The sequence below is a fragment of the Paenibacillus sp. FSL M8-0228 genome (genome assembly GCF_038007385.1).
In the GTDB taxonomy this organism is placed as follows: domain Bacteria; phylum Bacillota; class Bacilli; order Paenibacillales; family Paenibacillaceae; genus Paenibacillus; species Paenibacillus polymyxa_D.
In genome coordinates, this window is record NZ_JBBOXA010000001.1 from 1048731 (window position 1) to 1106401 (window position 57671).

Sequence of the window (57671 nt, forward strand, 5' to 3'; positions counted from 1 at the left end):
CCAAAGGGTACGCCTATAATGTTCGCCACGGTCAAACCGGTCAGCACCATGGAAATAGCACCCGCGCGTTTGTCAGGACGAACCAGTCGGGCAGCGATCAGGGAACCAGCTCCCAAAAAGGTTCCGTGCGATAATGCAGTAGCCATACGGGCCGCAATCAGAAACTCGTAATTGGGAGCAATGACGGAAAAAAGATTGCCTAAAATGAATATGATCATTAGCAGACATAGCAGCTTTTTCTGTGGTACCTTATGGGTTAATACGGTAAGCACAGGTGCACCAATAGCCACACCAAGTGCGTAACTGGTAATTAACTGCCCGGCTTGCGGAATTGTAACATGAAGATCATGGGCTACATTGGGCAGTAGTCCCATAATGACGAATTCGGTCATGCCAATGGCGAAGGCACCAAGGGTCAACCATAGCAAGGAGGGAGGGAAGCGGTTTGCTGTCATATTTTCTTGAGTACTCATAAGTGTCTTGTATCCTCCTGAAAAAATAGTAATGCGAGTATATCACTACAGGCGATATCTGGCGACCCATTTTGCAAGAATTTTACATACTAAGTTGATAAGTTTTATGTAATTTACAAAAGCGACAGGTAGGAAGGAGCCAAGTGTGTTATTTTGGTAGTATGATATGAAGATCGTAAATAACGTTGTAAGGAACGATCCAAGGAGGATACAACGATGGCACCTAAAGTGGTATATAGTATTACAGATTTAATAGGAGATACACCTTGTGTAAGGCTCCAACGGCTCACAGGGCCGCAGGATGCGGAAGTGTATGTGAAGCTGGAGTATTTTAATCCAAGCGGCAGTGTTAAAGACCGGGCGGCGGGCAACCTGATTGCCGAAGCGGAAAAGGCAGGACATCTAAAGCCGGGAGGCACCATTATTGAACCGACAAGTGGCAACACGGGAATTGGCCTTGCGATGAATGCGGCAGCCCGAGGTTACCGTGCGATTTTGGTGATGCCCTCGAATATGACGAAGGAACGGGTCAACATTTTAAAAGCCTACGGGGCTGAGGTCGTACTGACACCAGCAGAAGAACGGATGCCAGGAGCAATTCGCAAGGCACTTGAACTGGGGGCTGAAATTGATGGGAGCTTTATCCCGCATCAATTTGAAAATGAGGCAAACCCCGATATTCACCGTACAACCACAGCACTTGAAATTTTGGAACAGACGGAAGGGAAACTGGATGTGTTCGTCGCTTCTTCGGGAACGGGCGGTACCATTACGGGAACGGGTGAAGTGCTGCGTCAGCATTTGCCAGATCTGCGGATTGTTGTAGTTGAGCCGAAGGGCTCGCCAGTACTATCTGGGGGAAAACCCGGTCCACATAAGCTAGTTGGAACGAGCCCGGGCTTTGTTCCCACCGTACTGAATACGGAAGTGTATGACGAAATCGTGCAGGTTTCGGATGAGGATGCGATTGCAATGACACGGGCGATTGCTGCCCAGGAAGGGATTCTGGTGGGCCCCTCTAGCGGAGCTACGATATGGACGGCGATTCAGGAAGCTCGGCGTTTGGGAGCAGGCAAACGGGTACTTTGCATTGCCCCGGATACCGGAGAGCGATATCTGAGCATGGGGATATTCGGATAAGAAGATGTGGATTGGGACCAAAGTGATTCGACTCATTTATATGTAGTATGATCCAGCCTCATTAAGTGAAGTAACAAAAGTGAATTGGCGATATGGCAATCAAGAATACACAAGTATAACAAGATGACTCCTGGAGCGCCTACTTCTTCACTAGCCTATTATAGCTCGACCTTGAAATATTATCTTTGAAAGAATAAAGGATGATGGGAGCGATATAGTAGATTCTTTTTCAATGGAGGAACATAGACATTGAATACATCCTTTTCATAATTCATAGGTTAATTTCACTCCTGACAATTAATAAGCCACAATCCATAAGGTTGTGGCTTATTAATTGTCGATTATAGCTTATATTCGTGAGAATTTTAAAAGTCTCACGGTTCATGCTCCGTTCTTCGATCTTATTTGTCTCTTCAGGATCCTCTTGAAAAACCCAAATAATCAGAGAAGGAAACACCGAGCCTACTATCCATTTCAGCAAGAGCTGCCTCAAACGGGTCAACTTATTAGTTGACTGCTTAAATGGTTGTGGAAAATAGTATAATGTACGCTGACATTTTTTGGCTTCTCTAATATTCGTGCAGCGATTATACCCAATTCAAGCTATTTATCAAAAATATGCAGCGGCTACGCAAGTGGGTTGATCGGTTGTCCACGTATCGATTGTGACCACTCGCACACCATCAGGCCACAACTCTTCCGAACGCACCTATAGAGGTTAAATGGACTGAACAGCAAACGATCGCTCGCTGCCTCACTTTTCATATTTTTGGCGGCTAGTACGTTTCCACTAAAGACTTCGCGCAAGACGTACAATTTTTCATTGCCTTTTTCCGGCTGGACTCCACCCATAGACAAGAGAACGTCACCGTTTTGTTCCGTCGTTTCGGCCAGTATCGTACGAATATGGTCATCGAGATGCAGCAAAAAGAGCTTGATATCGCTCAACAGATTTTGGGTACTTGTTGGGATGCCTGTAGTGCGTCAGTCAGTTCCTTTACAGTCATGTCCTGTTTGAATCGCAGTTCGTCCACAAGAGCCAGCACATCGTAGCCATAGGACGAGCGCTTCATGCTAAGCATCTCTTCTTCAGCCGATTTATACGAGACACCTGTATAAGAACATATCGGATTCTTGCAAGCATACGCCATGCTCTAAGCGTCAATCGTTTCGCTCTGTGTCGGTATTTTTTTATGCCATGCCGCATGGGCAGCAAAATGACTGCAATTTAGGAGGTTTGGAATACCTTTCAGGAATAAAGTATAAAAAACGGGAGAATTAGATATATTCTTTATTCATCGACAGCAAGATATGACATACGGTCACTCACAATAAACGTGATTTAGGGGTACCACTGAAATCATGTTTATTATAATCTAATTCAGAGAGGAAGAGGAAAATGAAAGTAGATCAAATGTTTGACCTTGATTTAAGAAAGAGCTATGAGGCCAGTGAGCTTAGCCCACAAGCTTCAATCATCAAAACAACCATTAAGGTATCCAAAGCAGTATGTAAAACTCTTACCTGTATCTGTACCGGTTCTTGTTCCAATTGTAAATAATTCATAAGCGATTCGTAAGTCAGGGGTAGTGAAATAGGCTACCCCTACTTACATTATGGAGATTGCATGATAAAACCTAATATATACAATTGGCATGTAGCCCGGCTGACCGATCATTTTAGTTGTGGTGCAACTGTTGGTCAGCCGCTTACTATCCTGTTTATTGATACAGGCGTCGATAAATCCCACTCAGAGATCCAAGGTAATCTAGTTGAGGCAGAATGCAAGTCATTTGTACCTTATGAGCCTTGTCTAAGCGATTACGTCGGGCATGGTACACAAATGGTTAGCTCTGTTACCGGCAAATATATATTGAAGGGGATATGCCCTTTCGCTCGGGTTGTTGTCTACAAAATTACGGACAAAAAAGGAATAAGCAAGCTTGAATGGTTGTATAGAGCGCTGGAAGAGGGTATTGCTAAAGGATATCCAATTATCAACGTCAGCTATCGTACAGAATATGAGGTCGACTTATTCGAGTTCAATAGGTTTCAGGCTTTGGTTGACTGCGCCAATGCGCAAGGCATATGGGTAGTCTGTTCCGCAGGAAACGATGGACGCGATATTACGCAGGAGTACAGAGTACCTGCGAATTTAAAGGGAGTATACCCAATTGGATCAACTAATAAGAACGGGGATATCTCCGGGTTCAGCAATACGCTCAACGATCAATTTTTTGCGCCGAGTGGTGATGAGTATGAAATCAATTACAACAATGATTGGGTAATGGTTGCCAAATCGAGCTTCGACACAGAGGATTACTTATATGAAGTGCTGGGATTTGACAAAGCATACACAGTGGGTATCGGTACGAGTATTGCCAGCGCCTTATTCAGCGGAGTTGTTGCCTCTCTTAGCGGAGAGCTTATCGCGCAGGGGATGAATGCCGGACGCACAGAAATGGAGTGTCTGCTCCGTCAAGGCGCGAGACTGATTGATGTTCAGCGGAATTATTATGAAGTAAGCCTTGCCGGTTCAATTCGTGCTTTAAGACAGATGAGAGGTTGATTGCATGTTGGAGAACTTTGAAATCTCGGAAAATTACATGTACCGGAAAACGTTGCTTGGCATGGAGTATTATACGCAGATATTTGATCATGAACAACTAGATGATGATGAATACCTTGACAGACTTGTACGGTTCGTTCAGCAGCAGGGGTTGATAGATTCCATTTATGTCTCCAGCCCCTCGACCTACGCTGCACTGCAAAGCCTGGAACAAGGCAGAACATTGAAGTCCAAAAAAAAGCGGAATCTTATCCTAAGTCTAAGCAAGTTCATTTCGCGGGCAATTTGTAGACCAACACCGTTTGGACTGTTCGCGGGAGTAGGCATTTCCCGATTTGGAAAAACGGGAGGCGCCGGGGAACATGTCGTCTGGGCAACTCCGGATTATAGCCTAATTTACCGCTTAATAGGGCTTTTCCATGGGGATACGGATGTCCGCAATGAATTGAGACTGAGTGTAAATAACACCTCTTACATTGACCATCACAGGCTCGTCATCTCTTATCAGACTCTGTTTGCAGCAGATCAGGAGGAACGAAGCACTGAAAATATATCTATTCTCAAAACCCCGGTCATAGATTTCATCATGAAGATCCTTGATAAAGAGCAGCAGACTTTTCTGCAGCTTATGCAAGCTATAAAAGACGCCTTCGGCGTGGATGACACGATCAGCACAGATTTTTTGCAGCAATTGATAGAACAAGGCTTTTTGGTAAGTGAGATGATTCCCAATCCTCGGGATAGCGCTCCTCTGGCGCATCTGATACGTACACTAAAGCTGCTTGCTACTCCCAAGGCAGCATATTACTCAGATATTTTGGAGAGAGTTGGACAAGCCATTCAGGACATTACAGTTGCTGCGGTCAAACGCGAAGGCATTGAGGCTGTCCGAAAACTAGTCCAGCTTATCCTTCCCGATTATCAGGGCGACTTGGTCAAAATAGACGTAAGACTGAATCAGGTAAATGAAATTCTATTGTCGGACAGCGATAGGCAATCGTTGGCCCAAATAGCTTCAATATTGAGCATGCTTTCTACGTACAGGAAAGAGGATACACTTTCCGACTATCGTCAGCAATTTACTGAGAAGTACGGAGTATATGAAGAAGTGCCCTTATTGCAGTTGTTCAGTAAAACCTTGGGGCTCGGCAAACCTGAAGAGTACAAGAGCCACTACCAGAACGGAGATAAGTACAGGCACAAGGATGAAGGCAGGTTCCGACAGCTTAAGGCGCTAATTGCGGAGTGGCAGACCGAAGCGCTTGTCAATCATTCGGATATCGTGCTTGACGAGGTCAAAATCCAACAGCTGTCTGAATTGAGTCTGGAGAATGTCCATGTCTCGTTCGATTTGTATTATTCCTGCATGGAGAATGAGCAAGGTGAAGTTACGTTTTATTTAAACAACAGAGCCGGATCATTGGAAGCGTGTCAGAGCTTCGGAAGATTTGCCTACATGTTTGACAAGGATAGCCGTGATGAAATCTTCAATTTTGTCAGGAACCCGAAGGATCAGAAAGCAGGGGAGAGCGCCGCTGAAATCTCATTTTACCCATTCAGTCCCAAAATAACTAATATTATGACGGCAGGCCCGACACCAGACCAATCTATGGATATGGCCACGTTTCCCGAGAATCGGAAATTAGATGTTTCCCAGCTGCTGGTAGGGGTGGAGGATTCGGGATACTTTTATCTGAAGCACAGGGAAACAGGCGAACTGGTATTTCCCAAACTCAGCAGCATGTACAATACAGAGCTGGCGCCTTATCTGATCCGGTTTCTGAATGATATTAATCTGCAGTATCAGACCGGATGGTCCCATCTGGAGGAGTATCTCTATGATTCTTCTTTTACACCGAGAGTAACCTATAAAAATATCATCATCTGCCCCAAAAAATGGACATTATATGCGGATAAACAGCTCCAGAGCGAAGAACAGTTTCTGTCCTTTCTGGAGGATTGGATCATAAAGTATAACATTCCGCGATATGTATATTTGGTGGAGCTGGACAATAAGCTGTTGCTGGATTTGGATCGCCATCATCATCGAAAGCTTTTGCACAAAGAATATACCCGGAATCCGGAAGGCAAGGCGGCCGTTATTATGGAAACGGAGAAAGAATTGTTCGCTTCCGCTAACCGATATATGGAGGAGTGCGTATTTTTTTGCAAAAGCCCGATGTTTCAGTACTTGCCGATAGACAGATTGTCTGCACAGGCTACCGATAAAAGCTTAAATAAAGTGCTGAGTTCTTCGGTGAATGCCGTTTATTATCCAGGTTCGGATTGGATATCCCTGCAGGTATATTACAATCAGGAAATGCTAACCGATTTGCTGGGCAGTGCATTTAAGACATTCATGGACAATAGCGCCGAGTACTTCATTGACCAGGTTTTTTTTGTCCAGTATGCAGATAAGGAGCCGCATATCAGGCTAAGGTGCAAAATGTCGGGAAGCGTAGAGCATCAGCGTTTCACGGCCTTGAACTATGTTTTTGATTTCCTGAATACTGTAACCTCGTCCGGATTGGTTAGTTCCTATTCGGTTGTTCCTTACCGGCCTGAAATTTTGCGGTATGGCGGCGCAGCCTTCATTGAACAAGCGGAGAGGTTATTTGCTATCGATTCTTATCTAGTTTCAGGCTATTATGCAGGCAAGAGGTCAATTAATGCAACCGATCAGATGTTATTTTGCTGTACCGGACTTTTTGAGGTTGTGAACTGCGCGTATCCGCTGGCAGAAGATCAATTGAAGGCTATGGCTGCGATTATTGATCCAAAGAAATTCAGACAGGAGTATCGGGAACACAAAGAAGCGCTATTCCAAAGAATTCAACAGACCCGTTCCATATCCTTGCCAGCAAGCGATACAGGCGACAGGTTGCGGCAATACGCTGCATATTTCACGGCTATCCGGGAAGCTGACGACAGAACCAATTATTACGATGATATTATGTTCAGCATCATGCACATGTTCTGCAACAGAGTGTTCGGCCTGGACCGGGAAAAGGAAGAGCTTGCCCTACACCTGTGCTACTACAGTTTGGAAGATTATTTACAGGTAAGCAAATACCATGTTGCTTATTGAGGAGGAGCTTATGGCGGTCAAACAAGTCCCGGGAAATTTATCTGAAATAGTCAGGCAAAGCGCAGAAATTTACAAAGATATAGATACTGTAACCCTGCTAATCAAGAAGCACGCCATGCATGATTACCCTGAAATGGAGCTGATATCATTGGCTTCAGGATATCCCGGGATCAGCCTTCTTCTGGATAAACTAGATGAAGTCTACCCGGGGGAAGGGTGGGATGCGCTTGCTTTCAAGTACAATCAGGAGATTGTGCGCTTAATCGGCAATATACCGTTCCATTCATTGTCACTGTATACCGGATTGGCAGGTGTTATTTATCTGTTCAACGAGTGTTCAAGAGGTTCAACAAGATATACGAATGTGCTCTCACAGACGCTGGATATGTTTCTTAGCAGCTATGGGGAATTCTATGAGGAGACAAGGGGGAAATTGGAAGACTCCTTGATTGAGGATAGCGACTTGGATTTGATTTCAGGATGGACGGGGATTGCAGCTGCATTAATGGAGGTTAAGGAACGCCAAGACAGATACGCTGGGAAGCTGGATGCGGTGCTCCTTAAGATCCTTCAACTGATTACGGATGCTGTAGGCAAGCTGAGACATTTCGGGGAACTTCCCGAACAGACCATTTACTATAATCTTGGCATGGCGCACGGAATTACAGGAGCCATTAATTTGCTGGCTGTTGCACATCTCCGCCGCTACCCGTTAACAGGATTGAGAGAAGTACTGGAAGTTGCCAAGACTTTTCTACTCGGAAATATCAGAGAGTGGAACGGCACCCTTGTCATACCTAATATGTTCACACCGGATGAATCCGCAGAGACTAGTCGGAATCCAGGTTATCACAGAGATGCATGGTGTTACGGCACACCGGGAGCTTCTGTGGCTATGTTCCGGCTGGGATTGGCCCTGGAGGACAAAGCGCTGCAGCAGCAGGCTCTGCAATTGTTCAATACCGTCTACTCCAGACCAGATTCGCTAAGAAAGGTAATTTCACCGACGATCTGTCACGGCTATGCAGGCTTGCTCCTGATTCAGCACCATTTCAGCCGTACGGCAGCCATACCGTTCAAGAATGATTTTTTGCATCGTATGTTATCATACCGGAATACTCAAGAGGCAGTACCCTTTACAGACCTTGAGGGAAGAGTTGATGATCCGTTATCTCTCGATAAAGTAGGGCTGCTCGATGGATGTGCAGGTGTATTGCTGACACTGCTGACCTGTGATAATGAGAACTTGAGTACATGGAAGCAGATGCTGGTATTTAGCTAAAAGGAGGAGACGGTAATGTTCATTTTATTAAAAGAAATTATTACAGTCATGGTGGGACTGATTACCGATTTTCTCTCTTTTCAACTGGATGCATATTTTTATATTTGGTTTCTGGTCCTGTTTATTTCAAGCTTGGCAGCGACCCTGGTTCAACGAAGCGAAGGGACTATTACCTACAGCACAGCCGAATGTGTCGGAATAAATGTGCTAGTTGTCGTATTATACCTAGTAATCGGTACAATTTTGGCCAGATACTTTGCAAGTTTTGAGGATCAGCAGATTGTTGCTGGAGATAAGATTATGCTGTATAAAATTTCTTTTATGCTTACATCCGCTGTAATTATAGTGGATATTATACTAGATAGGTTGAAGAGAGGGCGGAAATTCTCCTACTCTTTGGAGTTTCTTGCCGGAAGCGCCGTGTGCTTCTTACTGTTCCAATTAAGCAACCAAACGGACTGGATAGGAACCAAGCTGTCGCTCTCCTATATTGTCATGGTAGCGATAGCCGCAGGTGTCTATACAATGGCAATGAAGTTTTTGCTAGAATACGAAAATCACAAAGAGAAATAGGTGATTAAGCCATAATGGAATTGAATATGGAGAGCACGGCATATAAAAAGATTGGTGAAGAAAAACAAACGGCCCATTCCTTGCTGGAGTTAATCAAAATTGCGAGATGGCCCAAGCTTGCGCTTGCTTGGAGCATCGTATTTACACTGATTTCCGCCGCTTTTTCATTAGTATTGCCGATCATTACAGGCAAGCTTGTCGATAAGATCTCAGCTATGGAGCTGACGATCCAGACCGCAGCTGTGCTTATTTCGCTGTTTCTGGCCGGAGGGATTTTAAACGCCGTGTCTTCTCTGCTCCTCAGATATGTGGGGAGCAAGTTTTTTCAGGAACTGCGACTGAAAATTTGGGAAAAAATTATCCATTTGCCGGTTAATTATTTTGATAACAACGAGAACGGCAAAATCATCAGCAGAATGACGAACGACCTTGCTATTGTAAGTAATTTTCTGGCTATCACTCTGCCTTCTATTCTGGCTGATGTCCTGATGGTCACTGGTTGCATCATCATGTTATTTGTGTTGGATTGGAGATTAATGAGTGTACTCGTTGCTCTGATTCCTATAACGGCGCTACTAATCTATCCCATTGGAAGAAGGATGAATAGAGTAGCGATTGAGGCACAGGATGCAGCCGCAGATTTTTCCGGTGAGTTATCCAAAATTCTCTATAACATCAGATTCATTAAAGCGACGACGTCGGAAAAGCTTGAAATGAAATATACTCGGGAGATACTTGGACGTATCTTTCGCTTGAACATCAAAGAGGGAATATTGTCAGCTGTCATTGAGCCGATTGTAACAATTATCATCATGCTAGCTTTGGTAGGAATGTTTTGGTATGGAAGCGCCGGCATTGCCGCTGGACATATCACTACAGGTACTTTGGTATCCATGATCTTTTATTTGTTTACAATGGTTTCGCCTCTGACCCAGCTCAGCAGTTTTTTCTCGCAGTATCAGAAGGCCAAGGGAGCAAGTAAGGAAATTTATACTATATATAACCAGCAGGATGAGAAGCAAGAAAAGTTAGGCAGTGTGCCGGACATGAAAAGTCATGATCAGAATTCGGATATCCTGCATTTTGCCAATGTTTCTTTCTCGTACAACCAGGGCCAACCGGTATTATCCAACGTGGAGTTAACCTTCAGAGGCGGTACCACTACAGCGATCGTAGGGCCTTCCGGCTCGGGAAAAACAACAATATTTTCTTTAATAGAGAAATTTTACTCAGAATATAATGGAGAAATCTATTACAATAATGTATATTTGGATAAGATTAGGACGGAAGAATGGCGTCGCAAAATATCCTATGTTATGCAGGATAGTGACTTACTGGTAGGATCAGTGAGAGACAATCTGGTATATGGCCTAAACAGAGACGCGGATGACCATGAGATTTATGCGGCTCTTGATACAGTAGGCTTGAAGGAGGTAATTTATCAATTACCGGATGGTTTGGATACCTTTGTTGGAGAAAGGGGAGTCAAATTATCGGGGGGACAGAAGCAGCGAATCCAGATTGCCAGATGCTTGCTTTCAGACCATGAGATTCTGCTGTTTGATGAAGCTACCGCCAATCTGGATAGCGAGTCAGAGCAGCTTGTACATGATGTAATCAAGCTTCTCTCCAAGAATAAAATGACCATTGTTATCGCTCATCGTTTGTCAACCATCTACAAAGCGGACCAGATAATCTTTTTGGATAAAGGAGAAGTAACGGGGGTAGGCACGCATCACGAATTAATGAGTTGGCATGATAAATATCGTGATTATGTTCAATTCCAGCTTCCTACACAATTAAGTTAGGGAGGGGCGGTGGCGTTGTATCATCAATTGTCAACGTGGATCATTGATAAATACTTTCAAGACGAAGAATTGGAAGCGGAGAAGCGTGCTTATGTGCTTTATTATCTAGAGAACATACTGGCTGGCACAGAAAAAATACTTCTTGTATTGGTCAGTGCCTGTTTGCTCGGTGTATTAGCCGAAACGGCTGCGATGCTGCTTTCCTATACAGTGGTCCGGCGAAAGTCCTTTGGCTGGCATGCTCGCAAGTCGCATCATTGCACCTGGGTCAGTCTACTGACCTTTGTGTTTCTTCCCTGGCTCTTAAAGGAAGTAGAATGGAACCGCTTTTTTTTGGCGACGCTCTGTCTGCTTTCTATCATTCTGATTGCCAGATACGCTCCGGCCGATACGGAGTGCAATCCATTGGTAGATCCGAAGTTAAGAAGAGCATGCAGATTACAAGCTATCTTTTTAAGTATAGTGTTTGTTTTCGTGGCCATCGCACTAGATTTTTATCCTTGGTTAATATTCGGGCTGTTTCTTGAAGCAGTCGTCATCACACCAGTATTCTATTCCATAATGAGAAGGAGTTATGCTAATTATGAACAATATCAAGAATATTAAAGAACACAGAAACAACCATACCCAGAGACTCAAGGCTAAGCTACTGGAGCATATGAGTAAAAGAGGTGAAGGAGGAGGGATTTGTTTCGGGTTGTTCTATGAACCAGTCAACCCAAAAGTTTGGAAATTGAACAAAAAATGATTACATCCGGCATTTATTTTTTGCAATACACCAGCTATCTTGTAATATATCATATGGTCAGCGGCAATGGTCTAAGCGTTTTCCGTATGAATTATAAGCTGCTGCTGTTTTTAGTCATGTATTATTTTATCGGAATAACAGCTCTGAATAACTTCGGACTGATTGTTTACCTATTTCTATTTGTGCTACTGGCATTATACGGGTGGTTGACCGACAAATATGAATCCTTGTGGGTCATAGGCTTCTACGCCATCCTTACCATCTTTATTACGACACTGCTGGGTTATTTCATAACGGTAATCAGCTATGCGGTTCCTTATGAATATAAAAACAAATGGACGGCGCCCTTCCTAACCGCTTGTTCACCTCCGCTGATCTACTTGGCGCTCCGAAAGCTTGTGTCTTATTTGTTTCCTACTCCGGCGGTCAGGCTTTTGAAGCTATATCGGATTAAGCTTATCGTCGGAGCTTCTTTAATCTTAGTCTTGGGGATCATCGGACTCGGACTCATTATCTATTCGGAGTGTGAAAGCAACAATCCGTATCCAAGCAGATTAAAGATTGTGTTGATGCTGATCGGCTTGACCTCCATCTTCCTGATGACGATCAATTGGCTGTATCGCTTCCTGCGTGAACGTGAGCTAGAGAAGAACAAGACGGAACAATACCTGCAGCTGGAGGCTTATATTATGGAGATTGAAAAAATGTACGAAGACATCCGCGGCTTCAGACATGACTATACCAATATCCTGTTAATGCTGGACGAGGGGATCAGAACTGGGGATTTGTCGATGATCAAGCGGATATATGAGAGTTCTATCCAACCTACTGCTTCACAGTTGAACGGATATTCCTATAGTCTGGATAACCTGATTAATCTGGACGTGAGTGAGCTCAAGAGTATTATTACATCCAAGGTGCTGGTGGCAAAGAAGCGTGGAGTTGACGTAAAACTGGAAATTGATAGCGGTATCAGTGAAATGTATATGGATATTATAGACCTTTGCAGAGTAATCTCTTGTTTCCTGGACAATGCAATCGATGCGGCATTAGAGACCTGCAATCCGTCCATAAATATTGTACTGATCCATGAAGACGATATTCAGACGGTGACGATACGAAACTCTTATAATCATTCTGCACTTGACGGGATTAAGGTGAATGATCTCTACAAACGGAACTTTTCAACGAAAGCGGACAATCGGGGTCTTGGCTTGTACAATATAGCAAAGGTGCTGCGCAGCAACAAGTATGTAACTTTGGATACCAAAAAGGAACCGGATTTTTTCACGCAAACATTAATTATAAAGAGAGCGACATCATGAATATTTTTATCCTGGAAGATCAGTTTATCCAGCAGCGCATAATGGAAAAGATGGTCCGTAAAAGCTGCGAGGAACTTGGCATCTGCTGCAGCAATCTCATTGTCACCAGTAAGCCGGATCTCCTGCTTTTTGAATCTAAAGCTTGTGCGAATAACTTGTATTTCCTTGATATTGAAATCTCGGGTTGCCAGATGAAGGGACTGGAAGTTGCCCAAGAAATCAGAAAATATGATATGTATGGGCATATTGTCTTTGTAACTACCCACGGTCATCTGTCTCCGCTTACCTTCCAATACAAGGTAGCAGCTCTTGATTTCATTATCAAGGATGCTACTCAGGATGAAATGGAAAAAAAGGTAAGAGACGTTCTTGCTGTTGCCCATCAAAGAAAGCCTGTGTTGGATGTCGATGATTGGTTTATACTCGACAATAAATTTACGAAATTTCAAATTTCCTTCTCCAGCATTTATTACTTTGAAACAACCGGTGTTCCCCACAAAATCCGTCTGGTTTCCGAAAACAGAACTCTTGAGTTTTACGGCGATCTGAAAGATATTGAGGCTAAGGACCCCAGGTTGTTCCGGTGTCATCGGGCATTTATCGTAAACCTGATGAAGGTGGAATCTATAGATAAGAGCAAGAAGGAGATCATTTTTCAAACCAATCAGAATTCCGGAGAAGCAAGGCGCATTATTCCCGTTTCCCGCCAATTGTTGAAGCACCTCTTAGATAAGATGGGAGACCGGAGCCTCCTGAACAGACCTGTTTACGAATAGAATAGATATGGAGGGCATAGTCCTTCGGGAAGAAAAGGGGAGGAATATGGAACAAAGATTATCCGTTCAAGCAGAGGTGAAGGGCATTGATGCCACCAGTTTAAAATTAATTGCAGTATTAGCAATGCTAATTGATCATATTGGAGGGCTATTTTTTGCCGATTTTTTGGGCTTTCAGGTGGTAGGCAGAATTACATTGCCTATCATGGCTTTTTTTGTAGCCGAAGGATATATCCATACCAGAAGCTTCAAAAAATATACAATACGCCTTGCTCTAACCGGGCTAGCCAGTGTGGTGCCTTACGGATTGGTATTTAAAGATTGGTATACTTCGGGAAACATCATGCTAACGTTGTTGATGGGCCTACTGGCAATATGGTTCTATGACAACACGACCAATCCTGTACTTAAATACTTGGCGATTTCGGCTCTTTGCGTAGTCTCTTTTTTGGGAGACTGGAGTGTAATTGGAGTGTTACTGGTTCTAGCTTTCTATGTCGCTCGCAAACAACAGAAGATTTACAACGGATGGATTATTGCAATAATTGCGCTTATGTTCATTTTCGGAGTCATCATTATATGGGCTGTTCCCGATTCGCTCAGCATCATGGGCATCAACGCCAGCACAATGAACGAATATCTTTATCCGTTTGCGATCGGCGGGGCCTGTATTTTTGCACTCCCTCTGCTATCCCGATATAATGGAGAGAGGGGAAAAGGCCCACGAACCTTTTTCTATTTGTTTTATCCGCTGCATTTGCTCGCGCTTTATCTGCTGAAGTTGGCTATTGATTATTACATATAAGAAGGGCTGTCTAATAAGTAACTAAAATAAAAAAATTGGACGGGAAACGACATGTTTTCCGTCTATTTTTTTATATAGTGCGATCGGTATGAATGATAACTTGGCGGTGAAAGTCCGCCAATATACGCAAAAATACCTTGCTTGGCCTCGTCCCGGATTTCATAACGATTAAGGTGAATCAGTTCTTTCTTCAGTATGCTGTGGAAGGACTGAACTCAATACAAGCATTGTCGAACACGACCGTAAGTAAGTGGTAAAATAGGTGTGTGATAGCGGTCCCACGGACTCTTCATATGTGGATGAAGCAGGGAATATTTTGAAGGTTGAAGGAGGAGCAGCATGAAGATTATGCCTTTACAGAAACGTGGAATCTCCGATAGTCGGCTGGCGCTTGGTTGTATGCCTTTTGGTGGAGAATGGAGCCATGCACCGTTTACGCAGGAGCATGTCGTTGAAGCGGAGAGAGCTGTAGAAGCTGCACGATCCATTGGGATTACGATGTTCGATCATGCGGATATTTATCGTATGGGGAAAGCGGAAGAGATTTTCGGTCAGATTTTAAAGGGACAGCCGGGCTTGCGTGAGCAAATCGTAATTCAGTCCAAATGTGGTATTTTTCTGCCAGATGGTACGCTCCCGGGCCGTTTTGATTTCTCATATGCTCATATTATGGAGTCCGTGGATGGGATCCTGAAGCGTCTGGGTACGGAATATTTGGACATCTTGCTGCTGCATCGCCCCGATCCGCTGGTAGAGCCGGAAGAAGTAGCGAAAGCGTTCAGTGAGCTCAAGGCATCCGGCAAAGTAAGGCATTTTGGCGTCTCTAATATGAATGTAAGCCAAATTCGTTTTCTGGAGCGGAGCCTGACGGAGCCGCTGATCGCTAATCAACTGGAGATGAGCCTGGCACATCTGCATTTTGTAGATCAGACCGTACATGTGAACCAGCAGGCGGGGACGAATGTACATTTTGGTGAAGGGTTGCTAGAATATTGCCAAACCGAGGATATTCAGCTCCAAGCCTGGGGACCGCTGGCGCAGGGACGTTTTAGCGGAGGTTCTTTGGAAGGGGCGCCTGAGCATGTCGTTAAGACGGCAGAGCTGGTGCAGAAGCTGGCTTCTGAAAAGGAAACGACACGTGAAGCGATCGTCCTTGGCTGGCTTATGAAGCATCCAGCACGGATTCAGCCTGTCATTGGCAGCGCCAATCCTGAACGAATCAAAGCATGTCAGGATGCGGAACGCCAGAGCGAGCTGATGACCCGTGAGGAATGGTATGAATTGTACGTCAGTGCGCGCGGACAAGCCTTGCCATAACTCGTTTAAAAGCCCTTTCCCTCGTCTCATTAACAGACGGAGGGAGGGGCTATTTACATGGATGTATCTCATATTTGCCTCAGTAGCTATTCCTCTTCGTAGCGTGCAAGGGCCTTGGCTGTTGTCTCCTTCATTCGTGAGATCAGCCGGGAGCCTTGGACGACCTTGACACGTTTGCCCAGGAAACGGATTTTGGATAACACATATTCACATTCGTCTGCCTGGAAAGTGAGTGTAATACGATAGGTATCTGCTTCCTGAACATATTCGACCTCTTTTTCAAAGCAGGAAAAAGCATATAAAATACGAGACATTTCACCGTTATATACAGGAACAATTTCGATGATGCCCTGTTCCTTGCGCGACTCCAGTATACCGAGTATACGTTGGGTGAATTTATCGGCCTCTTCGGGTAGAAGCTCATCTTCCGTGATGTTCACGATATTAGATAGCTTGGTAGACATGAGCGCGCGGTGTCTGCGATTATACCACAGCAGGCTCCATTCTTTTTTGACCATGGAAAACTCCAGCTTATATGGAAAACCGGACATTCGCTCATGCAAGCGTCCGTTGCGCAGTTTGTAGGTCACACAGATGCCAGAACGGGATCGCAGAATGGAACGCAATTCACGCAAGAGTGGATGGTATACCGAGACAGCAGGGATACCTGCCTTTTCCCGCAAACTTCCATCGGCCTCCAGCGGCTCGTCGTCTGCAAGTAATTGCCGAAGCTTATCAAGTGTAGCCGGGGTAAAACCCTCTGTCGCTGCCGAGTCTGCAAGCATAGATTTGAGCCAAATTCTTTCCTGTGATGTGGTAGCAAAAGCGCCCGATTCATCCAGCCGTGAGACGATCTGGTAGTTAAATATTTTCTCGAACAGGCTCATAATAGGCTTGCAGCTCCTTCCATTCCTGTCTGAATTCCTTCCGTAGCCGCTGAGGCTCCAATACCTCACAGCTTGATCCGAAGCTGCGAATCCACGGTTTAATCTCAGTGATTCCATTCACTGTGATTTCATAGATAAAGGATTCACTTTCCTCCTCCGCGATCGTACCCCATTGTCCCTGTGACAGCACACGTTCCCGAATAAAGTTGCGCTTCGCGCCCTCAGGATTGAAAAAACGTACCCGCACCTTCACAGGACGACCCGTATCAACAAGCCAGCTGTACCGCATTTTTTCTTCCAACACCGCTAGCAGATCGGCATGAAACTGCTCTGGTACAGGCTTGCCCTCCACCAATTGAGTCATGCCCTCCATACGAAACTTCATGATTCCTTTACCGCCTACATGACCCAGAATATACCAACGTCCATATTGATGATCATAGATGACTTGTAGGGGCAGAATGGTGTGTTCACGGCCGTCGGTCTCTTTTTCAAACAGCGGGTTTGTGTTTTGTGACCCGTACATGCTTCGTTTGGATGTCGAAAAATATAAAAAAGTTACACAGCGGCGTTGCCGAATGGCGTGTAGAAGCGGATGAATATGGGCTTCGTCCAGAATGCGTGAATAATAGTGGTATTTATATAAAAAAGGTTCGGCCATCTCCCGATCTCCGAGCTGACGGCGCATGGCTTTTTTAAGATGATCTCGCAGCAGATATCCCTGTACAGAGGGGAGCTGGGTGTTGGCCATAATGTCTACAAAATCATATAAGTCCAGCAGCTCCTCGTCCGTCAGTTCTGTCACCAGATCGTTGCGGACAGCATAGCGGTAAGGTCTGCCGCCGGGTTCCTTGCGAACGACGCCGACTTCAACCAGATATTTCAGATCGGAACGAATCGTTTTCTCATCCGGTAGTGAACTGTCGGAAGGCAGCCCGTTGCAGCAAGCATCCAATAGTTCCATGGTGGTCATAGGCTGTGACTGTAGCGCTGTCAGCAGAAGGGATAAGCGGACGCTTTCCGATTCCTTGAGCGATTTGGCCCGAAACAGAAATAACAATAATGGATCAGCCGATTCGTAATAATTAAAGCGCAGCATCTCATTAAAATCATGTCCGTGTTCCGCAGGCAACTGCTGTTGTACCGATTGGACAATTTCCTTGAGACGCCGGATTGTTTTATCAAAGGTATGTACCGAAATGCCCAGTCTATCTGCGAATTGCTGCCGATTATAGGCGCCGCTTGTTAATGTGAGCATACGCAGGAATTGAATTTCTTTATCAAAACTTTCTCTCGCCATGATGCATTCCCCGTTTCTGTTGCCGTTCTCCGAAAGCAAGTATCCCTTTATTCTAACAGGGAAGGGATGCAGGAAAAAGGGAAATTATTCATCTTTGTAATACTTTCACCATGTTCACGACTTCCAAAATAAAGCATCATAGGAGTATAAGATAGCACGATGAAATAAGAAGCAATACATAACAGAAGGGTGATGCAACATGTTTGGACGACGCAAAAATGAAGTGTTATATCCATGGGTAGGTAAGCTTTCGATTTATGAAACGATTAAGCAGGGACTGGACCCTCAGGGCAGGCTTACGGATGATCATTTACCAGATGATGAAGAATATTGGGCAGGTCACACGATGCGTTGGGTGGCAGGAGGATTGGATGGAGCATTTGGGCATCATGGCGCTGGTGGAGATGGAGAGACTGACAAAATTAAGGATCTGGCGCAGTTGTTGTCCAGACAATGCCGCAAGCCAGGGATGAAGACGAGACGTGAGACGTATGTACGCTTGATGGAGGAAAATGCGCTCAGCCTGATTGATACGCTGCTAGATGCGGTGCGCGAGCATCCAGCAATTCAGCCGGATCGATTGTATGAGGAAGCACGTTGGCTGGCTGAACACGGAGCACATCGCAATGTGGTGAAGGTCGGTATTGCGCTGCTTGGATTACTGGAGACGGATCAGCACCACGAACTTATTTTAACACTAGCCAAGCATGATGAATTCACGCTATATGCAGCTGTAGCTATCCGTAATATTTCGGAGCAGGCCAACGAACAATTGTATAATTTAGCCTCACAGGTACATGGCTGGGGACGTATTCACGTAGTAGAACGGCTGGAGCCTGCGCGGCAGGAAATACGTGACTGGTTATTAAGGGAAGGATTCCGCAACAATGTCATGTATGAGTATCTTGCTTATGAGTGTGCTCATAAAGGCGAACTGCATACAGCCATCGCTGTACCGCACATTGATCAGGAGTTGTTTGACGGGGCGGGTGATATTCTATCGGCTTTGCTGGCAGCAGGCGGACCTGCGGAAAGTATAGACGATTATGAGCATGCCACTATGGTCATAGGCAACTACCTTCGCCATGCTAAGACCATGTGTACGACTGTGAAGCATTTTACGATCATCATGGATACTGCGGATTTTCTCGATGAAGAAGACGATTCATGGGAGGCACGTTATGAGCATGAATGGACGCCGGAATTACGTAAACGTTACGCGTCAATATGCCAGCAGATGATGGACGATCCGCAGTGGGTGAAGCCAGTAGAGCAGGAACTGCAGTATGCAGATTCACCGCATCTCCACTGCGCCATTCGCGTAGCTCGAATGCTAGCACTAGATGTATGGCCCGTGCTATTTGATCAATTAAGTAAATATCCAGTCAAGCCTAATCTATACTTTGAACTCATCAAGACAGAGGATGAACAGCGGGCTCGTAAGCTGGTGGCTTTTGCAGAAAAGCACTTGCCTCTGGAAGAAATTTCTTCTGGTCCTGCTGATGTGCCGGGCTTTGGACCGGAGTATGAAGCGCATCAATGTCTGGGTATTTTGCTTCAGCTATTGTCTTCTTACGAAGGAATGGGACAAGAGCTAGTTGCTGCCGGACTTTGGAGTCCGGTGATCTCCAATCGTCATGCAGCACTTCATGTACTCAAGGAATGGCCTTCTGAGATGTGGGGAGAGGAAACGACAGAGCGTCTTCGCCGCTTATCGATAGATGAAACGGAGGAGTCGATTAGAGAACAGATTCGGGAAATACTTTAATGATAAGGGAGGGAACAACATGACGGATGTGAAGCATGGGCAGGGTTTCATTCAACCGGAAATGCGTGAGACGATTTTGCGTGAGCTGCGCGCGTTGGAGCAAGCGGAGCAGGTGCGCATTGTATACGCCTGTGAATCAGGTAGTCGGGCGTGGGGGTTTCCTTCACAGGACAGTGACTATGATGTACGATTTATCTATGTAAGACCCATAGAATGGTATTTATCTATTTTTGATAAGCGGGATGTGATTGAACGGCCAATCAGCGATTTGCTGGATATAAACGGCTGGGATTTAAAAAAGGCGCTCCAATTGTTTCGCAAATCCAATCCGCCTTTGCTGGAATGGCTGCAATCTCCGATTTCCTATCTGGAGCAATATGCAGTGGCTGATCAGATTCGTGCGATCTCGCCGTTAACCTTCTCTCCGAAGTCCTGCATGTACCATTATCTGAATATGGCGCGGGGAAATTATCGGGATTATTTGCAGGGAGAACAGGTGAAGATTAAAAAGTATTTTTACGTGCTGCGCCCGTTGCTGGCCTGTAGCTGGATTGAACGTCACAACAGCATGCCTCCAATGGAATTCGTAGAATTGCTAGAGGAACTCATTCCGGCACATACCGAACTTTATCAGGTGATCGAACATTTGCTTGATCGTAAAAAAGCGGGCGAGGAGCTGGATGTGGAGCCACAGCTTTCGGTGGTGAATGATTTTATCGAGCAGCAAATTGCTTACTTTGAACAGAAGGCGCCGTTGCTTCAGCATATGGAGGGCGGACGGGATCAGCAGTTGGATGATATGTTCCGCGCTGCGGTGAATGAAGTATGGGAAGTATAAGCTGGGAAGGAGAAGTAGAGTATGCACATCACGCTAAAAGCAACCGGAAACAATGCTGGGATGATTTCGCATTTGCTTGCCAAAAATCCCTACAATACGTATGATCGCACGGAAAAGGGTGCGCGTGTACGCATGGTGTACACCGTGTTTACCGAGGAAGAGGCAGAAATCGTCATTCAGGCTTCGCCAGATTCGATAGATTTGGTCAAAAACAGTCCAGATAGCTATGATATTACACAATATATTAATGACCGGGAGTTTGTAACCAGTAGCTTATTTTGCACCTATATTCGTGGCTCGCTTGGTACGGCACTGAACGGCAAACCCAAAGAAGAGTATGCAGGATGGGTGACGCATCCTTTCGCGCTGGAGTTATCGTTTGGGCCCGTTGCTTCAGATTTGCCGGATTCTGTGGTGGAGGGACTATTTGCTCCGCTGGGCTATCAAGTAGTCATAGAACGAGGGAAAGCGGATTATTCTTTTCAACTGAAAAATCGAAGCACCGTCAGGTATGTCACGCTAAGTGGGCATCAGACGGTGCAACATGCGTTGCGTCAGTTATTGCTGTTGATTCCGGTGCTAGATAATTATAAGCACTATTACATTAGTGAAGAAGAGTTTGACAAGCTGAGACGCTATGGTGAGGGCTGGTTGCCAGAGCATCCACTACGCGAGCTTATCATTCGACGCACGCTTCGTTTTACCAATCTGATTGAGCAATTTGAGCAATCAGATTATGATGAAATAGGTATTAAAAAATATATTGAAAAGGATACTGTCCAAGCTCAAAAGGATAAGCACGAACAGATTCAACAGCCAGAACAGCCACATGAGGAAGGGAAGCAACAGCCTACAGTACGGCTAAATGAGCTGCGGTATCAAGCTATTATGGACGTAATTCGCAAGCTGCCTCGCAGACAGAAAATCGTAGATTTGGGTTCAGGGGAAGGGAAGCTATCGGCTCGGATGGCCCGAATGACGGGCGTTGAAGAGATTTGGGCGGTGGAGCCGTCTGCGTATGCACAGTTGAGAGCCGTGGAGCGTTTTAACAAACTGGAAAGGCATGCCGATGCGATCAGTCCTACACCCATGATGGGCTCTCTCTTTTATTATGATGAACAATTGCGGGGAAAAGATGTGATGATCCTATGTGAGGTCATTGAGCATGTGGATGAGCATCGTCTGAACCGGGTGATGAAGACGATTGTAACGGAGTATCAGCCGGGCGTGCTGATCGTGACGACTCCCAATCGTGAATATAATGAAGTGTATCGTATGAATCAGCAAGAGATGCGGCATGGCGATCACCGTTTTGAATGGAGTAGAAGCGAGTTTCAGGAACGATGTGAGCAGTGGATTGTGGAAGCTCCTTATTCGGTAGCGCTGAAGGGGATCGGAGAAGAGGTCGAAGGCTTTGGACAACCGACCCAAATGGCTATATTTACGCGCAGAAAGGAGCAGAAGGAAGCATGAGCAATTCATCCAAACGTACGATTCATTTACCGCATGCTGGACTGGTTGTGTTGGTGGGGGCCTCCAACAGTGGGAAAACCACATTATTAGACAAGCTGGTGAGCGAAGGGATTCTGCTGGAGACAGAAGTGGTATCCTCGGATCATTTTCGCAAGCTGGTCGGAGATACGGAATTTATAGACTGGAGTGGACTTCCAAGACTGGAATCGGACGTACTGTTCTATGAGTATCAGCAAATGTCAGCCAAGGCGTTTGAGGCGATGGATACGATTCTGGCTATGCGCTGTCGCTTGAATAAGCTGACGGTTGTGGATGCCACCCATTTGTATGCTGAGGACCGTCAAAAATATGTACAGTTGGCAGCCAAGGCGCATGTTCCTGTAATGGCTTTGGTACTGGATGTATCCGAAGCTGTGCTGCTGGAACGTGATTTAGGCAGGGAGCATCCGCGTGGCCGCCAACGGGTCAAGCAGCAGGCACAGCTGTTAAAGCGGAACCTGCGTGGGATCCGTGAGGAAGGCTTTAACGCTTGCTATATCCTTAAGGATATAGAAGAAATGAATTTTGTTCGCCGTGCGCAGCCACTGTTTCATGAGATTGGCTCAGGTATTGACATCATTGGTGATATCCATGGGTGCTACCGTGAGATGCTGGAAGTGATAGAGCGGCTAGGATATACGGAAGATACGGAAGGACTATACCATCATCCAGATGGCAGAAGACTGGTATCTGTCGGGGATGTGATGAGCCGTGGCCCCAAATCGTTACAAGCGGTGCAGTTCTGGAAAAAGCACGTGGATGCTGGACTAGCGTATATGATTGACAGCAATCATGGCTGGAAAATCGGCCGTTACCTTGATGGAAGAAAGGTGACTCTCAGTCATGGGGATGAACGATTTGCAGAGGAACTGGCCCAGTATGAACAAAAAGCGGGCAAGGCAGCGGCGGAACAGCTTAGAAGCGAGTTAAGGGACTTTCTGCTACATGCACCCTCACATCTTATTTTTGGCAGGAATGGATTGCGACACGTGGTCGTGGCTCATGCGGGGATTAAGGATCATTTTATCGGCAAACAGTCGGCACGTATTTCTGATTATTGCCGTTATGGAGATACGGAAGGACAGGATGCAGACGGAAAACCAATCCGCAAAGATTGGTTCGTAGACCATGAATCGGGAGAAATAGTAGTATGGGGACATGATCCTAGACCGCAGCCTACCCTTGTGAATCAGACGGTGAATATTGATCAGGGTGTGGTATTTGGCGGTATGCTAACCGCTTATCGTTTTCCGGAAAAGGAATTTGTCAGCGTTCCGGCACATGAGAATTATGCGAATGATCCCGATAGCCCACTTGTCCGGTGGCAGAGAAAACGGTTTTCCCCGCCGAATTTACGCAAGCTCATCGCTGGTTACAGTGTACTGACGGAATCGTATGGCGAAGTGCGCGTTCAAGGAGAATCGGTCAAAACCGCTATAGATGCCGTGTCACATGTGACAGTACCGATAGAGGAACTGGTGTATATTCCACCGACCATGAGTCCTGCTCCAGCGGTGTCTGCAGAGGAAGGTTATCTGGAGCATCCGCGTGAAGCGCTGGCTTATTATCGCGGGCAAGGGGTACAAACGATGGTGGCCGAGAAAAAACATATGGGTAGCCGGGCTATTTTGCTATTATTCAAAAACGAACAGGCCGCTGTCGAGTATGTAGGCTACCCGACATTGGGCACGATCTACAGTCGGAGCGGGAGAGCTTTCTTTGAACAAAGCCTTGGGAAGCAAGTGCTGGAAAAGCTGAATGTGGATCTACGGACTGCCGGATATTTTGAACGGAACCAGACGGATTTTGTGTTGCTGGATGCGGAAATTGTACCGTGGAATCTCAAGGCTCGGGAATTGATTGCTGCACAGTATGCGCATGTGGGTGAAGCAGCTCTGCTGGATCGCAGTAAGCTGGTAGACAAGCTGAAGCAGGCGAAGGTTGCGGGCCGAGAGGTTGGAGACTGGTTGGAGGAAATGGAACAGAAGTACGCGAATGCCGTGACGTTTCAAGAGGCTTTTCAAAAATATTGCTGGGATGTGGACGGTCTGGATGAGATTCGTATCGCACCGTTTCATACGCTGGCACACAGCGGAAAGACTTTTTTTGACCATTCTCATATTTGGCATATGGAGCAAAACCGGGAGCTGGCTGGGCTGTCTTCCCTGTTTATGGAGACAGAGTATCGCGTGATCACGGACGAAGCAAGCGAGGAAGAGGTCATTCGTTGGTGGAACGAGATGACAGAGGATGGTCATGAGGGGATTGTGATCAAGCCGGAACGCTTTTTGATGAAAAATCGGGACAAGATGATTCAGCCTGCAATCAAGGTGAGAGGCCGGAAGTATTTGCACATCATTTACGGTATGGATTATCTTGCCCCTGAGAATTTAAAGCGTCTGAAGCAGCGTCGAACGAACAAAAAGGAGCGTCATGCCCTGATGGAAGGAGCGCTTGGTATGGAAGGCGTGGAACGTTTTGTCCGCAAGGATACGGTAGATCGTATTCATGAATGCGTCCTTGCCGCACTATCTCTGGAATCAGAGCCGATTGATCCAAGATTGTAGTTTGCGAGGGAGGGATTGAGATGGAAAGGGGTACACCGTTAATTGATATTGGTGTGAACTTGATGCATCGTTCGTTTCATGCAGATCGGGAACAGGTGGTAGAGAGAGCCGCGGCTGTAGGGATTTCACCGCTGATTATTACCGGGACCAGTGTCCGCAGCAGTCGGGAAGCTTCTCAGTATGCAGCGCGTTATCCGGGCAAGCTGTATGCGACAGCTGGCGTGCATCCCCATGATGCCAAAGACTGCAGTGCAGACACGATTCAGCAGCTCCGCCAGTTGGCGGGTCAGCCGCAGGTCGTATCCATAGGGGAATGCGGATTGGACTATAACCGTGATTTTTCGCCACGTGATGTGCAGCGCCGATGGTTTGGCGAGCAAATCCAACTGGCGGGTGAGCTGAAAATGCCGTTATTTCTGCATGAACGAGATGCACATGAGGACTTTGTCGCTATGCTTCGGGAGTATCAAGGGCTTGTCGATAAAGCGGTAGTGCATTGTTTTACCGGCACGGAACAGGAATTGCGTACGTATGTAGAAATGGGACTGTATATCGGAATCACCGGCTGGATTTGCGACGAACGGCGGGGGAAGCATCTGCGTGAACTGGTCAGAGATATTCCCTTGGACCGTCTGATGATTGAAACGGATGCTCCATTTTTGACCCCGCGTAATTTGCCTGTGAAGCCTAAAGAAGGGCGTAATGAGCCCATGTATCTCGCTCACATTGCTGCTACGATAGCCGAATGTACAGGTCGAAGCATGATGGAGATCGAAATCGCGACGACGGAAACGGCTAAACGTTTCTTCGGATTATAGGATTGTCAAAGCCATAGATGTGGTATATATTATAGTGAATTAAAAAGCATTGTCGGGAGCTTGAGAAAGTCAGGCTGAGAGGGTGGCCCTTGCCACTGACCGTGAAATCTGATCTGGGTAATGCCAGCGTAGAGAAACCAAGAACACTATACAGGAATGCCGCTTTTTTTTTGCGGTTGTCGATAGATTCAATGTATGTCCTAGCATTTTACCTTGATCCTGACTTGGCTGGGTATCAGTGTAGTAGTTTAGACTACTGGTTATATAAGGCATATCGACGAATGATGTTTTGTATGGTGCTTCACCTTTTACTGCGCATAAAGCTTGCCTGGAGATTCAGCTCCAGACAAGCTTTTTTTCATGGCCAAGAGGCCAACTATAAGGAAAAAGGGGAGCACGCAATAATGAATACTGCTGTAAGAGCGTCCAAAGGGTTGAAACTGACGGATATTTTGGTCACGATTGTGATCGCTGTTGTGTTCGGGTTGATCTACAAAATATGGGGACCTGCCTATGATTTGATGAAACCATTGGGTCTACACGCCGAGCAACTGATGTATGGCATGTGGTTTATGGCAGGTACGTTTGCTTATCTCATCATTCGCAAGCCGGGTGTTGCGATTTTGGCAGAGGTGGCAGCGGCAACGGTCAGTGCTTTTTTGGGAAGCGAATGGGGTATGTCCACCTTGTACTATGGCCTGCTGCAAGGCTTGGGAGCGGAGCTGTTTTTTGCGGCTTTTCTGTATCGGAACGCAAACCTGTGGGTTGCTTCGCTAGCTGCGGCTGGGGCGGCTGTCACTTCTCTGATTTTAGACTTCAGCTACGGGTATATTGATCAGCTATCGACTTGGAACTATGTTTTGTATATTGGATTTCGGATGATTGGCAGTATTGTGATTGCCGGGGTATTCGCGTTCTATCTGGCTAAGGCATTGGAGGTAACCGGAGTCACGCGAAGTTTGAGGCCTGCAACGGAACAAGATTATAAGGGGCTGGATTGATGAGCCGGGCAACCGAAGATGTGGTGGCTTCGATCACCCGGCTACGGTTGAAATTCCCCGGTGAGCAAGAGCTGCTTTTTCACAATATGTCTTTGTCTGTCCGCAAGGGGGAAAAGCTGCTGCTACTGGGACCGAGTGGATGCGGTAAATCAACACTGCTCCAAGTGTTAAGCGGTCTGATTCCACGCACGATAGAAGTGCCTATGAAATGCGATGCTGCTGTAATCCCAAGTGTCTCAGGTATTGTATTTCAAGATCCTGATACGCAGTTCTGTATGTCATATGCAGATGAGGAACTGGCTTTTGTGTTGGAAAATAATCAGGTTCCCCGGGAGCAGATGCGATCCCGTATTCGCGAGCTGCTGATACAGGTGGGTCTATCGACGGATGATATACATATGCCCATTGGCAGCATGTCACAGGGAATGAAGCAGCGGCTGGCGATTGCGTCTGTGCTGGCTATGGAGCCAGAAGTGCTTTTTCTGGATGAGCCCACGGCTTTGTTGGACGAGGAAGGCACTACACAGGTGTGGGATACCATTCGCAACATTTCGGTAGACCAGACACTGGTGATTGTGGAGCATAAAATTAATGAAATTGTCCATGATGTGGATCGGATTGTGGTGCTTTCTGCTCAAGGGGAGATCATTGCAGATGGAAGGGCCGAAGAAGTATTTCATGTGCACCGGCAGGCATTGTCCGAGTACGGCGTGTGGTATCCGGGAGTATGGAATGAATCGTCTTCGCCACGTTGGAGTGAAGCAGTGACGCAACAGAATGGTGCGGGGACTGATGTGCTGGAGTTGGAACATTTTAGCGGCCTCCGCGGTTTAAGTTCAGTGATTTACGTGGAGCATGCGCAGGTGAAGCCTGGCGACTGGATTGGCGTGGTTGGTGAAAACGGGGCTGGCAAAAGCTCGTTGCTGCTCTCCATGATGCGCTTACTTCGAACACAGGGGCGTTATAGCGTGTGCGGAATTGAGGTAGGCAGTACGGAACAACTGGCAGAGCGTATCGGGTTCGCGTTTCAAAATCCCGAGCTGCAATTCGTAGCACACACCGTACGAAAGGAACTAGAGTATTCGTTACCCAAGAGCTTGTTTAGTGCTGAACAGTGCCGGGAGCGGGTGAATCGGATGCTCGTACAGTTCGGACTGGAGCAGCTGGACGAGCGTCATCCGTATCAGCTTTCGTTGGGTCAAAAAAGGCGGTTGAGTATTGCTACGGCTATGATCCGTGAGCCGGAAGTGCTGCTGCTGGATGAACCGACTTTTGGGCAGGATGCGCGTAATACCTTTGTCATGCTGGATATGTTGGAGCAGCTGAGAACGGCAGGCACAGCCATTGTGATGGTCACGCATGACCCGGAAATTGTCCGTCGATATTGTACCGATATATGGCGGATTCAGAAAGGGGAACTACAGTATGAACCTGTCCTTTCCCCATCATAAAACATGGCTGCATCGCGTGAATCCGGGTCTAAAGCTCGTGATGTTTTCCATACTGTTTGTGGTCGTTATAGTCATCCATGATCCGAATGTCATGTTTAATGTTGCGTGTGCTATGCTGCTGCTGCTTATCTGGTCAGGCCATCCATGGAAGTGGCTGCTGCTGTATGGTTCTCCCTTTATATTGGTGTTTATTTCAACCTCAACAGGCATGATGATGTTTGGTAAAGGGATGACGACCTGGTGGACATGGGGCCTGATCCATATTACACAGGAAAGTTTTTATCGGGGCATGCATCTGGGCTTTCGTGCGCTGAGTATGGCTGCGGTGGGGTTGCTGTTTGGCTTAACGACTCGTCCGGTGGACCTTTTTTATTCACTGATGCAGCAATGGAAGCTCCCTCCGAAGTATGCATACAGCTTTTTGGCAGCCATGCGGTTGATGCCTATGATGGTGGAGGAATTCCAGGCATTGAGACAAGCCCACCGTATTCGAGGTTTACATCAGCATGTGTCCAAATGGAATATGTATGCCACGCTTCGCAGGTATGCGATTCCGCTACTCGCTCAAAGTATTCGGCGTGCTCAGCGCATTGCTATTGCTATGGAAGCCAAGGGTTTTACCAATGAAACCAAGCGAACGTATTATTATCCGATCGGCTATTCGGCTATAGATATTGTATTCATATTCTATTTTGTCGTCATGCTTACGCTGGCTTGGGGACTTGGGATTTGCTTTCCTTATGTAGGGGTGTGGGATGTACGTTAATTGTTGTCAAAAGGCTTTGCCCGTTTTCTGCTCTGTGGTATATTAATGCAATGGGAATTGACGGCTCGTACAGACCCGCCTGGGCTGGCGGGCTTATTACATTTTCCCTGAGAAATGGATCATCAGGAGGCCAGGTTTCATGATTACGCTGCATCAGGTAAACAAGCATTATACCACCTCAAGCGGCCAATTTCATGCGGTTCAATCCGTGTCCCTTCAAGTGGAGGAGGGGGAAATCCACGGTATTATAGGTGCCAGCGGTGCCGGTAAGTCTACCTTGCTCCGGTTGATGAATGTATTGGAAAGGCCGGATGAGGGAAACGTGGTTGTGAACGGGGAAGATCTGACTCGCATGCCGGAAAAACGTCTCCGTGAAGCGCGGCGATCCATAGGGATGATTTTCCAGCATTATCATCTTGTTCACAATCGGACGGTCAGTGGAAATGTAGCAATGCCGTTGGAGCTGTCAGGTGTCGCGAAAAAAGAGAGAGCAGAACGTGTGCGCGAATGCCTGCAATTCGTCGGTTTAGCTGATAAAGCAGAACAGTATCCGGCACAATTGAGCGGAGGCCAAAAGCAACGTGTAGCGATAGCCAGAGCGCTGGCGAATCGACCTGCGGTGCTGCTGTGTGATGAGCCGACCTCGGCGCTTGATCCGCAGACGACCGCGGATATTCTGGGCGTGTTACGGGAGATCAACCGTGAACTGGGAGTTACCATTGTAATTGTAACGCACGATATGGACGTGGTACGCAACATTTGTACCCATGTATCAGAAATGCGGGATGGACAGCTGCTTTCCACGCAACGTGTAGCTGACGCTGCGGTAGGTTCAACAGCGAAAGCAGGTGAAGCTGATGAATGAAATGCTGAGCATCATTGCGCAATATCAGTCTGAGATATGGAAAGCCATCGGAGAGACGTTTATCATGGTAGGGATTTCCATCGCAGCAGCTGTACTGTTAGGGCTTCCGGCAGGAACGATTTTGTATTTGTGCGGCAAAGGGCAAAAATATGAAAATCGACTGCTGTTCACCCTATTGAACAGTGTGGTCAATGTCATTCGCTCGTTCCCGTTTTTGCTGCTCGTCGTGTTTATGATTCCATTTACACGTCTGGTCGTAGGGACGGCGCTGGGTACGATGGCTGCTACGGTTCCCTTGTCAGTGGTGGCCATCGCCTATTATTCGAGGCTGGTGGAGCAATCATTGCTTGAGGTGCCGAAGGGTGTAATTGAAGCCGCTACTTCTATGGGGGCATCCACTCTTCAGCTTATCTTCAAATTTCTGTACGTGGAAGCTCGTTCTGGGCTTGTACTGGGTTTGACCACGTCCACCATTAGCTTCATCTCCTACTCCACGGTGATGGGCATTGTGGGCGGTGGCGGGGTAGGCGATTTTGCCATCCGCTACGGTTACCAGCGTTTTGAAACAGGCTTGATGGCGTTCACCATCGTCGTCATGATTATTTTCGTACAAACGATCCAGTTCACTGGAAGCACCATATCCCGCCGGATCGACAAGCGGTAAATGGTTTATGAATCTCTTCATTAACACTTGCACCGCCCACTATGGGAAATAAAAATGACTTTACAGTGCCTCCAAAGCGGAGCGGGCAGAATTGTTCTGGAGAAGCGTCAGCGATCGGAAGAACAATCTGCACGCGAAGCGGCTATGCTGTAACTCATTTTTATCTTCCCGATCACAACTAATTTTGGAGGTTCCACATCGAATGAGTCGGAAAAACAACATGAAAACGAACTTGAAATTACTTACACTATTTGCTGTCGTTATGCTACTGGTTGCCGGATGCGGTGGTCAAAAGCAGGCTGCACAAGAAACACAGTCCAAAGAAGCGACTTCCCAAAAAGAAGTGACCCTGAAAATAGCGACGCTCATCCCACCGATGACAGATGTGCTGGATATCGTGAAGCCGCTGCTTAAACAGGACGGAGTCAATCTGGAAATCGTCGTGCTTTCAGACAATATCCAACCGAACAACGCATTGGCAAGCCATGAAGTGGATGCTAACTTCTTTCAGCATGCTCCTTTTATGCAACAATATAATGAAAGCAACAAGTCTGATTTGGTAGCGATAAAACCAATTTACAACGCCATTTATGGTGCGTACTCCAAAAAATACAAGAACGTTAAAGACCTGCCCGAAGGTGCGACTATTGCCATTGCCAATGACCCGGCCAATACAGGACGTTCTTTGGTAATGATGGAGCAAAACGGTTTGATCAAGCTTAAAGAAGGCGTAGGCTATAATGCTACACAGGCTGATATTATTGAGAATAAGAAAAAGTTTGTGTTTAAAGAAGTGGATTTGTTGATGCTGGCGCGCTCACTGGATGATGTGGACATGGCTGCCATGTATCCCGCATATGCCAAGCCGCTCGGTCTGACACCCAAGAAGGACGCGCTGATTACCGAAAAAGACGATACGCACTTTGCCATTAATCTGGTAGCGCGTAAGGATAATGCAGATTCCGATGCCATTCAAAAGCTGGCAAAGCGAATGACCGGACCGGAAGTGCGTAAATTTTTTGAGGACAATTACAAGGATAGCGTTGTTCCAGCATTTTAATTAAATAAGTATTGAAACATTATTTATGATGATATTTGACCTGTATAATGGAGTGAAGTCTGTGAAGAGCAGATGGTCTCCCTTGTGCAGGTTTTTTTCTTTTTCATCCTTAATATGGATAAATTTCATCGAAATCAGGGTACAAAGTCTTATTTTTTAAGATTTTAGTGTATTACAGCATTATGAATTTTGGTCATAAAGGGTGATGGAGTAATGATAAGGAACCTATTAAAATAAATATACGAACAAACATTCGTTTTCGATTTCGTTAACGGTGTTTTAAATGGGTCAAAAAATTCAGCTGACAACGGGTCAAAAGCGTGAATAAAAAGGAAGGGGAACGACATGAAGCTGCTTGTAACTGTAAAAAGTCTGGGAAAACGCAAGCCCGCACTCGCACGACAGGAAATAGAACTGAGTCCTGCTCCAGAAACATTGCGAGATTTGATTACTGCAACCGTTGCTTTGAATGTTCAAAAGCTGCGGGATAAGCAGGAGAGTGTCGCGCTGATTCCATTCCTCACGGGAGAGGAAGTTGAGGCACAAGGCGAGATAGGCAAAGTAGGATTCGGTTCCGTATATAATGATGGTGTCCCGGATATTAAGGATGCTGTGAACACAGCGATGCAGGCTTTTGAAGATGGTTTATACAGAGTTTTTGTGTGTGACGAGGAAACTATTGAACTGGATGCTCCTTTGGCACTTAAGGATGGGAATGAAATTGTATTTATACGCTTCACAATGCTGGCTGGAGGCCTATGGTAGAGGGGGAAATGAAATATGCATCGAGAGAACAATGAGCAAGAATATTTCACCACACTGAAGGAGCGCGCGGCGCAACTGGAGGGACAACAACAGGAGTTGGCTCAGTATGTTGTGGAACTGAGTAAGCTTCATTACATACAGGAGAACGAGGAGCCATTTAACGAATGTCAGCGAATATTAAAAGAACGGGCGACAGAAAGCGGAGAACCGCTGTTTAAGCCACTGACAGAGGTATTGCGTGCTCTAATTGGACAAACAGCGGGCGATGTATTCGCACATCTAACAGAGCATGTGACTGAATATCCATACAGCACCGGGTATGCGCGAAAGCCGTTTCGTACTTCGGATATTACGGCCCATACTTCCCGGATTTATAAAAGAATGGTGCAGTTGATCCGAATGAACTGTATCGGATTCTCTATAATGGATTATTTAACGAAAAAAGATTATGAACCAGGTAGGGATTACCGGATTCAGGAAACGATTGGTGATTGGATTGCTTACGAGCTAGACAACGGCAATTCACAGGTGCTTGAGGCGCTAAAAGCTATTATTTATGGGGATAATCAGGCGGCGTTACTTACACGCAATATGATTAAAGGCATGCTCCTGAGTCATCAGGAGGAGAATTATCGCATGATCGGAGAGCTCCTGGCAGCTGCCAAACTCCAAGAGGGATTGCGCCAAAGTATTGTGGAACAAATGGATGAAGGAGCCCCGGAGGCTCTAATATATCTGTTAAAGTTGATCATTGACCAAGGCTTCATTCGTTACAGCTCGGTAGTGCGGGCGCTTGCAGTATGGACGGGAATGGGCTTGGAATCCGCCAATCAACGGGTCGTTCGCCAACTGATCGAGCAGGCATATGAAGCATTGACTCGTAGTGAACTGCGCCAGGAATGGCTGACCAGCTCAAATGCTAATGAAGTGTATATGAGTTTGTGGGCTACCGCAGTACATGAGGAACGTGATCTGTATGGACAGGTTCGGAAACTCATGGAGCAGGGAGCAACTTACCAGAAGATCGTAGCACTGTATGTACTGTCTAACAGTGACAACAAGGATGTGCGCCTCGGAATTGCGAGAGAATATCTGGATGAAACAGATCCGGAGCTTCAATATTGGATTCTGACGAACTATACAAGCAATTATTTTTATGAATGGATAGAAGGCGGGACCGTCGCGGATCGGATCGTTAAAGTGGTGCGCACTCCTTTGCTGGAGAGCAAAGAGGAGCGGCGTAAGGATTTTGAACGACTTCATAACCTGTTTGTACATATAAAAAAGGGTGAGTCCACCGAGCCCTCCAAGGTGCTAGATTTTGTAAATCTGTATCACCGCTCAGATGCACCTATTCAAAAAATGCTATATCTCGCTGGCTATGATATGGACGCTTCTTGGATTGGGGAAATCATAGCCTTAAAGGAACAGATTAGCCCTAATCTGCGTGGCGAACTGTTGAACCATTTTGTGCAAAATCCTGAGGATACGGTACAGCGTGATTTTATTTTTTCCAGTTTGTCGGACAAAAGTATGAGTATCCGTGAGTTCGCTGTGGCCAAGGCGCGTAAGCTGACGCTGTCGGAACCAGAAATGCAACAAATGGAAGCCTTACTAAAGCTCAAGACGGGCTCATTGCGACAAAGTGTCATTGGTGTGTTGCTCTCACAATCGGAAGAGCCGCTCGCTGGCTCATTGGAACGCTTGCTGCGTGCTAAGGCGGAGCTGCAACGATTGGGTGGACTGGAGGTATTGACGAAGATATATGCAGATCCGGATCGTGCCGAACAGTATGAAAACCTGCGGGCTTTGGCCGATATCATTCAGCAACCTACCGCCAAAGAGGAGCAACTGCTGTCCAAACTGGGACAGGAGGATGCTTATACAGGGTCTAACGGTTTTGGCCTGTACGATCCGAATGTCAAGGAAGCTTGGTTGGAAGAGAAAGTGGATCTGGGTGATTTTAGATTGGCCGATGTTTTTGTTAGTCCATTGGAGAAGCTCAAGCAGTTTTTGACTGGACTGGATGAGCTTGTTCATCATCATCGTGATGTGGAATATACAGCGGAATATTATTCAGGCTACAAAGATACATTGCTTATTGGGACGAACCTTCGTCCTCTACGGCTGGTTCAGGTCGATGAAGAAGTAGATTCCAGGCTGTCTTTATATCCTCTTTACGAGGAGTGGGACCGTTATTTGCAGGAAAGCGGCATAGAAGCACGTGAACTGCTGGAGCTTGTTTTTTATGACCGATTGGAGCCTATGGACCGAACGCTGGATCGCTACTATCGATACTTTTCTTTTAAAATGGACTATTCAGAGCTAAGCAAGCACAAGCTGCTGGAAGGATGGCGTAAAGACTTCGCTGAGCAAATGTATCCTGTGGATCGGATTAACGAGGTTCAAAGATGGATGGCAGAGCTGACCTACTCCGATCAGGTAAGCACATTAGTTAATGCTTATTTTATGGACACATCCGGTGACCAAACATTTGACGTAATTGACCTTGCTTTAAATTCACTAATGCAGTGCGTGCCTAAGGACAGACCAGCAGAGGATTTGGGAATGCTCCATCTATTGTCCAGCCCGTGGGTGGCGCTGGAGAAGGGGCAGGTTCATGATAATGAGTCCTTTAAGCGCTTTTTCCATACTTTTGTGAACTACGCAGAACTGCCAGGAGCGGAAAATCGTTTTTATTCTCCGCTGGATCTGGAGGATTATTTCAAAGCCTATGAAAAAGGGTTGATCGGTGTAGGGGAAGTATATCGGGAACTGCTGGCCGGTAGTGAAAGCAGAAGACATATGAGTACCTTAACCAATGCCCGCAATACATGGATTTCTAGCAACCCGGAATTTTTGGAGATACGCCGTACGGTTATTGATCGACTGTTAGAGGTTGAATTGGTTCGAGGCGATTTGCCTACCGAGGCTACGCCAAAGGTTATGGGCTTGAACCGAATTGAAGGCATGGATTATTTTATCCGTATTCTGGAGGGTCTCGACAAGGAAACATTCGTGCGTGGTTATGTGTACGGTTACGGTGATCGTATTACCAAAAAGGAATCGTTCAGTCACTTGCTCAAGGCATGTTATCCGAGTGAGGGCGAGGATGCCACGTTGCTCAAGGAAAAGTTAAAGGACACTAAAATTACAGATAAACGTCTGCTGGAGGCGGCAATGTATGCCCCGCAGTGGATTGAGATTGTAGCGGGTTATCTCGGATGGGAAGGACTTCGCAGTGCGGCATGGTATTTCCATGCACATATCAATGAAGGTTTTTCGGCCGAGAAGGAAACGATTGTAGCTCATTACTCGCCGATTGCTCCGCAAGATTTTAATGATGGTGCCTTCGATATTCACTGGTTTCATGAGGCTTACGAGACGTTGGGCGAGGAACGTTTTGATCTGCTGTACGATTGTGCCAAGTATATTTCGGCTGGAGCCAATCATCGTCGATCCCAGTTGTTTGCGGATGCGACGCTGGGTAAGCTCAAACGGAGTGAAATGGAAAAATCAGTGGAAGACAAGCGAAACAAAGACCATTTGCTGACCTACAGTTTGATTCCACTTGCTCAGCCACCTGAACCAGATGTACGCGAACGTTATGATTTTATCCAAAGGTTTCTGGAACAAAGCAAAAAATTTGGGGCACAGCGTAAGGCTAGTGAGGCACTCGTTTCACGAATTGCACTCGGGAATTTGGCACGTAACGCAGGTTATGATGACGTAACCCGTCTTGTCTGGGACATGGAGGCTCGCAAGCTGGATGATCTCCGGTCTTATTTCGAGCCACATGCTTTGGACGAGGCTACAACGGTGCAGCTCGTCATTGATGATGAAGGAGCGGCAGATATTGAAATTGTAAGCAAAGGCAAGACGCTGAAATCCATTCCGGCTCGTTTCAAGAAGGATGAGTATATTACGGCATTGAAGGAGCTTAAAGGAGATCTGGTGGATCAGTATCGCAGAGCTCGGAAGGAATTGGAGCGCTCTATGGAGTCTGGCACGACCTTTATGGTGAAGGAATTGAGAGGATTGCTGGGTAATCCTGTGCTTGCTCCGTTGGTGCGGACACTGGTTTTCAAGGCTGGCGAGCACCTCGGATATTTTAATGGGGATACGTTGGTGTTGACTGATCCTTCTGCTGAACAGCATTCTATAGGAGAAGAGGATAAGCTGATTATCGCTCACCCCCTTCACTTGTTCGAAAGTGGCCGTTGGAGCGACTTCCAGAAGGACTTATTCGACCGTCAGATACGCCAGCCATTTAAGCAGGTGTTCCGTGAGCTGTACCTGCTGAATGCTGATGAACGTGCCAACGCGACCGTTTCCCGTCGATATGCGGGACACCAGGTACAGCCGAATAAGACGGTATCCCTATTGAAAGGTCGCCAATGGACGGTCAGCTATGAGGATGGGCTCCAGAAGGTGTACTATGCTGAGAATCTGATTGCCAACCTGTATGCCATGGCGGACTGGTTCTCACCAGCAGATACCGAGGCTCCTACGCTGGAGACCGTGCAGTTCTTTGATCGGACAACGTATAAGAGCGTACCGTTGGACGAAGTTCCTCCTGTTCTGTTCTCCGAAGTTATGCGGGACGTGGATCTGGTTGTCAGTGTTGCCCATGTAGGCGGCGTTGATCCAGAGGCCAGTCTGACGACGATTGAAATGCGTAGGGTCATTGTGCAGGAATCACTTCGCCTGCTGAAAATTAGCAATGTACGCGTGGATGGGAATTATGCACGTGTAGATGGGACTCTTGGCGAATATGCTGTGCATTTGGGAAGCGGGGGTGTCTATAAGCAAGCGAAGGGAGCGCTGCATATTATTCCGGTGCATTCGCAGCATCGTGGACGCATCTTCCTGCCGTTTCTGGACGAAGACCCAAGAACAGCCGAGATTTTATCCAAAATAGTGTTGTTGGCCGAGGATCAGAAGATCAAGGACCCGCAAATTCTTACACAGCTTCAAGCGTAGAATAGAATTCTGATGTATATAGATTTATAATGAACTCAACGTTCGCATCTAGACAATGGTTTCAAATCCTCGACTGTGTAGGTGGAAACTTAGTTTAGTTGCGGAGGTTGAGTTATTTAATATTGAGCGTTTATCAAGCACGAATAAGGAGATATGGGTAATATTTTAGGTTCTGTGGTTTGATGGAAATCTAACAGTATAACAATTGACGATCATAGGAGAACATAACGATGTTTAAAAGTATCTTTCTAAAAGAGTACTCAACTGAGTATCAATCACAAGTTGTCGATTTAATTTTACATATTCAAAAAGATGAATATAATATCGCCATAACCAAAGAGGATCAGCCAGATTTGCTTGATATTGAAAACTTTTATCAGCGTGGTAACGGCAACTTCTGGGTGGCTCTTCGTGAAGGAACCGTAGTGGGGACTGTAGCTTTGTTAGATATTGGGGACCGTAAGGCAGCACTCAGAAAGATGTTTGTAAAACAAAATTATAGAGGTAAAACATTCAATGTTTCGAATCAATTATTGCATCATGCCATAGGATGGGCTAAGGAAAGGTCTATTGAAGAAATCTATCTTGGAACAACACCACAATTCGTAGCAGCTCATCGATTTTATGAGAAGAATGGATTTGTTAGTGTAGATCCAGGAGAATTGCCGATTAGTTTTCCAGTCATGAAAGTGGATAAAAAGTTTTACAGATACATTATTCAATAAAATGATCCTGAACCAAAACAATGCTGAGGGAAATTCCAGTTCAAAATGTGTGACTTAGTGGCCGCCGTGTCGTCTTGCTGCCAAGCAGCAATATAAACTATCGCTGAGCAGGAATTTCTTTTGTTTAGGACAGGCGTTTGCTAGAATAAAAGGGTATGTTGTAAGTCAACGTTAACCAAATTGCTGGGAGGGACACAAGTATGAGCAAAAAGATTAAATGGGGAATTGTCGGCACAGGCTGGATCTCAGATCAATTTGTGGCGGATTTGGCGCATGTTACGAATGGAGAAGGGTATGCCGTTGGATCACGTACTATTGAAAGCGCTACCGAATTTGCAGCTAAGCATCAAATATCACGAGCTTACGGGAGCTATGAGGAATTAGCACAAGATCCCGAGGTAGATGCTATTTACGTAGGGACTCCTCATCCTTTTCATAAAGAAAATGTTCTGACGGCTCTTCGGGCGGGCAAAGCGGTCTTGTGTGAGAAACCCTTCACCGTCAATAGTAAAGAATTGGAGGAACTAATCGGCTTTGCACGTGAGCGTAAGCTATTCCTGATGGAAGCAATGTGGACACGTTTTTTGCCTCCGATTCGCCAAGTGCAGGAGTGGATACATGCGGGACACATTGGCGAGGTAAAGCTGGTTAAGGCAGAATTTGGTTTTCGGGTAGATTGGAACCCGGAGGGCCGGCTTTTGAACCTTGAGCTGGGCGGAGGTGCTCTGTTAGATGCAGGGATTTATCCGGTTTCTTTTGCTTCAATGGTCTTCGGTCCTGAACCTGAGCATGTATGGAGCACTGCTCATATCGGGGAGACAGGCGTTGACGAGACATTTTCGATCTTGCTGGATTATGGGCAAGGACGCACGGCTATGCTTAACGGGGCAGTCCGTCTCGGATTGACGAATGAGGCATACATCCATGGAACCAAGGGCTATATTCACATTCCGTCATTCCTAAACAGCACATCGGCTACTTTAGTTGTGGACGGTGAAGAGGCACAACACTTTCAGGATGACCGATCCTCTACAGGCTATGCCTTTGAAGCAGAAGAAGTCGGGCGTTGCTTGAACGAAGGTTTGCTCGAAAGTTCTACTATTTCTTTAGATGAATCATTAGGAATTATGAAACTGATGGATCAGATTCGTTCACAGTGGGGACTTCGGTATCCGTTTGAATAATCATATTCATTCCAGGGACCTTTCAGGTTCTCTGGAATTTTTTTGTTTGTGAGCGTTATTTTTGTATACATAAGTCTTTCCAATTCCCAAATAGCGACTTTGGTCGCACGCTAGGTAACGCCATATGAGTAAGTCAAGAGTGGGACATATGAATCATTTTTTGTGATTTAAATTAGTTAAAAAACCGTCATTAAAAAGTTACAAAAGTGTAATTTATTCATCGGTTAACTGAATTGTGAACGCTCTCTTTTTATGAAAAAGAATGAAGGTCCTAGTATTGAATTTCCAAAAGCTTTCAATGAAATTTCCGAAAATGTGCGGTAGGGTGGTAAACGTGTCACTTGAGCCATTGCGGCTTTTGCTGACTTGCTTGCTTATCCCGTGGCTCTGGATTCTTGTCGGAGCTCGCAGGATCGAGAGCCTTTGCAAGCCTGTGAGCGTTGAATAGGCATTCACCTCATGACCTAACATCAAGGAGGAATTACAAACGTGAAAGTGAAATCAACATGGTTGTTCCGTATGGTGATGATGACAGTGATCGCGGCTGTCGTGATCGGACCTATGAATATTGCAGGAGCGGCAGGAAGCCGGACAGATCGGCCTTGGATGAACACTGCCCTGTCGGCTGAGAAACGGACAGCGTTGCTGTTACAGGAAATGACGCTGGAAGAAAAAATAGATTTGGTGACTGGCAAGGTCAACAATTACTATGGATTCTATAATAATTCGATGGAGCGGTTGGGCATTCCGGCGCTGACGATGGCAGATGGACCTGCAGGTGTACGTATCGCTAATCCGGATGTGCAGGACAAGCAATCGACTGCGTTGCCTGCTCCAATTGCGCTGGCTGCAACGTGGGATATCCAAGCTGCCAAACAGTATGGGGATTTGCTCGGAGACGAGGCTTTTAATACAACTCATAATGTGGTGCTTGGACCCGGGATGGATATTGCCCGAATTCCATGGGGATCGCGAAACTTTGAATCTATGGGCGAGGACCCGCTGCTGCAATCTCAAATGGCGACCGCTTATGTCAAAGGTATACAAAGTCATCCTGTTCTGGCGACTGCCAAACATTACCTTATGAATAATCAGGAGACAGAGCGTTTCACAACAAATGTCAAAGTCAGTGACCGTGCGCTGCATGAAATTTACATACGTCCGTTTCAGGAGGCTATTGCCAAGGCAGACTTGGGCGGAGCTATGTGCTCCTTTAACAAGGTCAATGGCGAATCGGCATGTGAGAACAAGACCATCATGACAGATCTCTTGAAAAAGGAAATGCAATTCAAGGGCTTCGTGATGAGTGATTACGGCGCGAACCTGAGTACAGTCGAATCGGCAAATAGTGGCTTGGATCTGGAAACACCGGGGACTCCTTATGGAAAATGGGGAGATCAGCTGCTGGCTGCTGTCAAGAATGGTAAGGTAAGTGAAAAAACGATTGATGATAAGGCTGGGCGCATTCTGGTGCAAATGTTCAGCAAAGGTTTATTTGATCACCCGGCTCAAAATAACCAAATTGATGCCCATGACCATGGCAAGACAGCCCGTCAATTGGCTGAGGAAAGTATGGTACTGCTTCAAAATAAAAACAATGCATTGCCATTGTCTAAAGATAAACTCAAGTCTATTGCTGTGATTGGCCCCGATGCAGATAACGGCACTGTGGCAGGCGGAGGCAGTTCGCTGGTGAATCCGACGTATACCGTGAGTCCGTTAGAGGGCATCCGCAATCGTGTCGGCAAAGGAGTTACCGTCCAATATGCACCGGGCACAGACCCGATCTCTGCAGGAGACATTATGCCAGGGCCATCTGCTGTTCCGTCTTCACTGTTGACTACATCTGATGAGAAAGAGGATATCAGTGTTGGATATGCGACTTATGGAGATGGCGAACAGGGACTTCGAGGCGAATACTGGAAGAATAACAAGATGGAAGGCAATCCGATTCTTGTACGCAATGATGACCAAGTCAATATGAACCTTGGATTTTATAATTATCAGGGCTTCAATGCAAAGTCTCCTAAAGTTCCAAATACACCAACGACACTGAACGGCTTGATATCTGCACGCTGGACAGGGGCAATTGCAGCTCCCAAGGATGGTGACTATGCATTGTCATTAACCAGTTTGGGATCAAGCAAGCTGTATCTCGACGATAAGCTTTTCGTGGATAATCAAGGTGAAAAGCTGGGCACTACGAAGAAAAACATCTCCCTTAAAGCGGGTGAAAAGCACAAGATACGTATTGAATACCGCGCTGATTATCCGACCAATGGTCGGGATTCCGGTGGTATGGTTCGTCTGGGCTGGGAACCTCCGGCAGATACGTCAGATAAGCTGATTGACAACGCTGTGAAATTGGCGAAAAAATCGGATGTTGCGATTGTTGTTACGCGCACGTATGAGAGTGAGGGATATGTTGAGCGTTCCGATATGGAGCTCCCGAACAATCAGGATCGGCTGATCCGTGCGGTTGCGGCTGTAAATCCGAAAACCATTGTCGTACAAATGAGCGGTAGAGCCGTGCAAATGGATACATGGCAGGACAAAGTCCCTTCCATCGTACAAGCATGGTTTGCTGGACAAGAGCAAGGGAATGCTATAGCGCGCGTCTTATTTGGAGATGTAAATCCTTCGGGTAAGTTGCCGGTAACCTTCCCAGTTAACGAGCAGTCTACACCTGTATCCTCACCAGAGAAGTTTCCGGGTGTGAACGGTATAGGTGACTATTCAGATGGTATTTTTGTAGGCTATCGTGGGTATGAGAAATCGGGTATTCAACCGGCGTTCTCCTTTGGACACGGTTTATCCTATACAACATTCGGATATAGCGATCTGAAAACCAAACAGCATGCGAGTGGAAAAAAATCCGATCGTATGAGTTCCGTCGAAGTTTCGTTCAAATTGAAGAACACTGGCAAAACAGCCGGAGCTGAGGTTGTACAAGTGTACAGCGGTAAGCTTCCGACAAACGTAGAGACTCCATCCCGTCAACTGGCAGGCTGGTCCAAGGTAGAATTAAAGCCTGGTCAAGAGAAGAAGGTTCGCATTGAACTCGACCCGAAAGCTTTCTCTTATTGGGATGAAAAGTCCAAAGCATGGGTTATGCCGGCGGGTGAAGTGCCCATTTATGTGGGCAGTTCCTCTCAGGATTTACGACTAACAGGAAGTGTTACGATTCCGGCTACCTCTACAGCAAAGGCAAAAAAGTAAATCCCGTTACATTTGTTTTAAAATGGTTATATTCAAGAGAGCACGGACACAAGCACCGGCTCTCTTTTTGCTATCGGTATGTAAACGTCCAACAGGTATGCAAAGGGAGACCCAAGTGAAAGCTGAAATAGTAGAGAGAGTGGGGACAGGCTAGTGATGGGGAGAGGAGGATATTAGATGAAGAAACTCCAAAAGCAACGACGTACTGACATCTGGCTGCTTATAGCTGTAGTAGTCATTTTGATCTGTGCAGTCCTGGCCAGTATGGCTATACGGAATGTTCCGGGGCCGAAAGCAGAAAATAACGTCAACATGTGGCTAACAACACCCAACCCGGCGAATCGTCTAACCCAACAAGCCCCGATCCGTTGGGATAAGAATGATAAGGATAGCAGTAAAGAAAAGGCTGCGAATGCGGATACACTGACGATTGAGATTAAGCCAGATATTCGTTACCAGACGATGGAAGGGTTTGGGGCAGCGGTGTCCGGTTCGTCCGCTTACCTGATGAATCATGGCATGTCTGCCAATCAGCGTGATCAGCTGCTAAATGATTTGTTTACAGCCAGTGGCATTCAACTCAGTTATATTCGCCATACCATTGGAGCCTCAGATTATTCCGTAGATGAACAGGGACAGCCTGGCAGCTATACCTATGACGATGTGGCAACAGGCAAGGACTATGAGCTGAATCATTTCTCCATCGCTAAGGATCGGGATGTAATCGACGTGCTGAAGCAAATCTTGAGAAGAAACCAGGATTTAAAGATTATGGGGACCCCGTGGACAGCTCCACCCTGGATGAAATATGGGGAGCAGATTTATAACGGCTGGTATTTGGACTATACCGATCCGCGCGTCTACCAGGCTTATGCTGACTATTTTCTTCGTTACCTACAGGCTTATGCGAACGAAGGGATTCCGATTCAGGCGATTTCCATTCAAAATGAGCCAGAATTCACGACGTCCAAGTATCCCAGCATGAGTATGGGGGCAGCAGAACAGGCGAATTTTATTAAACAATATCTGGGCCCAACCCTAAATCGCAACCATTTATCTACTCAGATTATTGCCTTTGACCATAACTGGGATACAGGGAGTGAATATGCCAAGACCGTGTTAGGAGATGAACAGGCTCGAAACTATACGCATGGAACAGCCTTTCATTGCTACAAAGGAGAGCCCACGGCGATGAAAGATGTGCATCATGCTTTTCCTGATAAGCCTGTATATATGACAGAATGTAGTGGGGGAGCGTGGAGTCCGGGCTTTGGAGATGATTTGAGCTGGGATATGTCCAAGCTGATCATTGGTGCACCCCGAAATTGGTCGCAAAATGTCCTCTTTTGGAATATCGCACTTGACCCGTCCGGGGGTCCGACCAATGGGGGGTGCACCAACTGTAGAGGTGTAGTGACCATCGACCCGTTAAGCGGTGCAGTTACAAAAAATGTGGAGTACTATGCGATTGGGCACGCCAGCAAATTTGTTCGTCCAGGTGCGGTACGTATTGATTCTACACATTATAGTGGAAGTATCGAAACGGTCGCCTACTGCAATCCGGACGGTACGCTTGTCCTGATTGCCGCCAATACAGGAGAGAGCACAAAGACATTTAAGGTTCGGCAGGGAAATAAGGTTTTCAAATCTACCCTTCCATCCAAGTCCGCGGCTACCTTTCAATGGAATCCTACGGCTTTCTGACACGGCCTGTACATCAACGTTTTATAGAAGTTTTAGAGCGCTTAGCCCATCTGGCTGAGCGCTCTTTTTTCATTTGCTACAAAATCCAGACTGCGAAAAAAATAAAATTTTAATATTGTTCAGAATTGGTTCAGAGGCGGATGATAAGATCTTTTCACTAATAACAAGAATGAACCGTTTACGGGGGAGAGTCTGATGAATCAAGAAACAAATAAAGAATGGCAAAAAGTGCTGATGGTGACGTTGCTGGCAGGTATGGCATGGGGGCCCCAGCTTGTTCATGCGGAAACGAAACGGGAGACGTCTGCGATTGTGACTAAAACCAGTACAGTCTCTTTTACAGATCAATCCACTATGTCATCCCAGGCATTACAGGCGGTGCAGGAGGCTGTGAAGCAAGGACTAATCACGGGTTATCCAGATGGTTCCTTCCGTCCAGATCAACCGTTAACGCGCAAGGAAATGGCAGCTTTGCTGGCTAATGCACTTAAGCTTGACGCTACGGAGCAAGCAGTAACTTTTAAGGATACGCAGGGGAGTTGGGCCGCTTCTTATATAGAAGCTGTACGTGCGGCAGGTCTAATGACCGGAGATGAATCAGGTGCTTTCCGCCCGAATGCTGCGGTGAGCCGTGAGGAATTGGCAGCAATTCTGGTGAGAGCGATTGGAGGAACCCATGTTCAAGGCGGAGATGTTCAAGACTTTTCTGATGGGGATCAGGTGAGTTCATGGGCCAAAAACAACGTAGAAGCAGCTCTCAAACTGGGGTTAATGGATACGCCGGATAATCGGTTTGACTCTAAAGTACAGGTAAAACGTCAAGATATCGCAGCCTTTCTGGTGAATGTGTTCCAATCGGGTGAACGGACGGGAATCCTTTCTCGTATCGACGGGGATATCGCTTATATGGATGGAAAGCCCTATTTGATCGGCCAGCAATTGAAGCAACTGTTCGGAGCGGACAATGTGCCGGCGCTTCAAGGGGCTACCCTGACCTATCAGGCATCGAACCGAAACGTAGCTGATCTGTCGGCGCTTCAAATTGTGCAAAGTGGTACAGCCCAACATCCGGTGACTTTGTATAGCAAAGGGTCAGAATTTAAAGGCAAGTTAGCTATTGCAGCGGATTTTGTGCGAATTCAAGGAGCTACGTTACCTCAGGTAACCTTGATGCAGGGCGCCAAAAATGTAGAGATTCATGCAGACGTAAACGAAATGATCGTAGATACGCATGAGCCTATTCAGATCCAGGGAAGTGGTGTATGGCAGCAGCTTAAACTGAATTTTGCCGATACACAGGTACGTCTCGCCAATGGGATACAGACTGTACAGACCCGTCTTGCGGAGCGGGGAACAGAGACTCAAATTATACGTGATACCACGTTGGATGCATCTTCGGATACATCCCCAACAAGCACTAAAAAAAGTCCATCCGGTGGTGGCGGTGGCAGTTCTACAACGAATCCAACGCCAACACCAATACCAACACCTAATCATGTACCTGTCTCAGCTATAGTTCCTTCCGATCAATATGCCATTATGGGTTCCGGAGATACGCTAGTGGATTTGAAAAATGTGTTTTACGATGCCGATCAGGATGAGTTGTCGTATCATGCGGTCACTTCGGATGTATATGTAGCAGAAGCAGAAGTGGCAAATAAACAGCTTACTTTAAAACCTAAATCAGTAGGAAGCACACAGGTATTTGTTACGGCAGAGGATGGAAAAGGCGGCAAAGCGAGCGTGTTTTTCAGCTATACAGTGACCAGCTCTACTTATGAGGAGGACATTAATCACAGTCCTGTCGCGAGCAACAGCCTAAATGACATTCCTTTGCTCTTAAATGAAGGTGGCAAGCAGATTAGTCTGTCTGACTTGTTTAATGACGAGGATGGCGATGCACTGACCTACACGGTGGAATCGGCTTCGCCAGAAGTGGCCACAGGAGAAGTTACAGGCGATCAGCTTATACTTACGCCGCTTCAAGCTGGCACTAGTCTAATGACGATAACAGCCCATGACGGCAAGGGAGGCACAGCCTCGCTTCAGTTAGCTGCTATGGTGAATGCGCCTTTGCCTGATCCGCAGCCTGAGAATCACATACCTGTGGCTTTGCCTCATTTACCTATCGTAGTTACTAATGTGTTACAGGACAAGCTGATGCTGTATCCAGGTTCGTTATTTATGGACCAGGATGGCGACACCTTGACGTATACCCTCACTTCCTCCAATCCCCAAGTAGGCAGTGTGGTGGAGAATGGAGAAGATTCATTTGTAGCACTGCATAACGCTGGTATTACGATGATTGAGATTTCGGCGAATGATGGCCGTGGGGGCGTTTCTTTCACTTCATTTATGCTCCAAGTTGAAGCTCCTCAACCCGTAAATCATCGTCCGGTAGTGACCCGTGTGCCTGAACCTCAATATTTGGACCCGGGAGATGGTCAGCAAATATTGCAGCTGAATGATATGTTCTCTGATGAGGATGGCGACACGTTGACCTATACTGTGGTGTCTTCTGATCCATTGGTGGCAGGGGGGCAGGTAGAAGGGAATACACTTTTCATACAACCGTTGCGTAATGGTGTGACGTTCCTTACGATGACAGCAAATGATAATCGTGGTGAAACGACATCTTTTACGATTCCAGTGATTGTTGAGAAAAGAGATTTGTTCATTTCCGAAGTCGTGTGGCAAGGCGAACCGGATTATCTGGACCAGGCGATTGAATTGTACAATCCGACCAACAGACCGTTGGAGAAAAATAAAATCTGGATTGAGCGATCCGACCAACCAGACCCGATTATCATAAATGCCAATGACGGAGATGTCATTATGCCTGGGCAAACCTTTGTAATTGCGAATGATTTGAGTTCGTTCGGATCGGAAGATTGGTATTATACCTTCCTGCAGTTACAACATAACAATTCGGAACCCGTTACGCTTAAGCTGTACTACAACAACGTGCTCATTGATATGGCAGTTATTGGTCAAGGGCAGGCCTTGGGACGGAACAGTGGTACGGTCATTGGTAATACAGATCCATATCAAGCTGGCGAATGGAATGTTGAGGGGACGAACTCCCCTGTTAATTTAGGTGACTTTATCGGTAGGGAGAGAATGACACCATGAAAAATAAGAAGTTAACCGCTCAGCTGGCAGCTGCATTGCTACTGCTGAGCCCCTCGCTTCCTGCCGGAGCAGAGCAAGCTACCGTGATAGATGCGGCTTCCGTAGCCAATGGGCCGACAGGGAACAATACTGCCACCTGGACGGACGTACAGCAGCTTACAACACAGCAATTGGAACAACTGCAAAAAGCCCGTGAACTCGGGATTATCCAAGGCGACCCCGCCGGAACGCTCCGACCTGGGCAGAAGCTCACACGTCAGGAGCTAGCCGCACTGCTGGTCAAAGCGTTGCAGCTTCCGACGGGCAACCTGGACGGCGCTGCCTCCTTCACGGACGTGCCCGCCGATAGTTGGGGGCGCCCGGCTATAGAGGCAGCCCGTAAGGCCGGGCTGATGCAGGGCGACGCCAACGGACGCTTCCGTCCGAATGACCTGATCAGCGCCCAGGAACTGGTCGCGCTGTTGGTCAGGTCCGCTGGGACGGGGACGTCTGCGGGCACGCCCGCTAGCACAACCGACTCGCCGTCGGCACAGACGCTGCCGACGGCGTGGAAGGACGCCAGCCCGTGGGCGGCCCCGATGATTCGGGCGGCGCTGAATAACGGGCTGATGAGTGAATTTGGCGGAAATCTACACGCCAAAGACTCGGTAAGCCGCGTAGATGCGGCCAGCCTACTCGTATCTGCTTTGTTTCCACAGGAGCGTGCTTCGCAGCTCGAGGAAATGGACGGCAAGCAGATACGGATCAATGGCATCGCGTATGACGTGGCAGAGCCGCTGCGCGGCATTTTTCACGCGGATAATCAGACCGCGCTGCGCAACGCGGGCATTCGTTTCCATGCCACAGGCCGAACAGTGGACAAGGTGACTTGGTTGGAGCTTCGCAGCAGCGGGACTTCGGCTCGTGACGGCGAAGCAGAGTTCAGTGGAAACATTGTGCTGAACGGACACGGCTCCACGCTAAACGGAGATTTGGTGATCGCTGGTGATTTTACATCCGTACTGCACTTGAATGTGGAACAGCAGTTAACGGTGGATGCCCGGGTACAGCAGGATTTTTATGCACAGGATGTACAGGTGCAGGGACAGACCCATATTAATGGCGGAGATAACAATACAGTTGTATTTGATAGCTCAACGTTGACGCAAATGGATGTCACAAAGCCAGAAGTTCACGTTGTACTTAGTGGTACCGCAAGCGCGACGATCATGAACGTCCAATCCAGCGCAAGCATTGAGGTTAGCGCGAATGCTTCCTTGCCGCAGCTAAATGTTAATGAAGGGGCGAACAAAGTCAATCTTCAGGGAACGGTTCAGAGCGTTCAGGTAAATGGCAGCCAGTCCGTCGAGATGACAGGTAATAGTACAATCCAACAGCTGACCGTCACAGGGACGGGGGCTTTGGAATTGAAAACGACAGGCAGTATTGAAAATATTCAAGTCAGCAACCCGGCAGCTAAGGTAAATGTGAGTGGAAATGTACAGGTTTCTGCGGTCACACTGGGTACCGGAGTAGCTTCCAACGCTGTTACGGGTCTAGCTGCGGCAAGTGTAACAGGTACGTCCTCATCTTCTGGAAGCTCATCCAGTTCAACCAGCAGCGCTAACCGTTCACCGGAAGTCGTAAATGCTTCAGTAGAGCGTGTAATTACAGAAGGCGCTGGTGAACAGTTGTACGATTTACGCCAATTCTTTACCGATCCTGATGGGGATACCTTGACCTTTTCGGCAGCTTCTCTTCAATCCGGCATCGTACGGGCGTCCGTATCGGGCAATATATTAAAGCTTACGCCAGTCAGTGTCGGAAAAGCATCCATCAGTGTATCGGCTAATGATGGACGGGGAAAAAGGGTGTCGTCTACCTTCAAAATTACCGTGAATGGCCAGCCAGTATCTGCAGGTATACCAGATCAGGCGCTTACTGTAGGACAATCGGACTCGGTACTGCATTTGAATGATTATGTTCAGGACCCGGAAAATGCAAGCTTAACGTATCAGGTTACGGTTGATGATCCTGCTGTAGCGTCGGTGGTGCTTGCGGAGGATGAATTGCGTCTGAGTCCGCTTCGAGCGGGCAGTACAAGCGTTCATGTCACTGCCAATGACGGACAGCAAGGAGAGGATGGCAGCACAGGCCAAAAGCAGATTGATTTCAAGCTAACGGTTCAGGGCGCTCCTAACCATGCTCCACATGGACAAGCCCCTCAGCCGTTAACCGTCACATTGGGCCAGCCGGATATGACACTGGATCTTTCAACAATATTTACGGATGCAGATGGCGACCCACTGGTGTTCACAGCGATCAGTTCGGATGCTTCCATCGTGCAGACTACCATAATGAGAGCTCAGCTTTCTTTGCAGTCGCTGCAAGCGGGGAGTGTAAGTATTACCTTGACGGCAGATGACAGCAAGGGTGGAACAGATACAGTTACCTTGATTGTAACGGTTTTGCCCATACCTAACAGTAGCCCGGTAGTAACCCGTGCACCAGACGCTGTACATCTGATTTTAGGCAAGGCTGACGGAACTGTGGATCTGTCCACCATCTTTGCTGACCCGGACCATGACCCGATTCGTTATGAGATCAGTGCGTCTGATCCAGCCGTGGCAGATGCTACAGTTCAAAATGATCAGCTTGTTATTCATGGGTTGACTAGCGGCAATACCGTGATTACCATCACGGCTAAAGACGATAGAGGCGGAGAGATTAGCGCAGACCTACAGGTTCATCTATTGGAAAATGCGGTTATTACAGCGATCCCTGAGCAGTTGCTTCAATTGGGAGATGCTGCATCAGAACTGGATCTCTCACCGTTCTTATTGAACTGGGATCTAGCATCCCTGTCAGTGACAGCAGACACGTATGATCCAGGAATTGCTACGGCCCATATGAATGGTCAGAAACTACAGTTAAACCCAGTAAGTGTAGGGACCACGAGTGTAACACTCAGTGTGTATGATCAGTACGGACGTGCAGAGGGAGCGACGTTCCCGGTTACCGTCAGCATGCCTCAGCTAAATCAAGCTCCTCAAGTCGTAGCGGCTATAAACGAGCAGGTATTGACTCCCGGAGTTACACAGCAAAGAGATTATGATTTGCAACAGCTGTTCAGCGATGAGGATGGAGATGTGCTTCAGTTTACGGTCAGCTCCAGTGATCCGACATTGGTGAGTGCATCAATTAATGGCAGTATCTTAACGGTGGCTTCTGGAACAGGTAGCGGTCTTGCCGCTGTTACCATTACAGCCACGGATGGTCGGGGAGGTTCTGTGCAATACACGTTGAATACACGCAATGCCGAACTGGTTTCCGGCGGGATCACTCCGATAGGGGTTAAATACGGCTTGCCGCACAGAACCGTGGATCTGTCCAGTTATTTCCCAGGACAATCTAAATTCCTGGTATATAGAGGAACGCCATCATCGACATTCATCGGTCCTGTAGAACTCATGGGCACCTCCATTCCCCTTTCCCCCGAACCTTTACTGGTATGGGTGGTAGGAGCGGATGGAAGAGCTGTCGTATTTCAGGTCCAACAGGAACCACAGCAAGCGCCTGCTGTATATTTCTCGCAATATGTGGATGGCGGGGATGGAAGAATTGTTTTGCAATTGTATTATAACGGGAATGGAGATCCTTCCCATCGGGCAGACGGTTACTCACTGGAGTTTCATCAATGGATGAAGAAAACAAACCAAATGAAAGTTACCACTCTACCGATTAATCCGGTTTATCCTGCCATGCCCTATATAATCATCGACACTATTTTCTATGATTTCATGGATATTACGAATGCTTGGTATTTCAATGATGAGGGCGATTTCTACAACCCGAACGAATTTAACACTGTTGCATACGTTTTAAAATACCAAGGACAAGTGGTGGATGTATTAGGAAATCCAAATTCACATGAACAGTTTACTCCACAAGGAGGAACGTTCGTCCGCAAGTCAGGAATATCCTATGGATCGTCTGCCTATAATCAGCCAGATGAGTGGAATGCGTTCCCGAAAGGGACCTTTCAATTTGTCGGCATTCATACACCATAAACGGTATGTTTGTCTGCGATCGCCTGTTTTTTGAAGACAGGTCATGAATTCTTAAAAAGGTGTAACCCATCAACTATGGAGGGTTACACCTTTTTATGTACAAAGAGGTAATGATAAAAGAGATCATTTATAGCAGTGAGTGCAGTCACATAGACATATACAAAAACATGACTATAATGTACATATAGTTTAAATTTAGTCTTTTTGGGGCTGACGGTTCCACACACTTTACTCACAAAGGAGAGGATTCATCTCATGAGCATACATTTGGAATTGGATTCCTTATCCGTTGAAAGGCTAGAAATGGCCCTTTCAGGACGACCGGGAATGTTCAAGCTGTTTTATGACACCGAGGATTGTGGATGCAATGGCGTACTCGTCATTTTGGTTGTCACCGCGCCCAATGCAACTGATAAAGCAGTACAGTCTGAGCCTTATTCTTTTTGGGTAGATCAGCAGCAGGAACAGCAGTTCGATAGCAGAATGCGGCTTGAGGCAGACCCTAGTTACCCGTCGTTCAAGCTAAGTAGTGATGCCGGTATATTTAGTAGCAATGTTAGAATTCAAGATCGGCGCGCGAACTCGTCCGAGGAGTGATGTGCGGAGGTAATAGGAATTCATTAAGCACCAAAAAAGCAATTCTGATTTACACCAAGTTTCCAAAAGACGAACCTTGTTTAGCCTATATGGCAGAGGTTCGTTTTTTTTGTGTTATATTCCGTTCGTTCCTCCAAAAAATGAAGTGTTTAGTGGCCTGCTCTGAAGTGGTACAATAACCTTTATGATAATCGGAGAAGGACGTTGAGAAGATGAAAAACTTGCTCGTTTCGGGCTATCGTGCCCATGAGCTGAATATTTTCAGTCAGAAGCACGAAGGCATTCCATATATTAAAAAGGCGATTGCAGGCAGGCTTATTCCCCTGATTGAAGAAGGGCTGGAATGGGTGATTACCCCAGGCCAATATGGGGTGGACTTGTGGGCCTGTGAGGTCGTTACTGCACTAAAACAGCAATATCCCCACCTCAAATGCTCTATTATGATGGCTTATCAAAATATGGACGAAAAATGGAAGGAGGACAAAAAGGAATATTTTCAGCAGATTTGTGCCGAAGTTGACTATGTAGGAGTAGTCAGCCGCCAGCCTTATCAGGGGATATGGCAACTTAGGGCACGGGATGAACTTCTTTTCCGCAAAACAGACGGTTTATTGCTTGTTTACGATGAGGATGCCGGAGAGGGCAGCCCACGTTTTATGAAGGAACTTGCATTGAAAAAACAACAGGCAGAGGGCTATCAGTATATTAGCATCAGCTCGGAGGATATCCAGAGCATTGCGGATGAAGAACGATTATTCATGGACCTCTGATTTTTAAAGCATTAGCCCGGATTTTTGAACAAAAAGGACGTATTCGTCCCTTTACATCGATGTAAGCGCTGTCATAGAATTTAAACAACAATAACTTATCAGTCACATAAAATAAATTTATTGAAAATACAAACTATGAAAGGAGCTAATGATTCAGATGAACAAAAGGTTTCGGTATACTGCGTTGCTCTGTCTCGGTGTCATGTTGTGTGGAGTGGTTACCCCGATGGATAGCCAGGTCTCTGCTGCCTCTACGAGACAAATGGAAAAGCTGAACCGGGGAGCCGTCGCTGTTAAGGTGCCTGAGGGTGTACTGGTGAGCTGGCGCTTGCTGGGCACGGAAGCGGATTCGGTCGGCTTTAATTTGTACAGAGGGACAAGCAAGGTGAATGATGCGCCGATACCATCGAGAACCAACTTTTTGGACAAGGCAGGTTCGACCTCATCTTCGTATACCGTTCGTGCCGTGGTCAATGGAGCAGAGCAGGCCGCTTCTCCTGCGGTGAAGGTATGGAACAACAACTATCTGGATGTTCCGATCCAGCAGCCCGCGGGAGGCACAACTCCGGATAATGTGAGCTACACGTACCATGCCAATGATGCCAGCGTAGGGGATCTCGATGGGGATGGCGAGTATGAGATTGTGTTAAAATGGGACCCTTCCAATGCCAAGGATAATTCGCAATCCGGTTATACGGGAAATGTATTTTTGGATGGCTACGAACTGGATGGAACGCGCAAATGGCGGATCGACCTGGGACGGAACATACGGGCTGGAGCCCACTATACGCAATTTCTCGTCTATGATTTTGACGGAGACGGCAAAGCAGAGATCGTATGTAAAACAGCAGACGGCACGGTAGATGGTACAGGTGTAAAGATTGGGGACGCTTCGGCTGATCATCGAAACACGAGTGGATATATTTTGAACGGACCCGAGTTTCTGACCGTGTTCTCAGGAAATACAGGCAAGGCTCTTAGTACCATTGACTATGTGCCACCACGCGGAACGGTATCGAGCTGGGGAGATAATTATGGTAACCGTGTAGATCGTTTTCTCGCCGGGGTTGCTTATCTGGATGGCGTGAGACCCAGCATAGTGATGGCACGTGGGTATTACACTCGCACCGTTCTGGTCGCATATGATTGGCGGAATGGTAACCTGAGCCGACGCTGGACCTTTGACAGCAACAGCTCCACCAATGCTGGAACTGCTGGACAGGGGAACCACAGTTTGAGCGTGGCAGATGTGGATGGAGATGATAAGGATGAGATCGTGTATGGCTCGCTGGTTGTAGACGATAATGGAGCGAAGCTGGCTAACACGGGGATGGGACATGGAGATGCACTTCATGTTGGCGATCTGGACCCCGACCGTTCGGGCTATGAAGTGTTCAAGGTGAACGAGGACAAAAATGCTACCTACGGAGCTGCCATGTACGATCCGCGTAATGGAAATATTTTATGGGGCGTAAATACAGGCAAGGATACTGGAAGAGGCATGTCAGCAGACATTGACCCGCGGACCAAAGGGAACGAGCAGTGGGCACCGGGTATTGGATTGCGTTCAGCCAAGGGACAGCTCATCACCAACACGCTACCGTCTTCCATTAATTTTGGCATCTGGTGGGATGGGGATCTCCTGCGTGAACTGCTGGATCATACCTCATCAAGCGCTGGAAAGATAGACAAGTGGAACTATACGAACTCGACTACTTCCAACTTGCTTACGGCAACAGGAACGAGTTCCAATAACGGAACCAAAGGAACGCCGTCCTTGCAGGCCGATCTGTTCGGTGACTGGCGTGAGGAAGTCATTTGGCGTAAAAGTGATAATTCAGCGCTGCGTATCTACACAACACCATACGAGTCAGAACATCGATTTTACACGCTTATGCATGATCCAGTGTATCGCTTGAGTGTTGCCTGGCAGAACGTAGCTTATAATCAGCCGCCGCACACCGGGTTTTATCTGGGAGAAGGGATGCCCAAGCTCCAGCAGCCGAATATGTATACTCCTTGATATGTCGTTCGGCAGTGGTTGAAAGCAGGTAGAATGAACAAAAACAGAGAGGGCTCCAAGCGAATTGGAGCTCTTTTTGTCATGAGAGCCCAAAAGCTAACGTATGATTTTCATAAAAATGGGAACATTAGTTCTTATTGATGGAATACATGTATGAAAAAGGAGGCGGAATCTGTGGGTTCTTTAACGACTGAAGGCATGATTGAGCTCGTAACTAATGTCGGATTCCCTGCTGCATTAAGTCTGATTCTATTAAAATACATCCTCGTCACTTTGAATCGCAGATTGGAGGAGCTAGACCGATCTGTTAAGCAACTGTCGCTATCCTTGGAAGAGATGGAGGCAAAGCAGTTGAAACAGTCAGAACAACCGTCCCCGGCAAATACGGACAAACTTCGTGTAGAATGAACAAAAAAAGGCAAATAGAAACAATTTAGCAACCCAATCGAGAAGCGAAATTCTTATAATAGAAATGTCTGCAGTTTATGCAGACATATGATTATGGAGGTGTATATAAGTATGAAATTAAATACGAAGCTATCCGCACTGTGCATTGCGGCCACACTTATGAGCGTGGCACAGGCCGCTGCTGCCGCGCCCGCTGTGACGGCTCCAGCGGAAGCGACGCAGCCGAGCGTTGCCAATCCGGCCGCATCCGCCCCGGCTCAGGTGCCAGCACCAGCAGCGTCTGCACCGGCTACGACTCCAGCCCCGGCGCAAGCGCCGTCGGCTCCAGCAAGCTCGCCCCCGGCTGCAGCCGGAGGTTCTGCCAAAGCCGCTACACCAGTAGCTCCGTCTGCACCAGCACAGCGTCCATCTACATCGGTAGCACCCGCGGCTGCTCCGATCGTACCTTCGACTGTGAAGCCGTCTAAGCCGCAACAGCCGTCCACTGTGGCGCCAGCAGCAGCGGCTACCAACGTGAAACCGACGCAACTGGACAAGCTGAACCACGAGAGTGCGGTTCCGCTTGTGCTGGAGGCGCAGTCTCGTTATCAATATGCAATCAGTGGTGGCAGCCCGGTGGGTAAGTCGTTCCAGTTGAACGGTAAAAGCTACCGCTATCTGTCCGAGGACATCGGCACGAAGACCAAATTGATCAGCTATCTGACGCAGGCCTACACAAAGCAGGCGAGTGAGCAATTTGTCGGTAAATTTTTCGTCGAAGTTAATGGCAGATTAGCTCAGTTGAACGCAGATGGTGGCAATTTGTTAGAGTTCAACCGGGCTACGGCGAAAATGGTAACCATGACTCCGGTGAAGCGCAGCTACCTGCTGACCGTGCCTTATCCGGCAGAAACCAAGCAAGCGAATGAGAAAATCACCGTGAATTTTGAAAAGGTCGGCAGCTACTGGAAAATCAGCTCTGCGCCGCATGTCATTTTCTAAATTAAGATTTTGCAACAGGCTTCATATGGGGTAAAGTGATGTTAAGGCTTGTTTCGTAAGCCTCAATTCAATGCAGGGGAGTGCTGTGCAATGATGACACCCATCAAGGTAAAAGACGTTAAGGATATTGAAAAAATCAATCAAATCGTATCCAATTATACGTATGACATCTGGATTCATGGCAAAAGCGGCATGGCAGATGCCAAATCCATTTTAGGCATGTACGTGCTGAAGCTGGATGAGCCGCTAACTCTGGTTGTACCTGACAATGTTAATCCCAAGAAGCTGTTCAAGGAGTTGGAGGAGTTTATCCATTTTCCTGCTCAAGAAGGATAAAAGGCAAGAAACTTGTAAACACTGGATGATCTATTACTAAAATAACGCAAAGAAGCCGTGGAACCTAAGTCCCACGGCTTCTTTTTTTAGTGTTCTTTCTCGTCCAAAAACGGGAGATTCACCGAATAGTACATAACCCCCATAAGCAGCACGCCGCCAACCAGATTTCCGAGCGTAACCGGAACGAGATTATGGATCACGCCAGCGACAGAAACTGTACCCGGATGGTCCAGCACGAGCGCAATGGCGAAAGTACACATATTAGCCACACTATGCTCATATCCCGAAATGAAAAAGCAGAACACAAACAGCATCATGGCAAACATCTTTGCACCATTTTCCTTCATAAACATGGGAACAAAAAAGGCAAGACAGACCAGCCAATTACACAAAATAGCTCGGAAGAATAGCTGCATTGCAGGCGCTTCCATTTTATGCTCAACCACGCTCAGTAGAAAGCTGTTCACGCTGGAGGAGTCAAACAGACCGGTCAAGTAAATAAGGAGTGCAAATACCCCCGCACCCAGCAAATTACCGCCATAGCTGGCAGCCCATAATCGAAGCACCTGTCCCCAGCGTAGCTTTTTACGGAGCGCAGCATAAGTGTAATAGAAGGTGTTACCTGTAAACAAATCCCCGCCGCCGTAAGCGATCAGAATGATAGCCGCTCCGAATGTGAGCGCCGCCATGGGATAAGTGAATGGAGAATGCTCCATGTAAAAAAAGTTGCCCGTCTTGAAGGCTACAATAACGCCGAACCCGATGAACATACTCGCCAGCATGGAACGTGCCAAATACCGGAGTAGGCTCTGCTTGTAAATTTTGTACTTCTTCATGGCTAGCTGTTCGACATTGCGTAAGCCTTCCGTCTCCATATTTAAGGACAACCTCCTATTTTCTCATATGTAAGTCTTTAAACAGACTTTATTTTTCCCGAAACATGTCCAGTCTATCAGCAATTCTGTTAGCTTAACAAACCAAGCTTTTGCAGTCCGTACAAAATACCGTCTTCATCTGCGCGTTTTGTGACCATTTTAGCTGCGGCTTTGGCTTCATCACAGCCGTTGCCCATCGCGACGCTGTTATGTATAGCTGTCAGCATCTCCACATCATTTAAGCCATCGCCAAAGGCGTATTGATTTTCAGCGGCAATGCCCAGTCTGGACGTAATTTCGCGAATACCCTTCGCTTTGGAGCCAGCATGAGGAACAACGTCCACAGAACTCGGATGCCAGCGCACAAAGTCAAACGCCTTGAATACCGTTTCATAGAAAGGCTCTTCTTCTGCTGTACACATCAACAGCGTCTGATAAATATCTCTTCCTTGGAAATAGAGCGGATCGTATCCAACTGAAATCTTGGCCTTAAGCGTTTGGACCGATTTCTCTACAAGC

43 protein-coding genes and 1 riboswitch (2 of these 44 cut by a window edge) are annotated in these 57671 nt (G+C 46.8%); of the genes, 37 read left to right on the forward strand and 6 right to left on the reverse strand.

The window, feature by feature from the left end; all coding sequences use genetic code 11:
• A protein-coding gene (locus MKY98_RS04805) for an MFS transporter (RefSeq protein WP_029517609.1) crosses the window boundary here: on the reverse strand, positions 1-473 show its start. The gene continues 736 nt to the left of window position 1, outside the view; the window shows 473 of its 1209 coding nt (coding positions 1-473); it begins with the start codon at positions 471-473; the stop codon falls past the left edge of the window.
• 216 nt (positions 474-689) lie between these two features.
• On the opposite strand from MKY98_RS04805, the gene cysK reads away from it, so the two are divergent.
• Complete coding sequence (cysK, locus tag MKY98_RS04810) at positions 690-1613, forward strand: cysteine synthase A (protein WP_069012911.1); 924 nt, start codon at positions 690-692, stop codon at positions 1611-1613.
• Positions 1614-2557: 944 nt separating this feature from the next.
• On the opposite strand, the gene MKY98_RS04815 is transcribed toward cysK, so the two are convergent.
• Positions 2558-2686, reverse strand: coding sequence for a hypothetical protein (locus MKY98_RS04815; RefSeq protein WP_256026159.1), 129 nt, complete (start codon positions 2684-2686; stop codon positions 2558-2560).
• Positions 2687-3012: 326 nt separating this feature from the next.
• Here MKY98_RS04815 and MKY98_RS04820 point away from each other — a divergent pair, with 326 nt between their 5' ends.
• The 11 genes from MKY98_RS04820 (at position 3013) to MKY98_RS04870 (ending at position 15904) form a co-directional block, all read left to right on the forward strand.
• Positions 3013-3174, forward strand: coding sequence for an epilancin family lantibiotic (locus tag MKY98_RS04820; protein WP_080561132.1), 162 nt, complete (start codon positions 3013-3015; stop codon positions 3172-3174).
• Between the two features lie 66 nt (positions 3175-3240).
• Entirely contained in the window at positions 3241-4182 is a 942-nt protein-coding gene (locus MKY98_RS04825) for a S8 family serine peptidase (protein ID WP_209018268.1), read from the forward strand.
• A 4-nt stretch (positions 4183-4186) separates the two neighbouring features.
• Positions 4187-7270 carry a lantibiotic dehydratase gene (locus MKY98_RS04830; protein WP_069012912.1) on the forward strand — a complete coding sequence of 1028 codons (3084 nt, stop codon included), beginning with the start codon at positions 4187-4189 and terminating at the stop codon, positions 7268-7270.
• A gap of 10 nt (positions 7271-7280) precedes the next feature.
• Positions 7281-8552 (forward strand): lanthionine synthetase C family protein, encoded by a 1272-nt coding sequence (locus tag MKY98_RS04835; protein WP_069012940.1) that lies wholly within the window; start codon positions 7281-7283, stop codon positions 8550-8552.
• Positions 8553-8567: 15 nt separating this feature from the next.
• Positions 8568-9125, forward strand: a complete 558-nt coding sequence (locus MKY98_RS04840; RefSeq protein ID WP_016819877.1) for a DUF5823 family protein — start codon at positions 8568-8570, stop codon at positions 9123-9125.
• Positions 9126-9139: 14 nt separating this feature from the next.
• Positions 9140-10933: an ABC transporter ATP-binding protein gene (locus MKY98_RS04845; protein ID WP_081317629.1), complete on the forward strand. Its 1794-nt coding sequence runs from the start codon at positions 9140-9142 to the stop codon at positions 10931-10933.
• A gap of 9 nt (positions 10934-10942) precedes the next feature.
• A complete protein-coding gene (locus tag MKY98_RS04850; protein WP_256026160.1) occupies positions 10943-11539 on the forward strand; it encodes an accessory gene regulator AgrB in 597 nt (198 codons plus the stop codon).
• Positions 11540-11767: 228 nt separating this feature from the next.
• The gene (locus MKY98_RS04855) at positions 11768-13006 is read left to right on the forward strand and encodes a sensor histidine kinase (protein ID WP_230585094.1); all 1239 of its coding nucleotides are present in this window, start codon (positions 11768-11770) and stop codon (positions 13004-13006) included.
• Entirely contained in the window at positions 13003-13782 is a 780-nt protein-coding gene (locus MKY98_RS04860; RefSeq protein ID WP_029517599.1) for a LytR/AlgR family response regulator transcription factor, read from the forward strand. Before MKY98_RS04855 ends, MKY98_RS04860 begins: the two co-directional genes overlap by 4 nt.
• A 46-nt stretch (positions 13783-13828) precedes the next feature.
• Positions 13829-14587: a TraX family protein gene (locus MKY98_RS04865; RefSeq protein WP_029517598.1), complete on the forward strand. Its 759-nt coding sequence runs from the start codon at positions 13829-13831 to the stop codon at positions 14585-14587.
• Positions 14588-14926: 339 nt separating this feature from the next.
• Positions 14927-15904, forward strand: coding sequence for an aldo/keto reductase (locus MKY98_RS04870; RefSeq protein ID WP_039272461.1), 978 nt, complete (start codon positions 14927-14929; stop codon positions 15902-15904).
• 86 nt (positions 15905-15990) lie between these two features.
• On the opposite strand, the gene MKY98_RS04875 is transcribed toward MKY98_RS04870, so the two are convergent.
• Together MKY98_RS04875 and MKY98_RS04880 are read right to left on the reverse strand one after the other, a co-directional pair.
• A complete protein-coding gene (locus tag MKY98_RS04875; protein ID WP_029517596.1) occupies positions 15991-16791 on the reverse strand; it encodes a WYL domain-containing protein in 801 nt (266 codons plus the stop codon).
• Entirely contained in the window at positions 16766-18091 is a 1326-nt protein-coding gene (locus MKY98_RS04880) for a helix-turn-helix transcriptional regulator (protein WP_029517595.1), read from the reverse strand. The genes MKY98_RS04875 and MKY98_RS04880 overlap by 26 nt, the downstream gene beginning before the upstream one ends.
• A gap of 199 nt (positions 18092-18290) precedes the next feature.
• On the opposite strand from MKY98_RS04880, the gene MKY98_RS04885 reads away from it, so the two are divergent.
• The 25 genes from MKY98_RS04885 to MKY98_RS05005 all read left to right on the forward strand — a co-directional run bounded on the left by MKY98_RS04885 (position 18291) and on the right by MKY98_RS05005 (position 56277).
• Positions 18291-19859: a limonene hydroxylase gene (locus MKY98_RS04885; protein WP_069012914.1), complete on the forward strand. Its 1569-nt coding sequence runs from the start codon at positions 18291-18293 to the stop codon at positions 19857-19859.
• 19 nt (positions 19860-19878) lie between these two features.
• A complete protein-coding gene (locus tag MKY98_RS04890; protein ID WP_069012915.1) occupies positions 19879-20697 on the forward strand; it encodes a nucleotidyltransferase domain-containing protein in 819 nt (272 codons plus the stop codon).
• Positions 20698-20718: 21 nt separating this feature from the next.
• Positions 20719-22170 (forward strand): 3' terminal RNA ribose 2'-O-methyltransferase Hen1, encoded by a 1452-nt coding sequence (locus MKY98_RS04895; RefSeq protein ID WP_069012916.1) that lies wholly within the window; start codon positions 20719-20721, stop codon positions 22168-22170.
• Positions 22167-24776 carry a polynucleotide kinase-phosphatase gene (locus MKY98_RS04900; RefSeq protein WP_029517591.1) on the forward strand — a complete coding sequence of 870 codons (2610 nt, stop codon included), beginning with the start codon at positions 22167-22169 and terminating at the stop codon, positions 24774-24776. Before MKY98_RS04895 ends, MKY98_RS04900 begins: the two co-directional genes overlap by 4 nt.
• 20 nt (positions 24777-24796) lie before the next feature.
• Positions 24797-25594 carry a TatD family hydrolase gene (locus MKY98_RS04905; RefSeq protein ID WP_029517590.1) on the forward strand — a complete coding sequence of 266 codons (798 nt, stop codon included), beginning with the start codon at positions 24797-24799 and terminating at the stop codon, positions 25592-25594.
• Positions 25595-25637: 43 nt separating this feature from the next.
• A riboswitch (TPP riboswitch) is annotated at positions 25638-25747 on the forward strand.
• 251 nt (positions 25748-25998) lie between these two features.
• The gene (locus MKY98_RS04910; protein ID WP_029517589.1) at positions 25999-26595 is read left to right on the forward strand and encodes an ECF transporter S component; all 597 of its coding nucleotides are present in this window, start codon (positions 25999-26001) and stop codon (positions 26593-26595) included.
• On the forward strand, positions 26595-28046 hold the full coding sequence (locus tag MKY98_RS04915) for an ABC transporter ATP-binding protein (protein ID WP_069012917.1): 1452 nt from the start codon (positions 26595-26597) through the stop codon (positions 28044-28046). The genes MKY98_RS04910 and MKY98_RS04915 overlap by 1 nt, the downstream gene beginning before the upstream one ends.
• Entirely contained in the window at positions 28021-28812 is a 792-nt protein-coding gene (locus tag MKY98_RS04920; protein WP_069012918.1) for an energy-coupling factor transporter transmembrane component T family protein, read from the forward strand. The genes MKY98_RS04915 and MKY98_RS04920 overlap by 26 nt, the downstream gene beginning before the upstream one ends.
• A 139-nt stretch (positions 28813-28951) precedes the next feature.
• A complete protein-coding gene (locus tag MKY98_RS04925) occupies positions 28952-29677 on the forward strand; it encodes a methionine ABC transporter ATP-binding protein (RefSeq protein WP_069012919.1) in 726 nt (241 codons plus the stop codon).
• A complete protein-coding gene (locus tag MKY98_RS04930) occupies positions 29670-30341 on the forward strand; it encodes a methionine ABC transporter permease (protein ID WP_013308947.1) in 672 nt (223 codons plus the stop codon). The genes MKY98_RS04925 and MKY98_RS04930 overlap by 8 nt, the downstream gene beginning before the upstream one ends.
• Before the next feature lie 202 nt (positions 30342-30543).
• On the forward strand, positions 30544-31401 hold the full coding sequence (locus MKY98_RS04935) for a MetQ/NlpA family ABC transporter substrate-binding protein (RefSeq protein ID WP_029517585.1): 858 nt from the start codon (positions 30544-30546) through the stop codon (positions 31399-31401).
• 345 nt (positions 31402-31746) lie between these two features.
• Positions 31747-32166 carry a hypothetical protein gene (locus MKY98_RS04940; RefSeq protein WP_069012920.1) on the forward strand — a complete coding sequence of 140 codons (420 nt, stop codon included), beginning with the start codon at positions 31747-31749 and terminating at the stop codon, positions 32164-32166.
• 15 nt (positions 32167-32181) lie between these two features.
• Positions 32182-37149 (forward strand): DUF4132 domain-containing protein, encoded by a 4968-nt coding sequence (locus MKY98_RS04945; protein WP_069012921.1) that lies wholly within the window; start codon positions 32182-32184, stop codon positions 37147-37149.
• Positions 37150-37379: 230 nt separating this feature from the next.
• A complete protein-coding gene (locus MKY98_RS04950) occupies positions 37380-37874 on the forward strand; it encodes a GNAT family N-acetyltransferase (RefSeq protein WP_069012922.1) in 495 nt (164 codons plus the stop codon).
• A gap of 200 nt (positions 37875-38074) precedes the next feature.
• Positions 38075-39058, forward strand: a complete 984-nt coding sequence (locus MKY98_RS04955) for a Gfo/Idh/MocA family protein (RefSeq protein WP_029517581.1) — start codon at positions 38075-38077, stop codon at positions 39056-39058.
• Between the two features lie 489 nt (positions 39059-39547).
• On the forward strand, positions 39548-42277 hold the full coding sequence (locus MKY98_RS04960; protein ID WP_069012923.1) for a beta-glucosidase: 2730 nt from the start codon (positions 39548-39550) through the stop codon (positions 42275-42277).
• Between the two features lie 177 nt (positions 42278-42454).
• Positions 42455-43981 carry a glycoside hydrolase family 30 protein gene (locus MKY98_RS04965; protein WP_069012924.1) on the forward strand — a complete coding sequence of 509 codons (1527 nt, stop codon included), beginning with the start codon at positions 42455-42457 and terminating at the stop codon, positions 43979-43981.
• Between the two features lie 195 nt (positions 43982-44176).
• Positions 44177-47113 (forward strand): S-layer homology domain-containing protein, encoded by a 2937-nt coding sequence (locus MKY98_RS04970; RefSeq protein ID WP_069012925.1) that lies wholly within the window; start codon positions 44177-44179, stop codon positions 47111-47113.
• Positions 47110-51162 (forward strand): S-layer homology domain-containing protein, encoded by a 4053-nt coding sequence (locus MKY98_RS04975; RefSeq protein ID WP_069012926.1) that lies wholly within the window; start codon positions 47110-47112, stop codon positions 51160-51162. Before MKY98_RS04970 ends, MKY98_RS04975 begins: the two co-directional genes overlap by 4 nt.
• Before the next feature lie 255 nt (positions 51163-51417).
• Complete coding sequence (locus MKY98_RS04980) at positions 51418-51759, forward strand: iron-sulfur cluster biosynthesis family protein (protein WP_029517576.1); 342 nt, start codon at positions 51418-51420, stop codon at positions 51757-51759.
• 212 nt (positions 51760-51971) lie between these two features.
• Positions 51972-52529, forward strand: a complete 558-nt coding sequence (locus MKY98_RS04985; RefSeq protein ID WP_069012927.1) for a DUF1273 domain-containing protein — start codon at positions 51972-51974, stop codon at positions 52527-52529.
• A 157-nt stretch (positions 52530-52686) separates the two neighbouring features.
• Complete coding sequence (locus MKY98_RS04990; protein ID WP_370682685.1) at positions 52687-54552, forward strand: rhamnogalacturonan lyase; 1866 nt, start codon at positions 52687-52689, stop codon at positions 54550-54552.
• Positions 54553-54726: 174 nt separating this feature from the next.
• Positions 54727-54960 (forward strand): hypothetical protein, encoded by a 234-nt coding sequence (locus tag MKY98_RS04995; RefSeq protein ID WP_069012928.1) that lies wholly within the window; start codon positions 54727-54729, stop codon positions 54958-54960.
• Positions 54961-55071: 111 nt separating this feature from the next.
• Positions 55072-55941, forward strand: a complete 870-nt coding sequence (locus MKY98_RS05000; protein ID WP_069012929.1) for a DL-endopeptidase inhibitor IseA family protein — start codon at positions 55072-55074, stop codon at positions 55939-55941.
• A gap of 90 nt (positions 55942-56031) precedes the next feature.
• A complete protein-coding gene (locus MKY98_RS05005; RefSeq protein ID WP_023987189.1) occupies positions 56032-56277 on the forward strand; it encodes an HPr family phosphocarrier protein in 246 nt (81 codons plus the stop codon).
• Positions 56278-56363: 86 nt separating this feature from the next.
• On the opposite strand, the gene MKY98_RS05010 is transcribed toward MKY98_RS05005, so the two are convergent.
• A complete protein-coding gene (locus MKY98_RS05010) occupies positions 56364-57152 on the reverse strand; it encodes a formate/nitrite transporter family protein (protein WP_029517571.1) in 789 nt (262 codons plus the stop codon).
• Positions 57153-57241: 89 nt separating this feature from the next.
• On the reverse strand, positions 57242-57671 hold the 3' portion of the coding sequence (locus MKY98_RS05015; protein ID WP_029517570.1) for a Cof-type HAD-IIB family hydrolase. It continues 353 nt past the right edge of the window; 430 of the gene's 783 nt are visible here — the last part of the coding sequence; its start codon lies off the right edge, out of view; it ends in the stop codon at positions 57242-57244.

Coding starts and splice junctions, on each gene's coding strand:
- cysK (WP_069012911.1), top strand. CDS start 690: ATGGCACCTAAAGTGGTATATAGTATTACAGATTTAATAGGAGATACA.
- MKY98_RS04815 (WP_256026159.1), bottom strand. CDS start 2,686: ATGAAGCGCTCGTCCTATGGCTACGATGTGCTGGCTCTTGTGGACGAA.
- MKY98_RS04820 (WP_080561132.1), top strand. CDS start 3,013: ATGAAAGTAGATCAAATGTTTGACCTTGATTTAAGAAAGAGCTATGAG.
- MKY98_RS04825 (WP_209018268.1), top strand. CDS start 3,241: ATGATAAAACCTAATATATACAATTGGCATGTAGCCCGGCTGACCGAT.
- MKY98_RS04830 (WP_069012912.1), top strand. CDS start 4,187: ATGTTGGAGAACTTTGAAATCTCGGAAAATTACATGTACCGGAAAACG.
- MKY98_RS04835 (WP_069012940.1), top strand. CDS start 7,281: ATGGCGGTCAAACAAGTCCCGGGAAATTTATCTGAAATAGTCAGGCAA.
- MKY98_RS04840 (WP_016819877.1), top strand. CDS start 8,568: ATGTTCATTTTATTAAAAGAAATTATTACAGTCATGGTGGGACTGATT.
- MKY98_RS04845 (WP_081317629.1), top strand. CDS start 9,140: ATGGAATTGAATATGGAGAGCACGGCATATAAAAAGATTGGTGAAGAA.
- MKY98_RS04855 (WP_230585094.1), top strand. CDS start 11,768: ATGAATTATAAGCTGCTGCTGTTTTTAGTCATGTATTATTTTATCGGA.
- MKY98_RS04860 (WP_029517599.1), top strand. CDS start 13,003: ATGAATATTTTTATCCTGGAAGATCAGTTTATCCAGCAGCGCATAATG.
- MKY98_RS04865 (WP_029517598.1), top strand. CDS start 13,829: ATGGAACAAAGATTATCCGTTCAAGCAGAGGTGAAGGGCATTGATGCC.
- MKY98_RS04870 (WP_039272461.1), top strand. CDS start 14,927: ATGAAGATTATGCCTTTACAGAAACGTGGAATCTCCGATAGTCGGCTG.
- MKY98_RS04875 (WP_029517596.1), bottom strand. CDS start 16,791: ATGAGCCTGTTCGAGAAAATATTTAACTACCAGATCGTCTCACGGCTG.
- MKY98_RS04880 (WP_029517595.1), bottom strand. CDS start 18,091: ATGGCGAGAGAAAGTTTTGATAAAGAAATTCAATTCCTGCGTATGCTC.
- MKY98_RS04885 (WP_069012914.1), top strand. CDS start 18,291: ATGTTTGGACGACGCAAAAATGAAGTGTTATATCCATGGGTAGGTAAG.
- MKY98_RS04890 (WP_069012915.1), top strand. CDS start 19,879: ATGACGGATGTGAAGCATGGGCAGGGTTTCATTCAACCGGAAATGCGT.
- MKY98_RS04895 (WP_069012916.1), top strand. CDS start 20,719: ATGCACATCACGCTAAAAGCAACCGGAAACAATGCTGGGATGATTTCG.
- MKY98_RS04900 (WP_029517591.1), top strand. CDS start 22,167: ATGAGCAATTCATCCAAACGTACGATTCATTTACCGCATGCTGGACTG.
- MKY98_RS04905 (WP_029517590.1), top strand. CDS start 24,797: ATGGAAAGGGGTACACCGTTAATTGATATTGGTGTGAACTTGATGCAT.
- MKY98_RS04910 (WP_029517589.1), top strand. CDS start 25,999: ATGAATACTGCTGTAAGAGCGTCCAAAGGGTTGAAACTGACGGATATT.
- MKY98_RS04915 (WP_069012917.1), top strand. CDS start 26,595: ATGAGCCGGGCAACCGAAGATGTGGTGGCTTCGATCACCCGGCTACGG.
- MKY98_RS04920 (WP_069012918.1), top strand. CDS start 28,021: ATGAACCTGTCCTTTCCCCATCATAAAACATGGCTGCATCGCGTGAAT.
- MKY98_RS04925 (WP_069012919.1), top strand. CDS start 28,952: ATGATTACGCTGCATCAGGTAAACAAGCATTATACCACCTCAAGCGGC.
- MKY98_RS04930 (WP_013308947.1), top strand. CDS start 29,670: ATGAATGAAATGCTGAGCATCATTGCGCAATATCAGTCTGAGATATGG.
- MKY98_RS04935 (WP_029517585.1), top strand. CDS start 30,544: ATGAGTCGGAAAAACAACATGAAAACGAACTTGAAATTACTTACACTA.
- MKY98_RS04940 (WP_069012920.1), top strand. CDS start 31,747: ATGAAGCTGCTTGTAACTGTAAAAAGTCTGGGAAAACGCAAGCCCGCA.
- MKY98_RS04945 (WP_069012921.1), top strand. CDS start 32,182: ATGCATCGAGAGAACAATGAGCAAGAATATTTCACCACACTGAAGGAG.
- MKY98_RS04950 (WP_069012922.1), top strand. CDS start 37,380: ATGTTTAAAAGTATCTTTCTAAAAGAGTACTCAACTGAGTATCAATCA.
- MKY98_RS04955 (WP_029517581.1), top strand. CDS start 38,075: ATGAGCAAAAAGATTAAATGGGGAATTGTCGGCACAGGCTGGATCTCA.
- MKY98_RS04965 (WP_069012924.1), top strand. CDS start 42,455: ATGAAGAAACTCCAAAAGCAACGACGTACTGACATCTGGCTGCTTATA.
- MKY98_RS04970 (WP_069012925.1), top strand. CDS start 44,177: ATGAATCAAGAAACAAATAAAGAATGGCAAAAAGTGCTGATGGTGACG.
- MKY98_RS04975 (WP_069012926.1), top strand. CDS start 47,110: ATGAAAAATAAGAAGTTAACCGCTCAGCTGGCAGCTGCATTGCTACTG.
- MKY98_RS04980 (WP_029517576.1), top strand. CDS start 51,418: ATGAGCATACATTTGGAATTGGATTCCTTATCCGTTGAAAGGCTAGAA.
- MKY98_RS04985 (WP_069012927.1), top strand. CDS start 51,972: ATGAAAAACTTGCTCGTTTCGGGCTATCGTGCCCATGAGCTGAATATT.
- MKY98_RS04990 (WP_370682685.1), top strand. CDS start 52,687: ATGAACAAAAGGTTTCGGTATACTGCGTTGCTCTGTCTCGGTGTCATG.
- MKY98_RS05000 (WP_069012929.1), top strand. CDS start 55,072: ATGAAATTAAATACGAAGCTATCCGCACTGTGCATTGCGGCCACACTT.
- MKY98_RS05005 (WP_023987189.1), top strand. CDS start 56,032: ATGATGACACCCATCAAGGTAAAAGACGTTAAGGATATTGAAAAAATC.
- MKY98_RS05010 (WP_029517571.1), bottom strand. CDS start 57,152: ATGGAGACGGAAGGCTTACGCAATGTCGAACAGCTAGCCATGAAGAAG.